Origin of the sequence: Noviherbaspirillum aridicola (genome assembly GCF_019656455.1) — a bacterium.
GTDB classification, from domain to species: domain Bacteria; phylum Pseudomonadota; class Gammaproteobacteria; order Burkholderiales; family Burkholderiaceae_D; genus Noviherbaspirillum; species Noviherbaspirillum aridicola.
This window is the reverse complement of record NZ_BPMK01000009.1, coordinates 1-56,813: the sequence shown is the minus strand read 5'-3', so window position 1 is coordinate 56,813 and position 56,813 is coordinate 1. Positions and strand designations below refer to the sequence as shown.

Below are 56,813 nucleotides of genomic sequence, written 5' to 3'. Positions count from 1 at the left end.
CTGATTCGCGAGAAAAGAGGTGCCATGCCCGGGGACAGTACAAATTTATTGCAGTCCTGCGCCCACAGCATATCCCAAAATCCTTCAGGCTGTCAGCGCATTTGGTTTTAGGGTGTTACAACGCGGCGCACCCTTCCGCCGGGGAGCATCTCGATCATTCCCTGCAATTCCAGTTCGAGCAATCGCGCCTGCAGCTCGCCGGCCGGCAGGCCGGCGCGCGCGGCAAGCTCGTCCGCGCAGATCGGATCGTGTCCGATCCGGCCCAGCAATCCATCGTCGGATGCCTCATCTTCAGCCGGCGCGGACGGCTCGCGCGCCGGCGCCCGCGGCCCGTAGTCCAGTTCTTCCAGGATGTCCCGCGCACCCTCGACCAGCTTGGCCCCCTGCTTGATGAGCAAATGGCAACCCTTGGACAGGGGCGAGTGAATGGAGCCCGGGATGGCGAACACGTCGCGCCCCTGGTCGGCAGCGGTGCGGGCGGTGATGAGCGAGCCCGACCGCTCGGCGGCCTCGATGACAAGCACGCCCCGGGCAAGGCCGGAGATGATGCGATTGCGACGCGGGAAGTTCGCGGCCAGCGCGGGCGTGCCGAGTGGATATTCGCTGATCACGCAGCCGTTTTGCGCCAGTTCGAGGGCCAGCGCACGGTTGCGCGCCGGGTAAATGATGTCCGGGCCGGTGCCGGTGACGGCGATGCTCGAGCCGCTGCCGCGCAGCCCGCCCCGGTGCGCGGCCGCATCGATGCCGAGCGCGAGCCCCGAGATGATGGCGAGACCCTGCACGCTCAAGGCTTCGCTGAATTGCTCGGCATTGATCATGCCCTGCGTCGTCGCGTTGCGGCTGCCCACCACGGCGATCGCCGGCCGTCCGAGCAGTTCGGACCTGCCCTTTGCATACAGGACCAGGGGTGGATCGGGGATTTCGAGCAGGCAGGGCGGGTACTCGGGGTCCGCCAGCGTGATGATCCGGTTGCCTTCCCTTGTCGCCCATTCGAGCGACGTCTCAATGCGTTTGCGCATTTCCCCGTCGGGCGGCGCGGCGAGCGCCACCGCCGTCTGTTCCGGAACGAGCGCGCGCAGGGAGGGAAGTTCGCGCTGGAATATCTGGCAGGGAGGCCCGAAGGCGGAGAGCAGGCGCCGGCCGGAGACAGGGCCGACGCCGGGCGTCAGCTGCAGCCTGATCCAGCCTGCGAGTTCATCATCCAAGCCGCGATCCGGCATCGCGGGCGCTTACTGCGGCGACTTGGCAATGTCGCCGATCTGCACGCTGTCGGTCACCTGCATCACCAGACCGTAGGAGATCTTGGCGAAGGCGCGGAAGATGAACAGCGATCCGTACTTCGAGTCCGGCAGCTTGACCATCTTCTTGCCCGAGAAGAAACCGGTCTTTTCCGTCGGATCGGCAACGGTCGCGCCGAAGCGATACAGGTCGAGCACGGTGCCGAGGTCGACGCCGTCGGCGGTGCCGCGATTGATGGTTACGATCTGATTCTGTCCCGCCTGCGAGACGCCGCCGTAGACCGAGGCGATACGGGCATCGACCTCGCGCTCCGGCGCATGGGGCACGTAGTTCAGGATCGGCGTGGGCGGCACCGGCAGCAGGCGGTCGCCGATGCCCATTTCCTGCTTGACGCTGACGACCCTGAAGACATGCGCTTCGTCGGGGGATGTCGCCGCGCGTTCGAGCTTGATGGTGCCGAGATAGGCGGCCTCGTGGCCGATGATGTCCTTGCCGCCCGGGTCGCGGATGGGCGTCGCGGGACGGAAAACCTGGAACGAGGTCCCGGACTGCAGGTCGCCGCGCACGAATGCCTTGTCGTTCTTGCCGAGTATGACGCGATTGTTTTCGGTCGCCATGATGCGCGGCGCGGTCTTCAGTTCATCCTCGGTCACGATCAGCGGCTGCGACAGGAAGGGCTCGATCGCGTTCGACGGGATGGAGGGAACGGCATCCTTCCCCAGGCCTTCGGTGCGTACCTGCGGGCTCAGGCGTACCACCTGGGCGGCCCCGCCGTTGCCGGCCGTCGGCGTGCCCAGCCGCAGCCGTCCGGCGGCACGGTCGAAATAGACGATCTGGCCGGGGTAGATCAGATGGGGATTGCGGATTTCCTCCCGGTTCAGGCCCCAGACCTGCGGCCAGCACCAGGCATGCTGGAGAAACTTGCCTGAAATATCCCACAGGGTGTCGCCGCGCACGACCTTGTGCTGATCGGGGGCGTTCGGCAGGAATGCACAGCGGTTGCTGGTGGCATCCGCGCTCGTCGCCTGCGCCGAAGCGGCGCCAGCGAGAACGAGAAGAAGGGCGGCTGTGCTAAACTTTTTCATAGATCTGTCCGGTGAATGCCGCCTGCTCCCCTGCGGCGCGAACAAGCGCTTGTTCGTACCACTGCATGTTGTATTCATGCAAACAGTTGCCCGGCAACACTTGTCAAAGTGAATCAAATTCTGCACATAAATCCTTGAACTAGCAATAGAAGCGACCCATCTGTCCGTCGTCCCTGTTGCGCAAAAGCCGTATGTCCCTACTGAATATTCTGCGTTACCCCGATCCGCGCCTGCACAAGGTCGCCAAGCCGGTCACCGTGTTCGACGACCGTTTGAAGAAGCTGGCCGCCGACATGGCCGAGACCATGTATGCGGCGCCGGGCGTCGGCCTGGCCGCGACCCAGGTCGACGTGCATGAACAGCTGATCGTGATCGATGTCTCGGACACGCACGACCAGCTGACGGTCTTCATCAATCCGGAAATCGTGTGGGCCAGCGATGAAAAGCAGGTCTATGAAGAAGGCTGCCTGTCGGTACCCGGCATCTATGACGGCGTCGAGCGGCCGAAGCAGGTGCGGGTGCGCGCGCTCGACGTGGAAGGGAAGCCCTTCGAGCTCGACTGCGACGGCCTGCTGGCGGTGTGCATCCAGCACGAGATGGACCACCTCCGGGGCAAGGTCTTCGTCGAGTACCTGTCGCCGCTCAAGCGCAACCGGATCAAGACCAAGCTGCTGAAAGAAGAGCGGGAAAACAGCCGCGACAAGAAGAAGGCGGCCGCGGTGCGCTAGGCGCATCAGCCGCTCCCTCATCCCTTATCCGGCGCACGCGCCGATCCCAGAACATGAAAGTGATCTTCGCCGGTACGCCGGAATTCGCCGCGGTGGCGCTGGCCGCCCTGCGTGACAGCGGATTCGACATCCCGCTGGTGCTGACCCAGCCCGATCGTCCGGCGGGACGCGGCATGCAGTTGCAGGCTTCGCCGGTCAAGCAGTATGCGCTCGCCCATGGCATACCCGTTGCCCAGCCGGTGTCGCTCAGACTCGACGGCAAGCATCCGCAGGTGGCGGAGGAAGCGCATGCGCTGCTGCGCGCCACGCCGCATGACGTGATGGTGGTGGCGGCCTACGGCCTGATCCTGCCGCGCAGCGTGCTCGGGATTCCGCCGCTCGGCTGCATCAACATCCATGCGTCGCTGCTGCCGCGCTGGCGCGGCGCGGCGCCGATCCACCGCGCGATCGAAGCCGGCGATGCCGAGACCGGCGTGACCATCATGCAGATGGAAGAGGGCCTGGACACGGGGCCGATGCTGCTGGCCGAGAGCCTGCCCATCCTGCCCGCCGATACCACGGCCAGCCTGCACGACCGGCTGGCGACGCTGGGCGGGCGGCTGATCGTGGAGGCGCTGCGCAAGCTGGAACAGGGCGGCCTGCGGGCCGAGCCCCAGCCCGAGGCCGGCGTGACCTATGCGGCCAAGATCGGCAAGGAAGAAGCCGCGCTCGATTTCAGCCTCGATGCCGCCACGCTGGGCCGCCGGATCCGCGCCTTCAATCCCTTCCCGGGCGCCTACGGGGTCTGCAACGGGACGCCGGTCAAGTTCTGGCGGGCCGACGTCGTGCCCGGCGATGGCGGCGAGCCAGGGCGCGTGGTCGCGGCCAACGGCCAGGACGGCGTGGTGGTCGCCACCGGTTCCGGCCTGCTGCACGTGCGCGAGCTGCAAAAGCCGGGCGGCAAGCGCTTGCCGGCGGCGGAATTCCTCAAGGGCTTCCGCCTGGAGGGCGAGCGTTTCGCGTGAGCCGCGCGGGCCATCCGCATGGCTTACCCAAGCCATTGATCTCACGTATAATTTTTCTGCGCCGATTTGATTGCCAAAGTCAAAACCAGCTTGCGGGCGCCAGGGTGAAGTCCCACTAACAAATGCAGCTAAAGCGGAGATCAAACCCGGTCCGCTTTGCTGGCCGGGTTTTTTGTTTGCGAGAGAAAAATGAAACGTGATGCCATTTCGTCCACCGAAGCGCTGCTGCGCGATCTGCTGTCCCAACGCATCCTGATTCTCGACGGTGCGATGGGCACCATGATCCAGCAGTACAAGCTGAGCGAGGAGGACTACCGCGGCGCGCGTTTCGCCGATTTCTCGGTTCCCGGCAAGGAGATATTCGTCAAGGGCAACAACGACCTGCTCGTGCTGACGCAGCCGCAGGTGATCCAGGAAATCCACGAGAAATACCTGGCCGCCGGCGCAGACATCATCGAGACCAATACCTTCGGCGCCACCAGCATCGCGCAGGAAGACTATCAGATGGGCCATCTCGCCTACGAGATGAACGTGCAGGCGGCGAAACTCGCCTGCGCCGCCCGCGATAAATATTCGACGCCCGACCGGCCCCGCTTCGTGGCCGGCGCGCTCGGCCCGACGCCGAAGACCGCATCTATCTCGCCCGACGTCAACGACCCGGGCGCGCGCAACGTCAGCTTCGATCAGCTCGTGGCGGCCTATCACGAGCAGGTACGCGGCCTGGCCGAAGGCGGCGTCGATCTGCTGCTGGTCGAGACCATCTTCGACACGCTCAACTGCAAGGCGGCGCTGTTTGCGATCGATACCTGGTTCGAAGAATCCGGCCGTCGCCTGCCGCTGATGATTTCGGGGACCGTGACCGACGCGTCCGGCCGCATTCTCTCGGGCCAGACCGTGCCCGCTTTCTGGCACTCGGTGCGGCATGCGCAGCCGCTGACCATCGGCCTCAACTGCGCGCTCGGCGCCGCCGTCATGCGTCCGTACGCGGAAGAGCTGTCCAGGATCGCCGATACCTTTGTCTGCATCTACCCCAACGCCGGCCTGCCCAATCCGATGGCCGATACCGGCTTCGACGAGACGCCGGACGTGACGTCGTCCCTGCTCAAGGATTTCGCCGAGAGCGGCTTCGTCAACATCGCCGGCGGCTGCTGCGGCACCACGCCCGACCACATCCGCGCCATTGCCGAGACATTGCGCGGCATCGCGCCGCGCGTGCCGCCGCAGGCGGACCACCGGATGAAGCTTGCCGGCCTCGAGCCCTTCATCGTCGACGACGAGTCGCTGTTCGTCAACGTCGGCGAGCGCACCAACGTCACCGGCTCCAAGGCCTTCGCGCGCCTGATCCTCAACGAACAGTATGACGAGGCATTGTCGGTCGCCCGCCAGCAGGTCGAGAACGGCGCGCAGGTCATCGACATCAACATGGACGAGGCGATGCTCGATTCGGTCGCCGCGATGACGCGCTTCCTCAACCTGATCGCGTCGGAGCCCGACATCGCCCGCGTGCCCATCATGATCGATTCCTCCAAGTGGACGGTGATCGAGGCGGGTCTCAAGTGCGTGCAGGGCAAGTCGGTCGTCAACTCGATTTCGCTGAAGGAGGGCGAGGAAGAGTTCCTGCGCCAGGCCGTGCTGTGCCGCCGCTACGGCGCCGCGGTCATCGTGATGGCCTTCGACGAGACCGGCCAGGCCGACACCTATGAACGCAAGATCGAGATCTGCGCCAGGGCCTACCGGCTGCTGGTGGACAAGGTCGGATTCCCGCCGGAAGACATCATCTTCGATCCCAACATCTTCGCCATCGCCACCGGCATCGAGGAGCACAACAACTACGCGGTCGACTTCATCAACGCCACGCGCTGGATCAAGGAAAACCTGCCGCACGCCAAGATCAGCGGCGGCGTCTCCAACGTCAGCTTCTCGTTCCGCGGCAACGACCCGGCGCGCGAAGCCATCCACACCGTCTTCCTGTATCACGCGATCAGGGCCGGCCTCACCATGGGCATCGTCAATGCCGGCATGGTCGGCGTCTACGACGAACTCGCGCCCGAGCTGCGCGAGCGCGTGGAAGACGTGGTGCTCAACCGCCGTCCCGACGCCACCGAACGGATGATCGAATTCGCCGCCACCCTCAAGGCCGGCGGCAAGAAGGAAGAACAGAATCTCGAATGGCGCGCCGAGCCGGTCGAAAAGCGCCTCGCGCACGCGCTGGTGCACGGCATCACGCAATGGATCGTCGAAGACACCGAAGAGATGCGGGTCAAGACGCTCAACGCAGGCGGCCGCCCGATCAACGTGATCGAAGGTCCGCTGATGGACGGCATGAACATCGTCGGCGACCTCTTCGGCCAGGGCAAGATGTTCCTGCCCCAGGTGGTCAAGTCGGCGCGCGTGATGAAGCAGGCAGTCGCCCACCTGATCCCCTTCATCGAGGAAGAGAAGCGCCTCGAGGAAGAGCGCACCGGCATCGCCGCCAAGGCCAAGGGCAAGATCGTCATCGCCACCGTCAAGGGCGACGTGCACGACATCGGCAAGAACATCGTGTCCGTGGTCCTGCAGTGCAATAACTTCGAAGTCGTGAACATGGGGGTGATGGTGCCGTGCTCCGAGATCCTGGCCAAGGCCAAGGCGGAGAACGCCGACATCATCGGACTGTCCGGCCTGATCACGCCCTCGCTGGAAGAGATGGCCCATGTGGCGAAGGAAATGCAGCGCGACCCGCATTTCCGCATGCTCAAGATTCCGCTGCTGATCGGCGGCGCCACCACCAGCCGCGCCCACACCGCGGTCAAGATCGCGCCCAACTATGAAGGGCCGGTGGTCTATGTGCCCGACGCCTCGCGGTCGGTGTCGGTGGCGCAGGCGCTGCTGACGCCGGAACAGCGTGAGCAGTACATCGCCGACATCGGCAACGATTACGAGCGCATCCGGGACCAGCATGCGAACAAGAAGACGACGCCGCTGGTGACCCTCGCCGAGGCGCGCGCCAACAAGACGCGGCTGGATTTTGCGCCGGTGAGGCCGAAGTTCATCGGCCGCCGCGTGTTCCGCAACTACGATCTCGCGGCGCTGGCCGAATATGTCGACTGGGGCCCGTTCTTCCAGACCTGGGACCTCGCCGGCCCCTTCCCGGCCATCCTCGACGATGAAGTCGTCGGCGAGCAGGCGCGCAAGGTCTACGAAGAAGGCCGCGCGATGCTCAAGAAGCTGGTCGAGGGGCGCTGGCTGACCGCCAACGGCGCGGTCGCGCTGCTGCCGGCCAATTCCGTCAACGACGACGATATCGAGATCTATACCGACGAGACGCGCAGCGAAGTGGCCTTCACCTGGTACGGCCTGCGCCAGCAGACGGCCAAGCCCGTGATCGACGGCGTCGCACGCCCCAATCAGTGCCTCGCCGACTTCATCGCGCCCAAGTCCTCGGGCATTGCCGATTACATCGGCGTGTTCGCGGTCACCGCCGGCATCGGCATCGAAAAGCATGAAAAGCGTTTCGAGGACGCGCACGACGACTACAGCAGCATCATGCTCAAATCGCTCGCCGACCGTCTCGCCGAGGCTTTCGCCGAGCATCTGCACGAGCGGGTGCGCAAGGATTTGTGGGGCTATGCGGCGAACGAGCAGTTGAGCAACGACGAACTGATCCGCGAAGCCTACAGCGGCATCCGGCCGGCGCCCGGCTATCCGGCCTGCCCGGAGCACACCGTCAAGGCGGAGATGTTCCGCGCGCTGCAATGCGAAGAGATCGGCATGCAGGTCACCGAATCGTTTGCGATGTTCCCCGGTGCCTCGGTATCCGGCTTCTACCTCGCCCATCCGGACGCGAAGTATTTCGTGGTCGGCAAGATCGGCGAAGACCAGGTCGCGGACATGGCCGCGCGGCGCGGTGTCGACAGGGAACAGCTGGAGCGCTGGCTCGCGCCCAATCTCTAGCCGGAAAAGCGCGGCGCGCTCACGCGTGCCGCGTCACCAGTTCGCTCCATTCGAACGCGCACAGCTGCAGCTCGTTCAGATCGTCGCCCGACAGGCGGAAGCGGACGATCATCTCGTCCAGCGCATCGCCCGCTTCCTCGACCCGCTCCAGCCCTTCCACCAGCTTGAGCATTTCGCCGAAACGGCCGCGGCGGTGCAGCAGTGCGTCGCTGACCGCGTCCACCACGCACACCTGCTCGAGCAGCTCCGGCATCGGCATGCCGAACAGCGTATCCATCAGCGACATGATGCCGACGGTGAAGGCGATGTCGGCGCTGCCGCGGTCCGCTTCCTTGGCCGCGATCAGCTCCAGCAGCTTGCCGCGCGTCGCCGCCAGCGCGAGAAGGGGCGTCATGCCGTGGCCCTGCTTGCACGGTTCGGCGTACAGCATGATCTGCAGCCAGCGCTGCAGCTGGCTGCGCCCGAGCATGAGCAGGGCCTGCGCGATCGATTCGATGCGGCGCCGCGCGCCCACGGCGGGCGTGTTCACCAGGCGCAGCAGGTTGAAGCAGAGCGCGACATCGTTCTTGATGGCGGCCTCCACCTCGCCGTTGTCGGCGTCCCGGCCGATCAGCGACATGAGATTCATGATCGCCAGCTGCGACGGCGACAGCTTCTTGCCGCTCAGGATGACCGGCCGCGCGAAATAGTAGCCCTGGAAGAAATCGAAGCCGAGCCCGAGGCAGAGTTCGTACTGTTCGCGCGTCTCGACCTTCTCCGCCAGGAGCTTCTTGCCGGCCTGCCTGAACTGCGCGCTCAGGCCGGGCAGCGCGGGCGGGGGCAGGTCGCGCAGGTCGAGCTTGACGATGTCCACGTGGGGAAGAAACAGCCGGACGTCTTCCGAATCCGAGATCACGTCATCGAGGGCGAAGCGGAAGCCTTCCTGCCGCAAGCCCCTGATGCGATCGAGGATTTCCGGCGTGGCCCGGGTGGATTCGACGATCTCGAGCACCATTTTTTCCCGCGGCAGGAACTGGAAGATGTCGCTCATCAGCACATCGGCGTCGGCGTTCAGGTAGCCGATCGCCTGGCCGACGACTTTCTCGAGTCCGAGCTGGGAGGCATGCGCGATGACCGCGGCGGTCGCGCACAGGTCGCTGGCGAAGCTTGCCGGTCCCGCGGGCGCATTCCTGAACAGCAGCTCATACGCGACGAGTGTCTGCGAGCGATCGAGAATAGGCTGGCGCGCGAGAAAGAATTCCCGCACGCGCAAGGGTATTCCCGAAGCGGTTCCGCCAGCTGTATGAGCAGTCATCGAATCCTCTGGGCATGGACGAAAGGCCGCCCGATGCCATGTCTCTCCCGATAACACTCTAGCGCAAAAATTGCCCCGTGGTAAATTTTTCCTGCGGCGGTGCGGCGGGCGCCCTCAGGCGGGCAGCGGCGCGCCGTCCACGAAAACCTGCAATTCCCCCTGCGCGAAGGGTGTCCAGTGTTCGTTGCAGGTGAGCGGTGCGGTGACGATCACGGCCACCCGGTCCTTCGGCGTCGTCACCTCCGAGAAATCGACGCTCAGGTCTTCGTCGGCAAGTTTGGCGGTCGCGAACGGATGCTGCCGCACGATGTAGTACAGGCTGGTGGAGCAATGCACGAACAAGGCGGACCCGTCCGACAGCATCATGTTGAAGGTGCCGAAGCCCGCAATGTGATTCGAAAGCTCGCGCAGTGCGTCGCGCAGCGCGGGCAGTCCCGGCTGGGTGGAGCCGAAGCGCCGCCCCAGTTCCTGCAGCAGGTAGCAGAAAGCGCGTTCGCTGTCCGTGCTGCCTACGGGACGGAACGGTCCCTCCAGCTGCGGGAAGAAGTCCTTCAGGTCGCCATTGTGGGCAAAGACCCAGTAGCGGCCCCACAGCTCCCGCACGAAGGGATGGCAGTTTTCGAGGGCGACCCGGCCCTGGGTCGCCTTGCGAATGTGGGCGATCACGTTCTTCGACTTGATCGGCCAGCGCTTGATCAGATCCGCGACCGGCGACGAGACGGCGGCTTCGTGATCGACGAAGTGACGCACACCCGCCCCCTCGAAGAAGGCGATCCCCCAGCCGTCATGATGGGTATCGGTCTGTCCGCCCCGGGTCGAGAAGCCTGTAAAGCTGAAGACGATGTCCGTGGGGACGTTGCAGTTCATACCGAGGAGCTGGCACATACCGGAAGCGAAAAGGATGATGGAGCGATATCAGAACATACCACGGGCAACGCCGGAGGTTCCCCGGCTTACGACGCCAGCCAGGGATCGATTTCCGGCCGGGGAAACTGCGCGGTGATGAAGTCGACGAAGCTGCGGACCTTGGCCGACAGCAGTCGCCTGCTCGGATAGACCATCACCACGCTCACCTGGCCGAGGTTCTGGCCGGGCAGCAGCCGCACCAGGCGGCCCGCCGCCAGGTCTTCCTCGGCGGTGAAAGACGGCCGGATCACGATGCCCATGCCGGCGATCGCACAATGCCGCAGCAGGTCGCCGTTGTTGGAAATGAGCTTGCTGTGGATGGGCACGTTGACCACGGTGCCATCGCTGTCCCGCACCGGCCAGGTGTGCCGGAGTTGCTCATAGGAGAAATTGAGACAGGCATGGCGCGAAATGTCCTCCAGCGTCTCGGGCGCGCCCTTGCGGCGCACGTAGTCGGGCGAGGCGCACAGCAGTAACTGGGATACGCCGAGCTGCCGCGCGATCATGCTGGCGTCGAACTTCTGGATGTCGATGAAGATGCCGATGTCGATCCTGTCTTCCACCAGGTCCACCGTGCGGTCGGACACCGTGACGTCGAGGGTGACGTCGGGATGGCGCTCCGCATAGGCGGGCAACAGCCGCGGCAGCTGTTGCAGACCGAAGCCGTGATGCGAATAGATGCGCAGCAATCCCGACGGCCTGGTCGACTGGGCCGAGGCAATTGCCTCGGCATCGTCGATTTCCTGAAGGATCTGCACGACGCGCTCGAGATAGGCATGGCCGGATTCCGTCAGCGACAGTCGCCGCGTGGTGCGGTTGAGCAAGCGGGTGCCGAGGTGCTCCTCGAGATCCGCCACCAGCCGTGTCACGACGGCGTTCGACATTTCCAGCGCTTTGGCCGCGCCGGCAAAGCTGCCTTGCTCGACCACCTTGGCAAACGTCCGCATTGATTGAAGCCTGTCCATGCCTGACCCTGTTATTTCTATTGGCGGAATATTCTACGGGTTTGTTCGGCATGCATTGCGTATGCAGCAGCGTTGCCGAATGATCCTGCCGCTCCCGATCGTCGATTTACACCGGCGGACGAGCCCTTCCGGCGCGCCGGATAGCGCCGGGCACCATAGTTTTCAACGCTTCCTTTGCCCGGCCCTGCGCTTAGGGAGCCCTCCTGCCGATATGAGCGGATGGCGCGCGATACACATCCGGACAATTGACATGGCTTAAGAACCCAGATGCGGAGCGCGCTCGGCGCAAAGTGAGCGCCAACGCGGAGTGGCATACGCCTTGCTAAAGAGAATTCGTCGAGGTCGTATGGAGTTCCGTCTTCTTCTGAAGAATGACCTCTACACTCTCCGGTTCCCGCCATTGTCTGCGTCAGCAGGCGTGGCGGGTTTTTTTATGGGCCGGCTTTTTTGTGCTCGCGGAAGTATTTCCTGGTCCGTCCTCGTTTGTAAATCATCCGCGCGGAAGCTTGACCGTGATCCTTTCGAACTCCGGAAACCGGCGGTGCCGACCACGAGGACCTTGGCCGCAGGCATCAACCTGGCGCGGGAGGCCGCCGGGCGCGGTGAAAGCTGTTACATCTTTCGACAGCTTTTTCGCGTTTTCCCAGGAATTGTCCGCAGAATCAGTCGCTTAGGTCTTGGGCTTGGGACTTGCTTAGGCGTGCCCCGCCAAACCCGCGCTGCATTTTGCATGGCGGCACCGACAGGTCGCCGGGCGGCCGGGAAGGAGCAACGTGGATCAACTTCTGAGGAAACCATGAAGCAACCGGGAAAACAGCTAATCGACAAGTCACGATTCGACGCAGTGCGCGCCACATACCGCTCGCGCCCCTACGATATCCACAACATGTATGTCAGCCTGAAGCAGTGGCGCATCTTCCACGCCGTGATCGACTGCGGCGGCTTCGCCGAGGCCGCCAAGTGCCTGCACCTGAGCCAGTCGACCATCAGCTATACCGTAGCCAAGCTTCAGGACCAGTTGGGCACGCCGCTGTTGCGGATCGAAGGCCGCAAGGCGGTGTTGACGCCCGAAGGGCGCGCGCTGCTCGACCGGTCCCGCCACGTGCTCAAGGAAGCGATAGAACTGGAGACCTTTGCCAAGAACCTGGGGCAGGGATGGGGCGGTGAAGTCCGGCTGATCGTCGATCACAACTTCCCGCCGCAACTGCTGGTGCAGGCGCTCAGCCGTTTTTCTCGTCTCGGCCGGGGAGCGACCCATGTACGCCTGAGCGAGGTGGCCACACTGCATACCGAAGACGTGCTGCGCGACCTGACGGTCGATCTCGCCATCAGCGAGCGCGTTCCCCTCGGATTCCTGGGTGAGCCGCTGGTGGAGATCGAGTACATACCGGTCGTCCACCCCTCGCATCCGCTGATGCAGCTCGGCCGCGACGTCACCGCGGCCGACCTTGCCGAACACGTGCAGATCGGCATCGGCCAGAGCGGCGACCGCGAGCGTTCGGTCAGCGGCAGCCCGAAGCAGTTGCGGCGCTGGATGATGAGCAGCGTGGATACGGTGGTCGAGGCAGTGACCGAGGGTCTCGGCTACGCCTGGCTTCCCGAGCACAGGGCGCGCCGGTGGCTCGACAAGGGATTGCTGGTGCGCCTGCCGCTCGGCGACACGCGTCCGCACAAGGGCAATCTCTATCTCGTTCACGGGCGGCCCTGGGCGGCCACGCCCGCTGCGTGCAAACTGGCCGAAGTACTGCGCAGCCTCTCGCCCCATGCCGAGGCGCGGGAAGCCCCTGCACTCGTCAGGGCGCCTGGGTGACATGGACAGGAACAACCGGGTCGCATGCGCGACCCGGAGCAGAAGTCGGGGGAGTTACTTGTGTACTTCCAGATCGTGCGGGGCGGTGGTGTTGGCGAAGGGCGGGCGGCCAGCCGCCATCATGTCCGGGCGGATGTTGTACTTTTCTATCAGGCGGTAGAGCGTGACGCGCGACACGCCAAGCAGCGATGCGGCGCGCGAGATCTGGTTGCGCGACTGGGACAGGGCCCGCCGGATCATGGTCCGCTCGGCCGCCGCACGGGCATCCTCGAGCGACATCAGCTGGGAATGATCGGCATTGCGGTCGAGGCCGAGATCCTCGGGCTGGATGAATCGCCCTTCGGCCATCACGGTCGCGCGCTGCACCCGATTGACGAGTTCGCGCACGTTCCCCGGCCAGGGGTGGCTGAGCATCGCGTTCATTGCCGCCTTGGAGAAGCCGCGCAGGCTGCGGTTATGCGCGCTGGCGAATTTGCTGAAGTAATACTTGGCGATATCCTCGATGTCCTGCCCGCGGTCGGCAAGCGGCGGCATATTGATGCACACCACATTGATCCGGTAGTAGAGGTCCTCGCGGAAGCGGCCATGGCGCACGGCGTCGGCGAGGTCGATGTGAGTCGCCGCAATCACCCTGACGTCGATTTCTATGGTGTCCGTGCCGCCCACGCGCTCGATGGTCTTCTCCTGCAGGAAGCGGAGCAGGTTCACCTGCATGTCGAACGGCATGTCGCCGATCTCGTCGAGGAACAGGGTGCCACCCTGCGCGGCTTCGATGCGCCCGATCTTGCGTTGCACGGCACCGGTGAAGGCACCCTTCTCGTAGCCGAACAGTTCCGACTGAAACAGCTGGGGTGCGATGGCGCCGCAATTGACCGCGACGAAGGGCGCGTTGCGGCGCGCCGACTGCCGGTGGATCGACAGCGCGGCCAGTTCCTTGCCGGTACCCGACGGTCCCGTGATGAGCACCGAGGCGTCGGTGCGTGCCACCTTCGCAAGCTGGCCGAACAACTGCTGCATCTGCGGTGTCTTGCCGACCATGACGAAATCGGCGGCAGCCTCGGTCGAGGCAGGCTGCGACAGTTGCGGGTTCTGGCGCACATCGCGCATGAAGGACATGCCCCACGCATGACGCAGCGTCAGTACGATATGGTCGAGGTCGGCGGGGATGGTGATGAAGTTGAACAGATGCTCGCCGATGAATTCGCGCATGCGCGGCAAGGCGACCAGGTCCTGTGCGACCAGGCCGACCCAGGAGACGTGATTGTTGCTGACGAATTTCTCGCAATCGTCGAGGAAGGCGAGATCGGATTCCTGCGTGACGATCAGCAGGCCCACGCGACAGCCGCTGCGCGTAGCCTCCAGCGCGGCCTCCTCGGTAAAGCATTCGATCAGATTGAGACCATGTTCCTTCAGTGTCTCGACGTACTGGCATGGCTGCGAGCTTTGCGTGGCGCGGCGCAGAACCAGGACGGGTTGAGTGGTCGGTGCGGAATCGGAGACATACAGCATGGACATTACCTTATCGTGTCGACGCCGGCCGAACTCGCGGCAGCATGCAGATCGAAGATGCGGCAATGAAGGAAAACTGCCGCAACCATTCATGCGATCTGCGTGTGCCCCGTCGGGAATTGAGGTCTCGTCCTGTCCCGGCGCGCGGCGATCACGTGATCTGGCACCGGATGCGACGAAGACGCTAGACGGCTGTCGGTTGACTGCAGCGAGCCTGCTACAGGCCCGAACAAGAGCCGAGCTTACCGCCTTTTAATACCCTCAACAATGCCATAAATACGGGATGCCACACCTACCCCGCGCGCGTTTGTGCTCGGTCAAAAAGCGGTCGGAGGACGTAAAAAATCCGTCGCAGGCTTAGCCAAACTCGGTGGCGCAGCGCCAGAGTTCGTGACCCGAATCATGGTATTTGCGCTCGAAGGGTGTAAGCGGCGCGTCGGGATGGATGCGGTCGACGCGCACGCCGGCGACGCCAAGGCAGTGCAGCGCGAGCGCGCATTCCTCGATATAGATGCGCCAGTTGCTGCGGCATTCGAAGGCGCCGCCAAGCGCCGGCAGCACCGGGAAGACCGGGTGTCCGTGCCAGCGTCTCTGCAATTGGCCGACCTTCGGCCATGGGTTGGGATACAGCAGGAAGTGTTGTGCAAGGACGACGCGCTCGCGATGGAGCAGTCGCCAGAAGTCGGCAAGTTCGGCACGCACGCAGAGGTGATTGGGTGGCGGTTCTCCCTGCCATGCGGTATTGCGGGCGAGCCGGTGCGCGGACTGGTCCACGCCGATCACGAAATGGTCCGGGTAACGCGCGGCGAGGTTCATGGTCGACAGACCGACGCCGCAACCGGAATCGAGTATCAGCGGTGGCTGGCCGGCCTTGCGCCAGGCCTGCATTGCCTCCCCGAAGGCGAGTTCGTTGTAGGGCATGACCGGCTTGCGAAACGGCGTTCGCATGTGCTTGTCGACGAGCGCTTCGAGCTTGTCATGCGGCGCCGCCTGAGCGCTGTCGACGGTGCGCGAATTCGCGTACATCGTCAGCCCCGGCCGGCATACGGCAATCGGTACACGCCGCCGGCAAATCCGACAGCGACCGGCTTTCGTTGCGATGAGGCAGCATCGAAGCCGCCCAAGCACGGTAAGTGGTGAAAAAAATCCCGCCCGGCTTGCGCCCGAGTCATCCGAGTCTCCCTGATGTCTCCGCACGCGCAGGACGAACGCGACCGCCGGCGTATGTCGGTCGATGGTTGCCTGGTTGAGCGGAGAAGCCGATTCAAATGCCCGACATCATGCCATATGGCAGCGTCCGCGGGCATGCATCAACGGGACGCGTCTCGGTCGCATCCTGCGCCGAGGCGGGTTTGTAAAAAGTGCTAGTGCAGCGTGACGGGTTGACGCATCAGTGCGTCATATTTGCCGAGGAAGTCATCGATCTCTTCCACTGTCGGTTCCGTGGCGATGAGGTTTTCCACCTCTTCGCGGAAGGCCCGGGCCAGGGTGCCGCCGATGAAAATCTCGCGCTTGCCGGACTTGTCCATGATTTCATATCCGCCAAAGCGCAAAGCCTCGCGGCCATCGTCCGCCCCGAACTCGACTACGCTGTACTGTTCGCTGTTATAGATCAGGTTCATGTTGCGCTCCTTGTCCAACTTGAAAACCGGGTGTGACCCTGTTCACCATGATGCAAAAATAGGGCCACCCTTCCTTATTTCAAGGACACGACAATGAACGCGGAATGGATCAGGCCTGGAGGTCCGGGGTCAGTTCGAGCAGGGCACCGTAGGGCGCGGCGCTGAGGAAGCGGCGGATGGCGTCGAGATGATCGCTGGAGGCAAGACCGAGATACAGGCGCGCCGGCTTGCGGCGCAACACGCGGTCCAGGGTCACGCGAAAGGTCAGATTGCCGGTGCAGCACATGCAGGCCGGCGCGATGCGGTGAAGCTGCAGCTGGGGCAGGTCGAGTGCCGCGGCGCTCTTGCCGGAGGGAAGGCCTTCAAGAATGACGGCGGTGTCGGCGGGCGTGCGTATATCGGCGGCGATCGCTGCTTCCCGACGCGCGGCGTCGGCGCCGGTTACCAGCGTTGCCAGCGTCATCGGCATCAGCCCTTGCGCGCGACCTTCGCGGGCTCCACCCCAAGCTGCTTGAGCTTGCGGTAGAGGTGCGTGCGCTCCAGGCCGGTCCGCTCGGCGACCCGGGTCATGCTGCCGCCTTCGCGCACGAGATGGTGTTCGAAGTAGGCGCGCTCGAAGGCATCGCGCGCTTCGCGCAGCGGCATGTCGAATGAGAGGCCGAAGACTTGGAGGTCGGTAACGGGAGGCGTCGGCTGCGCCGGCTGCGCAACCGCGCCGATGCCGGCGGTGAAGGCGGCCGCGACCGGAGCGGGCGGCGCCTCGGGGGCGGCCGCGGGACGCACCGGAACGGCCCCGTACACCGGCTGCGGACGCAGCGATTCGACGGTGCGGCTGAGTCCCTGTTGCACGGCCTTGAGTAGTTTTTGCAGGGCGATCGGCTTCTCCAGGAAGTTGAGCGCGCCGATGCGGGTCGCTTCCACCGCGGTATCGATGGTCGCATGGCCGGACATCATGATCACCGGCATGGAGAGCAGGCCGTCGCGCTGCCACTCCTTGAGCAGGGTGACGCCGTCGGTGTCCGGCATCCAGATGTCGAGCAACACCAGGTCCGGCGTTTCGCGCGCGCGCACTTCCCTTGCCTGCTGGGCGTTCTCCGCCGTGGTGACGGCATGGCCTTCGTCACCCAGAATCTCCGAGAGCAGCTCCCGGATGCCCATCTCATCGTCAACTACCAGAATATTCGCCATATGCTTGCCTTGTCTGCTTCATTGTCTTTGAGCCATCGTCGCCGGCAGGAAATTCCTGTCTTGCTAAGACCGGCAATTGGAGAAACCGCTCATGCCGCGTGCCTCTCCTTCGAATTGCATCAATTTCAATCCGGCGCTAACTTTAACAGCAAAATTGCTACTTTTGCACCATTTCCGTCCGTCCGGTTCTTGATGTCGACCCGGCCACCGTGCTCTTCCACAATCTTTTTCACCACTGCAAGGCCGAGGCCGGTGCCGCGGGCCTTGGAGGTCACGTAGGGCTCGAAGGCGCGGGCGATGATCTTGGGAGAAAAACCTGGTCCGTTGTCGCAGATGGTCAGGCGCACCGCCTTTTTGTGGGCGCCGTCGGAGTCCTGATAGCGTATTGCTTCCGTGGCGACATCGATGCGCGGCGGTTCCGACATCTGCGAGCGGTCGGAAACCGCATCCTGGGCGTTCTGCAGCAGGTTGTGAATGACCTGGCGCAGCCGGGTTTCATCGCCCATCACGCGCGGCAGGTTCTGGCCGAGGGCGGCATGGATGATGTCGCGCTCGTCGCCGTGCACATAAAGATGCAGGATTTCCTCGACCAGCGCATTGAGGTTCAGGGGCGAGAGCACCACCGGCGGCGTCTTCGCATAGTCGCGGAAATCATCCACCATCCGCTTCATCGCGGCGACCTGGTTGACGATGGTGCCGGTGCTCTTGGCCAGCACCGCAGCGTCGGGCTCCGCCAGCTTGCCTTCGAGTTTCATCTGCAGCCGCTCGGCCGACAGCTGAATCGGCGTCAGCGGGTTCTTGATTTCGTGCGCGAGGCGTCGGGCGACTTCGCCCCAGGCGATCGAGCGCTGCGCCGAGATCAGGCTGGAGATGTCGTCGAAGACGACCACATAGCCGTTGCCGCCGGCGACCGGCAGATACGATCCGCGCGCGAGCAGCGTGATTTCGCCGTCCTTGTCGGCCGCCGAGCCGCGGCGCGGCACTTCGATCTGCTTTTGCCAGTGCAGGTCGCCGGTGCTGTCGCCTTCGGCGCCGGCGCTCTGCTCGGAGAACGCCATCGTGATCGCATCCGCGAAGGCCTCGAGACCTTCGATGGTCGACAGGGGCTTGCCGATGTGCGCATCGAAGTCGTGACGCAGGATGCGCTCCACCGACTCGTTGCAGGTCACCAGCCGGAACTGGGCATCGAACACCATCACGCCGGCCGACATGTTGGCCAGCACCGATTCCAGGTAGGCCTTGGCGTTTTCGAGCGCGGCGCGGTTGCGTTCGACCGAAGCGCGCGCCTCCGACAGCTGGCGCGTCATGGTGTTGAAGGATTGCGTCAGCGTGCCGAGCTCATCCTTGGTGGCGACGATGGGGCGCGGCGACAGATTGCCCTCGGCCACCGCCTTGGTGCCCTCGGCGAGCACGAGCAGCGGCTGCGCCAGGTCGCCGGCGATCAGGAACGAAGCGGCGACCGCGCCGAAGATTGCGAGCAGCAGGGTGAGTGTCAGAGTCACGATATAGATCTTGCGCAGGCCCGTTCTTGCCAGCGATCGTTCCTGGTATTCGCTGTAGGCTGCGCGCAGCGCCTCGGCATTGGTGGCGAGGTGAGCGGGTACGGGCTGCAGCAGTTGCAGGTAGCGCGATTCGCTTTGCAGCGACAATCCGCGCTCGGACGTGGGTATCGCCACCACGACGCGCAGCCGCATCTCCGGAGGCGCCACGCTGCCGGCCTCGCTTCGCACTTCCTGGCCCGCGGCCGAGGCTTGCGCCTCCCTGGCGCCATGGTCCTGGAAGTCGACGCCGCCCTCGATGGCGGCGTAGCCGCGCGTCAGGCGCGCCGAGCGCAGCATGGCCGCGGTCGGCAGGTCGGGTACGAGCGCGCCCAAGCTGCCGCCGGACGTCGCGACGATTTGACCGTTGGAGGTGACGATAGTTGCCTCGAGCCCTTGACCCTGATCGCGCAGCCGGGTGAGTTGCATGACCTGCCCGGATTCCGGCATCTCCGACATTTCCAGGGCAAGCGTGCGCGCGCGTGCGCCGAGGTCGGCGAGCGAGCCGTCGAGCGCGGTGCGCCCCAGCGTCAGTCCCGCTTCGAGCGCCGACTCCACCCGCACGTCGAACCAGGATTCGATCGAGCGCGATACGAACTGGACGGAGACCACGTAGATCACGGTGCCGGGCAGGATGCCTATCAGCGCGAACAGCACCACCAGCCGCGCCATCAGCCGGGAGCCGAACTCGCGCCGCTTGTAGCCCTTGTAGAGGCGCGTGAGCAGCAGCACCACCAGCCCCAGCAGGGCGGCGGCGATCACGGCATTGAGGACGAGCAGTTCCGGATAGTGCTGGTCGAAGAAGGCCGAGTTTTCGGATGCGGACGCGAGGAGGAACAGCAGGATGCTGACGACGGCCCCGCCGACGATGAGGAAATAACGCAGGAAACGCTGCACGGCTATTCGGCCCGAAGAGTGAATTGTTTCCAGTCCGAGGAGAAGCGCCAGTCGGAGCTGTTGAGCGCGTGCACCTGGAATGGCTTGGGGAGGCGGGCGGTATCGAGTCCCATGCGCACCATCACCTCGTACACCTCGCCGGGCTTGAGCACGCCCTTGTCCGCGATCAGCAGACGCTGGCGCCGCACCAGCGCCAGCGCGTCCTCGAGCGAATTGAAATTCTGCTGCAAGCCGCCGCCGCTGAGCGATACGCGGTACTGCTGGGTCAGGACATTGTAGGTCACGCGCGTGGTCTGCGAGACCGAGGAGGTCTTTTCATCGAACCAGTACCAGCGCGGCCGGCTGATCTGCACCTCGGTCGTGAAGTACAGCGGAACGCCGCGCCTGAGCGCGTCTTCCAGCGCGCGGGTGAGCTCGAAGGAGAAGGACAGCGAAAGCAGATAGCCCTCGTCGCTGTTCTCGACCGAGGGGTTGCGTATCTCCACGGCCTCCGCCCGGGCCTGCGGCAGCGCCAGCACGAGGGCGAGCATCATCGCCAGCAGGGCAATCAGTTGCCTGCCGCGGCGGAGCGGATCAAGAATTGCAGCTATCACTGTGTCCGGAATGGATGATGGCCGGTCAGGTCGACGCGGGGGCGGTGGGCAGGGGCGGGCGGATGCGCTTTCCACGGCGCGTGCGGACAGCGGTGAGAATGTCGCAAGTATTTGTATTCATGCACATTTCTGGCTGATAAGGGGTTTCTGCCGAAGATACTATCAGACCGTCGTCTTTTGGAATAGCGCATAGAACAAGCCATCGTGGTCTTCGTCCGCCCGTGCCGCCGGCAGCAACTGGCCGGGGGCCGGCAGGCGCAGCGCCTGGTGGCGGACGGCGAAGGCGGCCGCCTGCTGTTCCGATTCCTGGGGCCAGATGGAGCAGGTGACAAACAGCAGCTTGCCCCCGGGCGCCAGCATCGGCCAGAGGTTGTCGAGGATGCGGCCGCCGAGCGCGGCGAGCTGGCGGACGTCGTCCTTGCGGCGCAGCCAGCGGATGTCGGGGTGGCGCCGCACGATGCCGGAGGCGGTGCACGGGACGTCGGCGAGGATGCGGTCGAACGGGCGGCCGTCCCACCAGTCGCGCGCGCCGGCGTCGCCGTGCCGCAGTTCGGCCTGCAGCTGGAGCCGGCGCAGGTTTTCGTCGATGCGCGCCAGCCGCTGCGGATCGCTGTCCAGCGCCAGCATCTGCACGCGGGCGGTCTCCAGCATGTGTCCGGTCTTGCCGCCCGGCGCGGCGCATGCGTCGAGCACCCGCATGCCGTCCCGCAGATCGAGCAGCGGCGCGGCGAGCTGGGCGGCGGCATCCTGCACCGACACCAGCCCCTCCGCAAAGCCGGGGATCTGCGCCACCGGCAGCGCACGCAGCAGCTTGAGCGCCTGCGGGCCGACCCGCACGGCCTCGATGCCGGCGGCGGCGAAGGCGGCCAGGCAGTCGTCGACGCCGGTTTTGGCGAGGTTGACGCGCAGCGTCAGTGGCGGCGGCTGGTTGCCGGCTGTAAGGATGTCGCGCCATTGCTGCGGCCAGGCCGCGCGCATCGCATCGATCCACCACGCGGGATAGTTCCATTCGGCCAGCGGCTGGCGGCGCGCCTGCGCCAGAAGAGGCTGGCGCTCGCGCAGGAAGCGGCGCAGCACGGCGTTGACCATGCCCTTGGCCGGCGCCAGCGTGCGCTGGGAGGCGGCGCAGTCGACCGCCTGGTCGACCACCGTGAACGGGTCATACGGCGCCTGCTCCGCCTCGGGCACCAGCAATGCCAGTGCCGCGCACAGCAGGGCGTGCAGTTCCGGTGCGGAGGGCTTGCGCGAGGCGAGCTGGCCGAGCAGGACCTGCGCCAGGCCGTATTCCCGCATCGTCCGGTAGGCGATGTCCTGGATGGCGCCGCGGGCCTGCGGCGTCGGCTCCATGCGGGCGAAGACCGCGGCCAGCGCCTGCGGCAGGGCGGTGCCGCCGGCGACGCGGGTCACGGCCTGGGCCGCGCCCCACAGGCTGAAGGCGAGCGAGGCGGGCGGCAGGGAGGCTTTGTTCATCGATCAGTTCCGGGACAGGGCGAGTCGGGCGCCGAGCGCGATGAAGGCGGCGCCGACGAAGCGCTCCAGCCACAGCCTGAGGCGGGGACGGCGGCCGGCGCCGCGCGCCAGCGTGCCGGCCAGGAAGGCGGTGCCGCTGTTCCAGCCAAGGCTGATCAGCGAAAACGCCAGTCCCAGCAGCAGGAAGCCGGCGGTCCTCCCGGGCGCGTCGGTGCGCACGAACTGCGGAATGAAGGCGAGGAAGAACAGGATGACCTTGGGATTGAGCACATTGGTCATCGTCGCCTGCCAGAAGATGGTTTTCAGGGAGCGTGCCGGCGCGGCGGCCGGCGCGCCGGCGGGCTCCGGCCTGGCGAGCAGCATGCGGATGCCGAGATAGATCAGATAGGCGCCGCCGGCGAGCTTGATGATCGTGAAGGCGGTGGCGGAGGCGGCGAGGATGGCCGACAGCCCGAGCGCCGAGGCCAGCGCATGCACCACGCAGCCGGCGGAAATGCCGAGCGCCGAGACCAGTCCGGCGGCGCGGCCCTGGGCCAGGCTGCGGCCGACGATGTAGGCGGTATCCGGGCCGGGGGTGGCATTGAGCAGAAGCACGGCGGCGACGAAGAGACCGAAATCGGAAATGCCGAACATGAGATGACCTGAGGCGAGAAAGTCCGTGATTGTAGCGGTGATGAGGTCCTGCCCGCTCAAAAACCCCTGTCGTCCATCCAGGCGGCGAGGTCGCCGAATGCGCGCCGCGCATCCTTTTCGTTGAAGACCTCGTGATAGAACGCGGGATAGCGGTGCAGCGTGCCTGTGCCCGGCGGCAGCCGCGCAAAGAAAGCTTCGCTGCCGCGCGCATCGACCATGCGGTCGTCGCCGGCCACCAGCATCAGCACCGGAATGGCGAGCGAGGGCGCGCGGTTGTGGGCGTCGTCGATGGTGCGCAACATGCAGCGCAGCAGGCGCGGCGTGATCTTCGGATGGACCAGCGGATCGTTTTCGTAGGCGCGCACCACCTCGGGATCGTGTGACAGGTAGCGTGTCTGCAGGCCGTTGGACACCTGCAGGCCAGGCGTTACCGCGCCGAGCGAGGCGAGCAGCATTTTCTGCGGCGCCGTCAGCGACAGGCCGAGCGCCGGCGAGGACAGGATGAGGCCGCGCAGGGGCGACAGCGCGGCGGCGGCGAAGGCCGCGGCAAACAGGCCGCCCATGCTGTGGCCGAACAGCAGCGGCGGCTCGCCGAGCCCGACGGCGAAATCGTCGAGCACGAGCTTCGCGTCGCGCAGCAGGGCCTGGTCGTCGGGGACGTCGCCGCGAGGGCCGTCGGACCGGCCGTGGCCGCGGTGGTCGTACAGGCGGGCCGACCAGCCCCGCTCATTGAAGAAGCGCGCCAGGTGCGCATAGCGGCCGCAGTGCTCGCCAAGTCCATGCATCAGCACCACGCCGCCGCGCCGGCGGGCGGCGGGCACGGGCAGGTCGCGCACGAACAGGCGGGTGCCGCCGGCGGCGGCGAGGGACTTCTCCGCCGGCCCGTCCACTACACGCCCCAGACCACGTCGCGTCCTTCCTGCTGGGCCGCGCGCAGCATGGCCAGCAGCGGATAGGCGCGGGTGGCGAAGCTGACGTACTCCGGCGGTTCATGCTCGTTGTCGTCGCCCTGTTCGTTGTGATGCGCCCGCACGTCGCGTTCCACCTCCTCCGAGGCCGGATGCAGGCGGCTTTCGGCGATCTCCGCTTCCAGCCGCCTGATCGCGCCCGGCGTCTCGGCGGCGGTAATGATCCCGCGCTTCACATCCTTGTCCAGCAGATCGAGGATGCGCCGAGCATGTTCCTCGTACATCAGCACTTCGGCAGCGGCCTTTGACTTGAATGTGACCAACATGGAACCTCCGTCAAATATGTCTGTGGACTACTAAAACATAGCATGAGTTGCGGCCCCCGCCATGCGATGCGATCAGGCGTTGCCCGGTTCCGCCTTCTGCAGCATGAAGGCCAGCCAGCTCGCCGCCTGGCAGGCCAGGCACACGCCGAAGCCCGCCCGCATCGCGGCGACGGGATCCAGGCCTTGGCCGCGGGCAATGTCGATCAGCAGGCCGATGCCCCACTGCGCGAGAAAGGCGCCGATGAAGATCAGGAAGTTGTAGGCGGTATTGGCGCGTCCCGCCGATGCGGCGGGGAAAGACAGGCTGACGCTGGTCTGCACCAGCGTGCCGACCGGGATGAACAGCACCAGCAGCAGCCACAGCAGCCAGGACGACGGCCCGGAGGAAAACAGGATCACCGTCTGGATCGCCACCGCGGCGGCGATGAACACAGCGATCACCCGCGTCACCGGCATGCCGCGCGAGCCGCCCTGCGCGACATAGCGCGGCGCCATCCAGGACATCAGCAGGTAGCCGCCGAGCAGGCAGAGATTGATCGCAAAGAGCACGCTCGCCGTCTGCTGCTTGTCCATGCCGAGCACCGTCATCATCCAGGGGCCGGCCCACAGCGTCTGTATCGCGGTGAAGCTGCCCTGGTTGACCATGCCGAGGATCGCCATGCGGCGAAACACCGGCGACGAAAAAATCTGCCGGTAGCCGATGGCCTGCGCCCCGGCCGGACGGGTCGCGCCGCGCAAGGGGCCGTGCCGCGCCTCCGCCCGGCCGAGCACGACAAGGATCGCCATGGCCGAGGCGAGAATCAGGCCGCTCATGATCCAGAACACACCGCGCCAGCCGATGAGCGGCAGCGCCGCGCTGACCGGCACCGTCGACGCCAGCGCGCCAAGCGTGCCGGACACCAGCATCCAGCTCGCCAGCTGGCTCTGACGCTCGGGCGGGAACCACCGGCGGTAGGCGGTATAGGGCGCCATCAGGCAGGCCGACACGCCGATGCCGATCAGCGCGCGGCCGATCCACAGGCCGGAGAGCGAACTGCTGCTGGCGAAGACGGCCGCGCCGGCGGCGGCGAACATCAGCAGCGTGATCTCCACCCGGCGCGGCCCGAAGCGGTCGAGCCAGATGCCGAGCGGCAGCTGCATCGCCGCGAAGCTGAGAAAGTAGGCGGATGACAGCAGGCCGAGATCGGCGTTGGACAGGCCCGCGTCGTCCACGAGGGATGGCGCGATCACCGCGTTGACCGAGCGGAAGGCATAGGACAGCAGATAGCCGGAGGCGAAGCTGAGGAACACGCCCGCCGCTTCGGCTCCCCTGAGTCGGGTCGGGTCGGACATCAGGCCGGCCTGAAGGAGGAAAGGAAAGTGTCGACCGCTTCCTGCGGCACGCCGTTCTCGCGGCCCAGCACGACCATCTGGAACACCTGGTTGTCGCGCATGAAGAAGCGCGCGACCATCAGGCGCGGCCGGCCGGAGGCGTCGGCGCCGCCGGTCGCGGTCAGCTCGCTCGCGTTCGAGGCGCCGTTCACTTCCACCGGCTTGTCCTGTTTCACGCTGCCGCCGACGTTGCGCAGCATCGCCTGCTTCATCGCCTGCAGCGCCTGCTGCGCCTGCGCCGCATCGGCGAGCTGCGCGGTGGCGACGGTGAAGCTCACGCCGTCGGTCTCGGCGCCGGTCATCGTCATCTGCACCTGGGTGCCGTTCAGGTTCACCGCACGGGTATGGGAAGCAGGCTTGGCCGGCAGCATGACCCTGTAGCCGGCGCCTTCGCCGCGGATTTCGCGCCAGTCGTAGGTGGGACTGCAGGCGATCAGCAGCAGGCCGGCGGCCGCGGCGGCCAGCATCGAAGAAAATTTTGTCATGTCCGCGATGGTAGCAGCTGACCCGGCCGGCCGCACCGCGCGGCCGGCTTCATTCGCCGGCGAGTGCCGCCCGCGACCTCGCCTGCGCCCGCTGGAAGGCCTGCATGCCCAGCAACACGCCGACGCACAGCAGCACGATGCCCGCGAGCACCTGGGGGGCAGGCATTTCGCCGCGGCGCAGGAAGGCATACAGCAGCGCCGACAGGGTTTCGAACACGATCAGCTGGCCGACCAGGGAGGTCGGCAGATGCTGGCTGGCCTTGTTCCACAGCAGGGTGCCGAGCCAGGATGCGCACAGTCCGAGCGTCAGCATGAGCCCGATGAAGGGCAGCGGACGCGGGCCGAGCGGATAGTCGTAGCCGCTGCCGCTCGCCGCCGTCCAGACGCCGTAGCCGATGAAGCCGGCAAGCGCCAGCGGCAGCGTCGCCAGGCCCTGCGCCGTGGCCCAGGTCGACGAGCGGATGTGCGGATGCTGCTTGAGGTGGCGCGCGTTCATGATCGGATACCAGGTCCAGGCCGCCAGCGCGCCGAGCGTGATGAAGCAGCCGAGCGCATAGTCGGAGATGGTGCGCGCATTGCCCGGCCGGCCGAGCTGATCGAGCTCGCTCGCGTTCACCAGCATCAGGCCGGCGAAAATGATCAGCAGCGAGGGCGCGAGCCGGCGCCACGCGATTGCCTCGGAAGGATGGCCGGGCGCCCAGTTGGAACAGATGGAAATCACCAGCGGCAGGGTGCCGATCATCATGGTCGGCAGCGGCGCGTCCGCGAGCTGGATGCCGGTGGCGAGCGCGGCGTAGTACAGGATGTTCCCGACCAGCGACAGCCTGAGCGCGGCCATCCAGTCGGCACGGGTGAGAGCGGCGATATGGCGCCGGTCGAACCAGGCAGGCAGCAGCGCGATCAGGCCGAAGCCGATATAGCGGCCGAAGGAAAGCACCAGGCCGGGATAGTCGGCCAGCATCAGGGGAGCGACGAACACCAGGCCCCACATCAGGCCGGCGCCGAGCGCACAAAGAAATCCGATCAACATGACAACAGGAATGAACTGCGCCCGCGAGGGCGGATGGAGAGAATGCGCGGATTATGCGCGGCGGGCGGCGAGCGGTCTTGTACCGATTTGCTGTTGATACTGCGCCGGCGTGACGCCGTAGGCGCGCTTGAACCAGCGGTTCAGATGGCTCTGGTCGGTCAGTCCCGCGGCGGCGGCGGCTTCCGACGGCGACATGCGCCGCGCCAGCAGCGACTTCGCCCGAGCCGCGCGCCGCGCCTGCAGGTACTGGTGCGGCGTCACGTGGAAGGTGGCGGAGAAGCTGCGCACGAAGTGGAACAGCGACATGCCCGCCTCCGCCGCCAGCGTCTCGATGCCGAGGTTCTGGTCGAGATTGGCCTCGATGCAGTCCAGCACCCGCCGCATGGATGCCAGCCGGCGCTGGCGCCGCGGATCGGCCATCTGCAGCTCGCGCGCGTTCCGGCCGTAGCGCGCGACGATCGCGTCGACCAGCTGCGTGAAGACCGAGACGAAGGCGATATCGTCCGGCGCCTGCCATAGCCGCGCAAAGCCCGCGCGAAACGCATCGGCCAGTGCCGGATCATGAATGGCCGCGTCCGGAAACCAGGCTTCGCCGCCGGTCATGCGCCTGAGCGTTTCCGGTTCGATGTACAGCATCTGGTAGGTCCAGCCGGCCTCGACCTCGGCTTCGCCGGTATGCATCTCGTCCGGATTGAGCAGCACCAGCGTGCCGGCCGGCGCCAGGTGTTCGCTGCCGCGATAGCGGAAGCGTTCGACGCCCGCCTCGATCGCGCCGAGCGAATAGCCGTCGTGCACGTGCGGCGCGAACGCATGATCGACCAGGCGCGCCGAATACAGCTCGACACCGGGCAGGTGCGGGCTGGCCTTGAAGGTCACGAATTCGGCGGGATGGTTGAACATGGGACGCAATGCCTGTGCAGCGGTCCCACATCATAATCCGAATCACGCGGCCTGGCCCGCCGTCCGGCGTTTTCCGCCGAGCAGGCGGCGCGCCGCCCCGGCCAGTGCCGACGCAGCCAGCCGCAGCGCGCCGGGCGGCGGCGCAATCAGAATGAGTTCGGCCGGTTCGCGCGCTTCGATGCGCAGCCAGCCGCTGCCATCGATGCGCAGCTCGTCGCCCTCGCCAAGTTCCAGCCGTGGCGCGAGCAGGTGTTCCGCCACCCACTGCGGCGACGGGCGGACGTGGGCCCGTCCGCCCAGGCAGACGAGGCGCGCCCCGGCGGCGGCATGTATCTGAAACGCCTGGCCGCCGGGCAGCGAGACAGCTTGGATAGGATGGGGCATGGTCTTCCTTTCGGGCGCTGACGATGACTCCATGCTAAGCGCCGGGGAAGGAGCGCAACAGGCACAGCACCGGCGGTAATGCACCGCTACAGCCGGGCCGGTCGGCCATCTGTTATCGTTCAGTTTTCCCGGATCTATATCTGTACCGGTCCCCCGCAACGGGCGATGATGCGACATGGACGCACAACCTCTCTACCGTCAGCTGGCCACCCACTACCTCGATGCGATCCGCGCGGGCGCGCTCAGGCATGGCGAGCGCATGCCCTCCGTGCGCGAACTGATGCGGCTGCACGATGTGAGCCTGTCGACCGCGGTGCAGACCTGTCGCGAGCTCGAGCGCGCCGGCTGGATCGAGGCCCGCCCCCGCTCCGGCTATTTCGTCCGGCCGCCGCGCCGCAACAGCATCCCGCAGCCCGAGGAACCCGACCTGGCGCAGCCGCCCGACCCCGCGCAATACGTCGGCATCCATGCGCGGGTTTCGCACTTCATCGAGCAGGGACGGCGGCACAGGATCACGCTCGGCCTGTCCGGCGCGCGCGCCGCGCCCGAACTCTACCCCTCGGAAAAACTGAAGAATGCCGCCCTGCGCGCGCTGCGCCGTCATCCCGACATCCTGGTGAGCGCCACGCCGCCGGCCGGGGACCCGCGGTTCCGCGAGATGCTGGCAAGACGCGCGGTCGCCAGCGGCCAGGTGCTGGCGCCGGAAGACATTCTCGTGACCCACGGCTGCATCGAAGCGCTCAACCTCGCCCTGCGCGCGGTGGCCGGCCCGGGCGACACCATCGCGGTCGAATCCCCGACCTTCTACGGCCTGCTGCAGATACTGGAAAGCCTCGGCCTGCGCGCGCTCGAAATTCCGACCAGCGTGAGCACCGGCCTGTCGGTCGACGCGCTCGAACTCGCGCTCTCCACCCATCCCGGCATCAAGGCGGTGGTCGTGGTCCCGCACCTGCAGAACCCGCTCGGCAGCATCATGCCCGACAGCGAAAAGCGCCGCCTGGTGCAATTGTGCGAGCGCGCCGGCGTGGCGCTGATCGAAGACGATACCTACAGCGACCTCGTCGACGCCGACAAGCCGCCGACCGCGCTCAAGGCCTGGGACCGCGGCGGCAACGTCATCCACTGCGCATCGCTGCACAAGACGCTCGCGCCCGGCATGCGTCTGGGCTGGATGAGCGCCGGCCGCTGGCAGGCGCGCGTGGCCATGCTCAAGTATGCGCAGACCCGCGACAACGAAGTCTGGTCGCAGCTGGCGGCAGCGGAGTACATGGCCTCCGGCGACTTCGACCGCCACCTGCGGCGGCTGCGCGGCGCCCTGCGGGAGCAGCGCGGCAGAATGGCCGACGCCATCGCCGCCCACTTCCCGCACGGCACCCGCATGACCCTGCCCGACGGCGGCATCACCATCTGGGTCGAACTGCCCGAGCGACTGCCTTCCAGGGCCGTATTCGACGCCGCGATACGCGAGGGCATACTGATCGCGCCGGGAGCGATGTTTTCGAACTCGGGCAAGTTCGATCACTTCATCCGGCTCAATTGCGGGCTGCGGTACAGCGACGAAGTGGATGAGGGGATGCGGGCGCTGGGGCGGATGGTCGCGGCACTTGCCCGGAAAACGACGAAGACAAGACTCCAGGTCTGCCGAGCCTGAGCATGGATACCGGTTTAGGCTGGATAAAGCTGCTTCTTCATCGGATCAGCCTCAACTGATGCCGACATAGAAGGAGGATTAAGGCTTGTAATCCGATATCTTTGATTGGTAAACCGCAGTTCGTTTACCTGCAACGTCCTGACTCGGGCGAGTGGGTGACCGTCGGCCGTGTGTCTTGAAAACTCCTTGAGCTGGGGTTTCAGTTTGGTCGCGAGTTGCTACAGCGTTTCGAGCGTGGCGGACGCGTTCCTGCGACAGGCCAATCTTCTTGCCCAACGCGTCCTTCGAGAATAATTATTCTCGATCCAGAATGTCGCCATCTGATTCCTGATCGGGAACACGCTTCAATGCTCCCGCAACCCCCGCCGATACTGCACCGCCTCCGCCACATGCTGCGGCCCGATGCCGTCCGCCTCCGCCAGGTCGGCGATCGTGCGCGCCAGCTTGAGCACCCGGTGAAACGCGCGCGCCGACCACTGCAGCCGGGTCATCGCCGCGCGCAGCAGTTCTTCCGCCTTGGCATCGGCCCGGCAATGCTCATCGATCTCGGCTGCGCTCAGCGCGTGGTTGCCCTTGCCCTGGCGCCGCAGCTGCCGTTCCCAGGCGCGGGCGATGCGCTCGGCCACCACGGCTGACGATTCGCCCTCCGCCTGCCGCATCAGTTCGTCCTGCGCCAGCGCGGCGACCTGTACCTGCATGTCGATGCGGTCGAGCAGCGGGCCGGAGATCTTGCCCTGGTAGCGCGCGACCTGATCGGGCGTGCAGTGGCAGCGGCCGGATGGATGGCCGGCGTAGCCGCAGGGGCAGGGGTTCATCGCGGCGATGAGCTGGAAGCGGGCGGGGAAGTCGGCCTGGCGGCCGGCACGGGAGATGGTGATGTGGCCGGATTCGAGCGGCTCGCGCAGGACCTCCAGCACCTTGCGGTCGAATTCGGGCAGCTCGTCGAGGAAGAGCACGCCGCGATGCGCGAGCGAGATTTCGCCGGGGCGCGGGTTGCCGCCGCCGCCGACCAGCGCGACGCCGGAGGCGGTGTGGTGCGGGGCGCGGTAGGGACGGACCTTCCAGTCGGCGATGGAAAAGGCGCCGGCGAGCGAGCGCACGGCGGCCGATTCGAGCGCCTCGTCCTCGCTCATCGGCGGCAGGATGCCGGGGATGCGGGCGGCGAGCATGGACTTGCCGGTGCCGGGCGGGCCGACCATCAGCATGCTGTGGCCGCCGGCGGCCGCAACTTCGAGCGCGCGCCTGGCCTGGGCCTGGCCCTTCACTTCGGACAGGTCGGGATAGGTTCGCGCGCCGCCATCGACTTCGCCGCGGTAGCGGGACAGCCGGCCGTCGCCGTTGCGGCCCGCGAAGTGGGCACAGACCTGCAGCAGCGAGGTAGCCGGATGGACGGCGGCGTCCTGTACCAGCGCAGCCTCCGCGGCATTGGCCTCGGGCAGGATGATGGCGCGCGGACGGCCGCGGGTGGCGGCGCGGTGCATCGCGTAGCTCATGGCGAGCGCGCCGCGGATCGGGCGCAGCTCGCCCGAGAGCGACAGTTCGCCGGCGAATTCATAGGCGTCGAGTTCATCGCCCGGCATCTGGCCGGACGCGGCGAGGATGCCGAGCGCGATCGCGAGGTCGAAGCGGCCGGATTCCTTGGGCAGGTCGGCCGGCGCCAGGTTGACGGTGATGCGGCGGGCGGGGAATTCGAAGCGGGCGTTCTGCAGCGCGGCGCGCACCCGGTCCTTGGCTTCCTTGACCTCGGTTTCGGGCAGTCCGACGATGGTGAAGGCGGGCAGGCCGTTGGCCAGATGGACCTCGACCGTCACTTCCGGCGCCTGCATCCCTGATAACGCGCGGCTTCTCAGGACCGCGAGACTCATCAGGGTTTCTTGAGCTGGGCTTCCAGTTCGGCGACGCGCTGCTCCAGCGCTTCCAGCTTGGCGCGGGTGCGGGCCAGCACCTGGGACTGGATGTCGAATTCCTCGCGGGTCACCAGGTCGAGCCTGGAAAAGCCCTGGGTCAGCATCGCCTTCATGTTGCGCTCCAGGTCGCGCGCCGGCGAGTTCTCGATCACCTTGTTGAGCTTCTGCTGGATGTCTTCAAAGAAATTTGCCTTGTTCATGCTCGATCCTTGTTCATTCATGCGCACCACGGCAGTGCGATGCTCTTGGGCATGCGCCAGCCCGGTGCGGGGGTGTTGATGGGTGGGTACAAAACGACCAAAAGCGGCGCACAAGTATGACTTAAGCAGTGGCGAAATGAAAAAAAAGTTATCCCCGTGTGTGGCATACGGCATGGCATGAGTCCTGCTAACAGTTGGGAAAAAGCAATAACAGACCTTATCGCTGTCTCGTCTCAACACCACAAACAAAAGGGAAACGCCATGAAAAAAATGATACTTGCTGCCGCTGTGCTCTCCGCTTTCGCTGCGTCCGCATCGGCCCAGCAAGCCGCCGCTTCCGATCATGCCTTCACGGGCAATGTCGCGGTGGTTACCGACTATCGTTTCCGCGGCATCTCGCAGACGTTCAAGCGTCCCGCAATCCAGGGCGGCTTCGATTACGCCCACAGCAGCGGCTTCTACGTCGGCAACTGGAACTCGAGCATCAGCGGCAACCAGTACCCGGACGGCGCGGGCGTTGAGATGGACCTCTATGGCGGCTACAAGTTTGAAGTGATGCCGGAGGTGGGCATCGACGTCGGCCTGCTGAAGTACTACTACCCGGGCGTGCGCATCGCCGGCGAGAAGGCCGACGCGCTCGAACTGTATGTCGGCGCCTCCTGGAAGTGGCTGTCCGCCAAGTACAGCCGCTCGATCGACGACGAGTACTTCGGCTTCACCGATGCCAAGGGCTCCGACTACATCGAGCTCAACGCGAACTTCGAGATCATGGACAAGACCGTTCTCGGCCTGCACGTCGGCCATCAGAAGTTCAAGAACAGCGGCGACTTCAACTACACCGATTACAAGGTGGGCGTGACGCGCGATTTCGGTTTCGCCACCCTCGGCCTGGCCTACGTGACCACCAATGCCGACTCCGACTTCTACAGCCCGAGCAACAGCAGCGGCACCAAGACCAAGGACGTCAGCAACGGGACCGTGGTGCTGTCGCTGTCGAAGACCTTCTAATTCTCCACGGGGGATCATCATGAAACTGATCACTGCAATCATCAAACCCTTCAAGCTCGACGAAGTGCGCGAGGCGCTGTCGACGATCGGCGTGCAGGGCATCACCGTCACCGAGGTCAAGGGTTTCGGCCGGCAGAAGGGACACACCGAGCTGTACCGCGGCGCCGAGTATGTGGTCGACTTCCTGCCCAAGACCAAGATCGAGGCGGCGGTCGACGACGGCATCGTCGACCAGGCGATCGAGGCGATCGAGCGCTCGGCCCGGACCGGCAAGATCGGCGACGGCAAGATTTTCGTATACGACCTGCAGCAGGTCGTCCGTATCCGTACCGGCGAGACCGGCAAAGAAGCACTCTAAAGGAGGGGTGAGATGAAGAAGCTACTTGCAAGCGTGCTGGCATCCGGCGCGCTGCTTTTCTCGGTCGGCTTTGCGCCGGCCATGGCCGCGGACGAAGCGCCCAAGGCGGAAGCCGTCGTCGTTGCCCAGGCCGCCGCTCCCGCCGCCGAAGCTGCCGCCGCGCCGGCGGCACCTGCTGCCGCAGCAGCCGCGCCTGCCGCCGAGGCTGCCGCACCGGCCGCGCCGGCGCCCAACAAGGGCGACATTTCCTTCCTGCTGATCTGCACCGTGCTCGTGATCATGATGAGCATCCCCGGCCTGGCGCTGTTCTACGGCGGCCTGGTCCGCAGCAAGAACATGCTGTCGATCCTGATGCAGGTGTTCATGGTGTTCTCGCTGGTGGTGGTCCTGTGGTGCATCTACGGCTACTCGCTGGCGTTCACCACGGGCGGCAGCTTCATCGGCTCGTTCGACCGCCTGTTCCTGAAGGGCATCACGCCGGAGACGATGGCGGGGACCTTCAGCAAGGGCGTGGTGATTCCGGAGTTCGTGTTCGTCGCCTTCCAGGCTTCGTTCGCGGCCATCACCTGCGGCCTGATCGTCGGCGCCTTCGCCGAGCGCATCAAGTTCTCGGCCGTGCTGCTGTTCATCGTGCTGTGGTTCACCTTCTCCTACCTGCCGGTCGCGCACATGGTCTGGTTCTGGGCGGGCCCGGATGCCTACACCGACGCCGCCGCGGCTGAAGCGGCCGGTGCGACTGCGGGCTGGCTGTTCCAGAAGGGCGCGCTCGACTTCGCGGGCGGCACCGTGGTGCACATCAACGCGGCGATCGCCGGCCTGGTCGGCGCCTATGTGGTCGGCAAGCGCATCGGCTACGGCCGCGAAGCGATGGCGCCGCACTCCCTGACCCTGACCATGGTCGGCGCCTCGCTGCTGTGGGTGGGCTGGTTCGGCTTCAACGCCGGCTCCGCGCTCGAGGCAGGCGGCACCGCTTCCCTGGCCTTCGTCAACACCCTGCTGGCCACCGCCGCCGCGACCCTGTCCTGGACCTTCGGCGAATGGATGAGCAAGGGCAAGCCCTCGATGCTGGGCGCCGCTTCCGGTGCCGTCGCCGGCCTGGTGGCGATCACCCCGGCGGCCGGCTTCGTCGGCGTGATGGGCGGCCTCGTGATCGGCCTGCTGGCAGGCGTCATCTGCCTGTGGGGCGTCAACGGCCTCAAGCGCATGCTCGGCGCGGACGACTCGCTCGACGTGTTCGGCGTGCACGGCGTGGGCGGCATCCTCGGCGCGCTGCTGACCGGCGTGTTCGCGGCACCGTCGCTCGGCGGCACCGGCATCTACGACTACGTGGCCAATGCCGTCGCCCCGGACTATTCGATCGCCGGTCAGGTCTGGATCCAGTTCCAGGGCGTGCTGACCACGGTCATCTGGTCCAGCGTGGTCGCCTTCATCGCCTTCAAGCTGGTGGATCTGATCGTCGGCCTGCGCGTCACCGAAGAGGAAGAGCGCGAAGGCCTGGACATCTCCAGCCACGGCGAATCGGCCTACCACTCGTAATCGCACCGGTCCGGCCCCGCCGCCGGAACCGCCGGGCGCCCCGCAAGGGGCGCCTTTTTGTTTTCGGGGTTTGAAAATTTCGCAATTGCCCCCAGATCGGCTTTCCCTCGCCGCCGCCGCGCCGCCTGCTTGTCAGGAATGAAAGAAAAGCGGCACGGCCGGCCCGCTTTCATTCACGCGACATCCGGCGCAGTCGGGGGATTACCGTTAGAATCAGCATCACCCCCGATTGCAAGTTTGCTTATAACCCGAAGGTTCCTATGGTCCCGCACCTCGTCACGGCCCTGAACGGCCCCCTGCTAGACCTCGAAAAGAAAATCCTGGCGGCCACCCCGGCGATCGAACGCTGGTTCCGCCTCGAGTGGCAGGAACACACGCCGCCGTTCTATTGTTCGGTCGACCTGCGCAACGCCGGCTTCAAGCTGGCCCCGGTCGACACCAACCTGTTCCCCGGCGGCTTCAACAACCTGTCGCCCGAGATGCTGCCGCTGGCGGTCCAGGCCGCGATGGCGGCCATCGAGAAATACTGCCCGGACGCCAAGAACCTGCTGCTGATCCCCGAGCGCCATACGCGCAACGTGTTCTACCTGCAGAACGTCGCGCGGCTGATCCAGATCTTCCGCCAGACCGGCCTCAACGTGCGGCTCGGCTCGCTGTCCGAGGACGTCAAGGAGCCGACCAACATCGACCTGCCCGACGGCAGCACGCTGACGCTGGAGCCGCTCGAGCGCTCCGCCAACGGCCGCCGGCTCGGCCTGAAGAACTTCGACCCCTGCACCATCCTGCTCAACAACGACCTGTCGTCGGGCATCCCCAAGGTGCTCGAGGGCCTGCACGAACAGAACCTGCTGCCGCCGCTGCACGCCGGCTGGGCGGTGCGCCGCAAGACCAACCACTTCGCCGCCTACGACGAGGTGGTGAAGAAATTCGCCAAGATGATCGACATCGACGGCTGGATGCTCAATCCGTATTTCGCCCGCTGCGGCGAAATCAATTTCCACGAGCGCACCGGCGAGGATTGCCTGGCCTCGAATGTCGACACGCTGCTCACCAAGATCCGCAAGAAGTACAAGGAATACGGCATCAAGGAGACTCCGTTCGTGATCGTCAAGGCCGATGCCGGCACCTATGGCATGGGCATCATGACGGTCAGGGATGCGAGCGAAGTGCGCGACCTCAACCGCAAGCAGCGCAACAAGATGGCGGTGGTGAAGGAAGGCCTGGAAGTCTCCGACGTCATCATCCAGGAAGGCGTGCACACCTTCGAGCGCATCAATGACGCCGTCGCCGAGCCGGTGGTGTACATGATCGACCGCTACGTGGTCGGCGGCTTCTACCGCGTACACGCCGAGCGCGGCGTGGACGAGAACCTCAATTCGCCCGGCGCGCACTTCGTGCCGCTGGCCTTCGCGCAGCAGCATGCGCTGCCCGACCTGCAGGCCAAGCCGGGCACCGCCGCCCCCAACCGCTTCTACATGTACGGCGTGGTGGCGCGCATGGCGCTGCTGGCCGCTTCTCTCGAGCTGGAAAAGACCGACCCCAATCCGGAAATCTACTGATGAGAATCGCCTTCCTCGCCGACCCGCTCGAACAGTTCAAGACCTACAAGGACACCACCTACGCGATGATGGCCGAGGCGGCCTCGCGCGGACACGAGGTGCACGCCTTCGAGCAGCGGCACATGGCGCTGGAGGCAGGGCGGGTGACGGCGCAGGCGGCGCGCATCCATCTCACCGGAGATGCGAAGGACTGGTTCCGCGCCGACGCCCGCGTCGTCTCCGGGCTCGACGGGTTCGACGCGGTGCTGGTGCGCAAGGACCCGCCTTTCGACATGGAGTACGTGTACCTGACCTATCTGCTGGAAGTGGCGGAGCAGCAGGGCGCGCGCGTCTTCAACCGCCCGGAAGCGATCCGCAACCACAATGAAAAGCTGGCGATCGCGCGCTTCGCGCAGTTCACCGCGCCCACCCTGGTCACCAGCGATGCGGCCAGGCTGCGCGCCTTCCATGCCGAGCACCGCGACGTCATCTTCAAGCCGCTCGACGGCATGGGCGGCGCCGGCATCTTCCGCGTGCGCGAGGACGGGCTCAACCTCGGCTCCATCATCGAGACCCTGGGCGGCAACGGCGCGCGCACGATCATGGCGCAGCGCTTCATTCCCGACATCGTCAAGGGCGACAAGCGCATCCTGCTGATCGGCGGCCAGGTCGTGCCCTACAGCCTGGCGCGCATTCCCCAGGGCGGCGAAGTGCGGGGCAATCTCGCCGCCGGCGGGCTCGGCGTGGCGCAGCCGCTGTCGGCGCGCGACCGCGAAATCGGCGAAGCGCTTGCCCCGGTGCTTTGGAGCCGCGGCCTGTTGCTGGTAGGATTGGACGCCATTGGGGATTACCTGACCGAAATCAACGTCACCAGCCCGACCTGCTTCCAGGAGATCGCGCAACAGACCGGCTTCAACGTGGCCGGCATGTTCATCGATGCGCTGGAGCGGCAGTGCGGCTGATGGCCCTGCGCCGGCCGCGCCCCGCAACCGAATCCGCCTTGACGGGTTGAACCCTCATGATAGGAATACTGCTTCTGACGCATGCGCCGCTGGGCGGCGCCTTCATCGACGCGGCCACGCACGTGTTCCGTGCGCGGCCCGAGCGGATGGAAGCGATCGACGTGCGCGCCGACCAGGACACCAATGAAGTCAACCGGCTGGCGCGCGAGGCGATCGGCCGCCTCGACGACGGCACCGGCGTGCTGGTGATCACCGACGTGATGGGCGGCACGCCCTCCAACTGCACGCTGAAACTGTGCGACCCCGGCCATATCGAAGTCATCGCCGGCATCAGCCTGCCGATGCTGCTGCGCGCGCTCACCTACCGCAACGACACCATCGACGTGGTGGTGGAAATGGCGCTTGCCGGCGGACAGGGCGGCGCGGTGCGGGTCGACAACCGGGTCCGGCTATCTCCCACTTAAAAAACAAAAATGATTCAACAGGAAATCGAGATCATCAACAAGCTGGGCCTGCATGCGCGCGCGTCGGCGAAGCTGACCCAGCTGGCGGCCCGCTACAAGAGCGAGGTCTGGCTGACCCGTAATGCCCGCCGCGTCAATGCGAAGTCCATCATGGGCGTGATGATGCTGGCCGCCGGCAAGGGCGCCAAAGTCACGCTGGAGGCGGAAGGCGTCGACGAAAAGGAATGTTTCGACGCCATCGTGGATCTCATCCAGAACAAGTTCGGCGAAGGCGAGTAGGTCGTCGATGGCTTCCTTCACGCTCCACGGGATTCCGGTATCGCGCGGCATCGCGATCGGGCGCGCGCACCTGGTCGCGCCGGCGGCGCTCGACGTCAAGCACTATCTGGTGTCGGAAGAACAGGTCGAGGCCGAGGTGCAGCGCCTGCAGAAGGCCATCGAGACCGTGCACCAGGAACTGCAGACCATGTGGAACGAGCTGCCGAAGGAAGCCCCGGCCGAGCTCGGCGCCTTCATCGATGTGCATGCGCTGATCCTGTCGGACCCGATGATCGCCGAGGTCCCGCTCGACATCATCCGCAGCCGCCACTACAACGCGGAATGGGCGCTGGTGACGCAGATCGAGGAGCTGTCGGCGCAGTTCGACGAGATCGAGGATGCCTACCTGCGCGAGCGCAAGAGCGACATCCAGCAGGTCGGCGAGCGGGTGCTCAAGGTGCTGACCGGCAGCGCCATCACCCTGCCGGCGCAGGACGGCGAGGAGGGCGCGGGGCGCCTGATCGTGATCGCGCACGATATCTCTCCCGCCGACATGCTGCAGTTCAAGGACAGGGCATTCGGCGGCTTCGTCACCGATCTCGGCGGCCAGAACTCGCATACCGCGATCGTCGCGCGCAGCCTCGACATCCCCGCCGCCGTCGGCATGTACAACGCCTCGGCCCTGATCCGGCAGGACGACTGGGTCATCATCGACGGCGACCACGGGGTGGTGATCGTCGATCCCACGCCGGGTGTGCTGGACCAGTATCGCGAGCGCCAGCAGCGGCTGGCGCGCGAGCGCAAGAAGCTGTCCAAGCTGCGCAAGACGCCTGCCGTCACCCGGGACGGCACCGAGATCACGCTGCTGGCCAACATCGAGCTGCCCGACGATTGTCCGGCGGCGCTCGATGCCGGCGCCACCGGCGTCGGCCTGTTCCGCTCGGAGTTCCTGTTCATGGGCCGGGTCGGCCATGCCAAGCATCTGCCGACCGAGGATGAGCAGTTCGAGTCCTACCGGCAGGCGGTGACGGCGATGAAGGGGCGGCCGGTGACGATCCGCACGCTCGACATCGGCGCCGACAAGCCGCTCGACGCGATCGAGCACACCTCGCTCAATCCCGCGCTGGGGCTGCGCGCGATACGCTTTTGCCTGGCCGAGCCGCAGATGTTCCTGGCGCAGCTGCGCGCCATCCTCCGGGCCTCCGCCCACGGTCCGGTGAAGCTGCTGATCCCGATGCTCGCGCATGCCTTCGAGATCGACCAGGCGCTGTCGCTGCTCGAGCAGGCCAAGGCGCAGCTGCGCGAGGCCGGCAAGAAGTTCGACCCCCTGATGCCGGTCGGCGCGATGATCGAAATCCCCGCCGCCGCGCTGGCGCTGCCGATGTTCGTCAAGCGGCTGGATTTCCTCTCGGTCGGCACCAATGACCTGATCCAGTACACGCTGGCCATCGACCGTGCCGACCATGAAGTCGCGCACCTGTACAACCCGCTGCATCCGGCGGTGCTGTACCTGCTGTCGACCACCATCGCCACCGGCGCCAAGGCCGGCATTCCGGTATCCGTCTGCGGGGAGATGGCGGGGGACCCCAAGCTCACCCGGCTGCTGCTCGGCATGGGCCTGCGCGAGTTCTCAATGCACCCGTCGCAGCTGCTGATGGTCAAGCAGGAGATTCTCAACAGCGACCTGTCCGACATCGGCCCGCGCACCCGCCGGATACTGAAGATGTCGGAGCCGGCGGCGATCGCCGAGGCGGTGGAGGAGCTGCGGGCGGCCTGACAGCGCGCCGTGCCCGAAGACAAGAAAGGCCCGCGGACCGAAGTCTCGCGGGCCTTGTCGCTTCCGGGGCGCGTGCTACTGCGGAATCCTGACCGTGCCGTGGATGGTGATGCCGGGCTCCACCACGACGGGCGCGGGCGCCGGCACATGGACGGGCGCCGCTTCGTAGTAGCCGTGGCGGACCGGCTTGCACTTGCGTTCTTCCTTGTACTCGCCGTTCTTCTCGAACTTGCGCTCGACCTTGCAGTTGCCGTCCCAGTACTCTTCCTTGTACTCGCGACGGTCATGTTTTCTGCCCTTGCCGTGGCCGCTTTCGTCTTTCCAGGGATCGGCCTGGACGGCGGCGGGCAGGGCGAGCAGCAGTACGGGAAGCAGCAGGGTCATGCGGAACGGTTTCATCATGTCGATCGATAGGGGAATGCGAATGGCGCCAGTGTAGCGGCGGCGCCGCGAGCGTGCGGTACGCCTGCGCCCATCAATGTAAGCAGTTATTACAAGCGATGGCATCGCTAGCGCGGGGCGGACGGCGCGTCTTTCCGCCGCGCCCGCCGCTTCAGCAGCAGCGGCCCGACCACCGCCGCCACCGTCAGCGCGAGCAGCGCCGCCGAAATCGGCCGCGTGACAAACACCGAGGGATCGCCCTGGCTGATCGACAGTGCGCGGCGCAGCTGCTGTTCCGCCATCGGGCCGAGGATCATGCCGACGATGGTGGGCGCGACCGGGATGTCATAGCGCCGCATCAGAAAGCCGATCAGGCCGATGATGTACAGCAGCAGCAGGTCGAACCAGGAATTGCGGATGCCGTAGGCGCCGAGCGTGGCGAAGATCAGGATGCCGCCGTACAGCAGCGGACGCGGTATCGACAGCAGCCGTATCCACAGTCCCACCAGCGGCAGGTTGAGCACCAGCAGCAGCACGTTGCCGATGTACATGCTGGCGATCAGCCCCCACACCAGTTGCGGCTGTGAGGCGAACAGCAGCGGACCGGGCTGCAGGCCGTATTGCTGGAATGCGGCCAGCACGATGGCCGCGGTGGCGGACGTCGGCAGGCCGATGGTGAGCAGCATCGCCAGCGTGCCGGTGCTGGCCGCGTTGTTCGCCGCCTCCGGCCCCGCCACGCCCTCGATCGCGCCCTTGCCGAATTCCTCGGGATGGCGGCTGAGCCGCTTTTCGAGCGCATAGGACATGAAGGTGGGTATCTCCGAGCCGCCGGCCGGCATCGCGCCGATCGGAAAGCCGAGCACCGTGCCGCGCAGCCACGGCTTCCAGGAGCGCGCCCAGTCGGCGGCCGACATCCAGATCGAACCCTTGAGCTGCTCCAGCCTGTCCTCGGACTTGTTCAGGTAGGTGGCGAGATACAGCGTCTCGCCGACCGCGAACAGGCCGACCGCGGCGACCACGACGTCGATACCGTCGAGCAGTTCAGGAATGCCCATGGTGTACCGCGACTGCCCGGTCTGGCCGTCGATGCCGATCAGGCCGATGAACAGTCCGAAGAACAGGCTCGCCAGTCCGCGCGCGATGGAGGCGCCGAGCAGCGTGGAGACGGTGGCGAAGGCGAGCACCATCACCGCGAAATACTCCGCCGGCCCGAACTTGAGCGCGAGGTCCACCACCAGCGGCGCCACCAGCGTCAGCATCAGCACCGACAGCGTGCCGGCGACGAAGGAGCCGATCGCCGCGGTGGACAGCGCCGGGCCGCCGCGCCCGGCCTTGGCCATGATGTTGCCTTCCAGCGCGGTGACGATGGTGGCCGACTCGCCGGGCGTGTTGAGCAGGATGGAGGTGGTCGAGCCGCCGTACATCGCGCCGTAGTAAATGCCGGCGAACATGATCAGCGCCCCGGTCGGATCGAAGCCGGAGGTGGCCGGCAGCAGCAGCGCCACGGTGAGCGCCGGACCCACGCCCGGCAGCACGCCGACCAGGGTGCCGAGGGTGACGCCGATCAGGCCGAGCAAGAGGTTCTGCAGCGTGAGCGCGACCTCGAAGCCGGACAGCAGGGAATTGAAGGCTTCCATCTCAGAATCCTCCGAGCAGGCCGGCAGGCAGGTTCAGTCCGAGTCCGCGGGTAAACAGCAGATAGGCCAGCAGCGACAGCACCTGGCCGCACAGGATGTCGCGCAGCACGCGCCGGCTGCCGAAGGCGCGGGCGATCAGCGCAAACAGGAAGGTCGATGCGAGCACGAAGCCAGCCCAGGCGATCGCCGCCATGTGCAGCAGGATGGCGGCGCCGAGGATGAGAAAGGCGAGCCAGTCGGGCGCCTCGTGCGCTTCGTCCAGCGGCACGCTGCGCCAGCCGCCCGCCACCGCCTGCCACGCGAGTACGGCGCCGATGATCAGCAGGCCGGTGCCGACCAGGTAGGGGAAGGCGCGCGGGCCGAGCTGCTCATAGCCGCCGGTGCCGCCAATCTCGCCGGCGCCGGCGACGATGAAGATGCCGAGCGCGGCCAGACCGAGCGACACCAGCAGTTCACCGATGTGGAGGCGGCGGTGCGCGGCCATCGCTTACTTCTTGGCCAGGCCGAGGGTGCCGACGATTTTCTCGGTGCTCGCGACTTCGCTTTCGACGTAGTTCCTGAAGGCGTCGCCGGCGAGATAGACGTCGCTCCAGCCGTTCTTCTTCAGCAGGTCTTGCCAGGCCTGGCTCTTGACCGCCTTCTCGACCGCCGCCGTCAGCTCCTTCTTCTGCGCGTCGCTGATGCCGGGGCCGCCGAAGACGCCGCGCCAGTTGGCCAGTTCGACATCGACGCCCTGTTCCCTGAGCGTGGGGATGTCGAGGCCGGGCAGGCGCTGCGGCGAGGTCACCGCCAGCGGCCGCAGTTTCTTGGTCGCGATCTGGCCGGCGAATTCGTTGTAGCCGGACAGGCCGACGGTGACATGCCCGCCCATGATGGCCGCCGCCGCCTCGCCGCCGCCGGAGTGGGCGATGTAGTTGATCTTGCCGACGTCGACGCCCTGGTTCTGCGCGATCATCGCCACGATGATGTGGTCGGTGCCGCCGGCCGAACCGCCGCCCCAGGACACGCTGCCGGGATTGGCCTTGAAACGCTCCATCAGGTCCTTGACCGACTTGATCGGCGAATCGGCGGGCACCACCAGCACGTCGTATTCGCCGGTCAGGCGCGCGATCGGCGTCACCTGAGACAGCTTGACCGGCGACTTGTTGAGCGCGATGCCGCCGACCATCACGCTGCCGCCGACCAGCAGCGCGCCGCCGTCGCCCTTGGCCGAGTTGACGAACTGCGCCAGCCCGATGGTGCCGGCCGCGCCGCCCTTGTTGTCGACCTGGACCTTCTTCACGCCCGACTGCTGCAGCGCCTGCTGCAGGCCGCGGCCGGTCTGGTCCCAGCCGCCGCCGGGATTGGCCGGCACCAGGATCTTTACGGTGTCGAGCGCCTGGGCGGGCGCGGCGGCGAGCAGGCCGAGGGCGGTGACGGAGGCGGCGAGCAGCCGGGAAAGGGAAAGGCGGGTGGGGGATGGCATGGCGGTCTCCTCTGTTTGATTGTTGGGGTCGGGCCTTCGTACGCATCGTGCGCGGGCCGCGAAATGCGCGAATCCGCATACGTTAGCGCGCTGCTCAATAAACGGGCGAGAGACTTCATGCCGGTTTGTTCTGGCGCAACCGCGGGTACTGCGGGCGACGGCCGGCACGATGCCCGGTCGCGTTCACGAGCCGCCGGCCTTCCTGCGCAGCAGGACCAGGCCCGCGCCTATCGTCGCCACGGTCGCGCCATTGCCCAGTCCCCGCAGCAGACGCTGCGAAGGCGTGAAATGCAGCGCGCCGAACCAGTAGAGCAGCATGAACAGGCCGACCGCCAGCAGCCAGACCGGCAGCAGATGGAAGCGGCGCGCGAGGCGGGGGATGAGGTTCATGGGCACATAAAGACACATGAAGCCGAGCACGCCGATGAAGAGGGTCCTGGTCATGCCCGAAATCGTAGTGCGTCGCGCGGCATTGCGATATATGCAATTTCTCATGGTCGGCGCACCGGCGACGGCCCCCGCCTGGAAAAACGGGCAACCGCGGTTTGACGCCGCAAACCGACTTCGTTATTCTTACGCAACGCGCCGATTTGAGTATCAGCTTGCGGGCGCGAAATAAATACGGCTAAAGCGTGCTTGAACCAAGCCACGAGAGCCCGACGAGCTGCCCGCCTTCGGGCTTTTTTGTTTGCGGGGCCGGAACATCGGCCCCATCCCTGGACCCCTATGTCATCCGTCGGAATCGTCACCCCGAAAACCATGCACTTCGCCGAGCCGCTGACCCTGCGCAGCGGCGCTTCCATCGGCGGCTACAACCTCGTTTATGAAACCTATGGCACGCTCAACGCCGACCGCTCCAACGCGGTGCTGATCTGCCATGCGCTCAATGCCTCCCACCATGTGGCGGGCATGTACGAGGGCGCCGACGGCAGCAAGAACGTCGGCTGGTGGGACAACATGGTGGGCCCGGGCAAGCCGGTGGACACCGACCGCTTCTTCGTCATCGGCGTCAACAACCTCGGCTCCTGCTTCGGCTCGACCGGGCCGATGCATGTCAATCCGGCCACCGGCAAGCCCTACGGCGCCGACTTCCCGGTGGTGACGGTGGAAGACTGGGTGGCGGCGCAGGCCCGTCTCGCGGACGAACTCGGGATCGAACAGTTCGCGGCGGTGATGGGCGGCTCGCTCGGCGGCATGCAGGCGCTGTCCTGGAGCATGCTGTATCCGAAGCGGCTGCGGCACTGCGTGGTGATCGCGTCCACGCCCAAGCTGTCGGCGCAGAACATCGCATTCAACGACGTCGCGCGGCAGGCCATCCTGACCGATCCGGATTTCCACGGCGGCCATTTCTATGAACACGGCGTGGTGCCGAAGCGCGGCCTGCGGGTGGCGCGCATGGTCGGCCACATCACCTACCTGTCCGATGACAGCATGGCCGAGAAATTCGGCCGCGACCTGCGCAACGGCGACTACCAGTTCGGCTACGGCATCGATTTCGAGATCGAGTCTTACCTGCGCTATCAGGGCGACAAGTTTTCCGAGTATTTCGACGCCAACACCTATCTGCTGATCACCAAGGCGCTCGATTACTTCGACCCGGCGCGGGAATGCGGCGACGACCTGGCGAAGGCGCTGGCGCCGACGCAGGCGCAATTCCTGCTGGTGTCGTTCACCACCGACTGGCGCTTCTCGCCCGAGCGCAGCCGCGAGATCGTGCAGGCGCTGGTGCGCAACAAGCGCCGCGTCTCCTATGCCGAGATCGATGCGCCGCACGGCCACGACGCCTTCCTGCTGGAAGACCCCCGCTACATGCATACCGTGAAAGCCTACTTTGACCGCATCTGGAACGAGGGAGGCCGGCCATGAATTTCCGCGACCTCTCCGTGCTGCGCGCCGACCTCGCCTTCATCGCCCACTGGGTGCGGCCCGCCTCGCACGTGCTCGACCTCGGCTGCGGCGACGGCGTGATGCTGGACTACCTGCAGAGCGACAAGCACTGCATCGGCTACGGCGTCGAAATCGATGACAACAAGATACCGGCCTGCGTGGGGCGCGGCGTGTCCGTGATCCAGCAGGATCTGGAAGCGGGGCTGGCGATGTTCGCCGACGATGCGTTCGACACCGTGCTCTGCCTGTCCGCGCTGCAGATGATGAAGAACGTGGAAGACGTGCTCGCCGAGATCGCGCGCGTCGGCCGCGAGGCGATTGTCTCTTTCCCAAACTTCGCCTACTGGCCGCACCGTTTCGCGCTGCTGCGCGGGCGCATGCCGGTGTCGAAGTCGCTGCCATATGAGTGGTATGACACGCCCAACGTGCGTTGCGCGACTATTTTTGACTTTCAGGAACTCGCCAACAAAGTGGGGCTCGAAGTGCTCGAGTGCATTGCATTGCACGAGGGAAACCCCGTGAAATTCATGCCTAACTGGCGCGGCAGCCTCGCCGTGTTCCGCCTACGCAAAAAGACAAGTGCATGAGCCTTTCAGCAAGCCAGACCGCCGCGCAGCCCAAAATCCTCAAGTCCAAGCTGTTCTGGATCAGCTTGCTGTATTTCTCCGAAGGCTTCCCGCTCGGGTTGTTCTTCGATCTCTTTCCGGTGTATTTCCGCCAGCAGGGCGTGGAGCTGTCGAAGATCGGCCTGCTCAGCCTGCTCGGCCTGTCGTGGACGCTGAAATTCCTGTGGGCGCCGCTGATCGACTTCACCCGCCGCCACCGCTACTGGATGGCGGCGGCCGACGTCGGCATGGGCCTGGTGATGATCATCTGCGCGCGCGAAGCCGGCTTCGGTCCCTGGGTCTGGTTCGCGATCGGCGCCTTCACCGCGCTGTCGGCGACCAATGACATCGCCATCGACGGGTATACGATCGAGCAGCTCAACAAGCAGGAACTGGGTCTGGCCAACGGTTTCCGCATCGGCTTCTACCGCGTCGGCATGCTGGCCGCCGGCATCCTGCTCTGGTTTTCCGACGTCGCCGGCTGGACCGCGACCTATGGTCTGGCCTCGGTACTGTTCTTCCTGATCGCCGCCACCAGCCTGTTCGCGCCCAAGGAACCGCCGCGTCCCGCCGCCGAGGCGCCATCCAGCCTGCGTGGCGAAATGGCGGCACTGGCGCAGCAGCCGGTGCTGATCGTGGCCATCCTGCTGTTCATCGCCGGCCTGCTGTGGCCGGTGCTCGGCGCGGTCGACATCGCCGCGCTCAAGCCCTACAAGTCGGCCTGGTGGTTCAAAGGCGGGGCGCCGGTCGGCCTGATCCTGCTCGCCGCCTTCCTGTTCACCCGCGCCATCCGCGGCCAGTCGGCGCAGCAGTCGGCGGCCTCCGCCTCCGGCCCGATGTTCGGCGCCATCGTGTCGCTGCTCAACAAGCAGAACGCGCTGCTGCTGATCGGCTTCATCCTGATCTTCAAGCTGGCGGATTCCTCGATCGGCTTCATGATCAAGCCGTTCTGGGTCGACAGCGGCTTCACCAATACGCAGATCGGGCTGGTCTCGGTCAACCTCGGGCTCGGACTGTCGATCGCCGGCGGCATCATCGGCGGCTGGTACACCGACAAGGTGGGCATCTTCAGGGGATTGTGGGTGCTCGGCCTGTGGCAGGCGCTGTCCAACATCGGCTACGTGATCGCCGCCGCCATCGTGCCACGCGCCGCGCAGGGCGCCGACATCGCGCTCGCGCACCAGGCCATCATGTACGGCGCCAGCGCCATCGAATCCTTTACCGGCGGACTCGGCACCGCCGCCTTCCTCGCCTTCCTGATGGCCATCGTCGACAAATCGCGCGCCACGACGGAATATGCGATCCTGTCGTCGATCTTCGCCTTCTCGCGTTCGATCGCCGGCTGGGCGGGCGGCATCGGCGCGCAGGAGATGGGTTATGCGGCGTATTTCCTGCTGACCTTCGTGCTGGCCTTCCCGGCCTATGCGCTGCTGCCCTGGATCAAGACGCTGCTCGCCGCCTCGGAGGAACAAAAGACATGATGCCGCTGATTCCGCTGACCGTGACGCTGGTGGCGCTCGGCACCGCGGCGCCGTGGGCACTGGCGAAGGATGAAGTCAGCAGCGACGGCGTCAAGGTCGAGGAAATGTCGGCGCTGCGCAAGCTGGTGCCGGAGGAAGAGCTGGAAGCCGCCGCGGCGCAGCAATATCTGGAAATGAAAAACCAGGCCGCGCAGCACCGCGCGCTGGCGCCGGCCGACAATCCGCAGCTGCAGCGGCTCAACGCGATCGCGAAGAAACTGATTCCGCATGCCGAGCGCTGGAATCCGCGCGCCCGGCAGTGGAAATGGGAAGTCAGCCTGATCGGCTCGAAGGAAATCAACGCCTTCTGCATGCCGGGCGGGAAGATCGCGTTTTTCTCCGGCATCCTCAACCAGCTCAAGCTGACCGATGACGAGGTCGCCATCGTGATGGGCCATGAGATCGCCCACGCCCTGCGGGAGCACGGCCGCGAGCGGGTCGCCAAATCGGGCCTTGCCAGCGCGGGCGCCAAGATCGCCGGCATCGGCCTGTCGGCGCTGCTGGGAATCGACCCCAATCTCGCCGGTGCTGCGACCGGCGGCGTCGCCAATCTCACCATGCTCAAGTTTTCCCGCGACGACGAGACCGAGGCCGACCTCGTCGGCCTGGATATCGTCGCGCGCGCCGGCTACGACCCGCGCGCCGGCATCGCGCTGTGGCGCAAGATGGCCATGGTGCAGAAGAACGAGAGCCTGCAGTGGCTGTCCACCCACCCGGCCGGCAAGGCGCGCATCGCGGAAATCCAGAGGCACCTGCCGACGGTGATGCCGCTGTATGCCAAGGCCAAGGGCGTGCCGCAGTCTTCGCTGCCGCCCTACAAGAGCAACGTCGAGGGCATTACGCCGATCCATCGCTGAAGGCGTCGGCCCCTCACCACCTGGAGCGTTTTCATGCAGCGCTGGCAGTTCTGGATAGACAGGGGCGGCACCTTCACCGACATCGTGGGCCGCCGTCCCGACGGCGGCCTCGTTACCCACAAGCTGCTTTCCGAAAACCCCGGGCAATACCGCGACGCCGCGGTGGCCGGCATCCGCCATCTGCTGGGGCTGCGCGCGGACGAACCGGTTACCTCCGACAGGGTGGAAGTCGTGAAGATGGGCACGACCGTCGCCACCAATGCGCTGCTCGAACGCAAGGGCGAACCCACGGTCCTCGCCATCACCCGGGGCTTCCGCGATGCGCTACGGATTGCGTACCAGAACCGGCCGCGCCTGTTCGACCGGCATATCGTGCTGCCCGGGCTGCTCTACAGCCGCGTGATCGAGATCGACGAGCGCGTCGGCGCGCACGGCGAGATCGTCGCGCCGCTCGATGAAGTCGCCGCCCGGCTGGCACTGGAGGACGCCTTCCGCGCCGGTTATCGCGCCATCGCCATCGTCTTCATGCATGGTTACCGGCATACCCGTCATGAAGCCACGGCGGCGCGTATCGCACGCGAGACCGGTTTCACCCAGGTCAGCGTCTCGCACGAGACGAGTCCCTTGATGAAGCTCGTCGCGCGCGGCGACACCACCGTCGCCGACGCCTACCTGTCGCCCATACTGAGGCGCTACGTCGATCGCCTGTCGCGGGAAATGCCGGGCGTGAAGATCGAGTTCATGCAATCCAGCGGCGGCCTGACCGATGCCGGCGCCTTCCACGGCAAGGACTCGGTGCTGTCGGGACCGGCCGGCGGCATCGTCGGCATGGCGCGCACCAGCGAGGCGGCCGGCTTTCGCAAGCTCATCGGCTTCGACATGGGCGGCACCTCGACCGACGTCTCGCATTACGCCGGCGAGTTCGAGCGCGCATTCGATACGCAGATCGCGGGCGTGCGCATGCGTGCGCCGATGATGAGCATCCACACGGTGGCCGCCGGCGGCGGATCGATCCTGCATTTCGACGGCGCCCGCTACCGGGTCGGCCCCGACAGCGCGGGCGCCGATCCCGGTCCCGCCTGCTACCGGCGCGGCGGGCCGCTGACCGTGACCGACGCCAATCTCGTGCTCGGCAAGATACAGCCGGCGCATTTTCCGGCAGTGTTCGGTCCGGCCGCCGATCAGCCATTGGACCTGGACGCTGCACGTGAAGGTTTCGCGCGGCTCGCGCAGGAGATCGGGCAGGCGACCGGCACGCCGCAGACGCCGGAACAGGTGGCCGAGGGCTTCATCCGCATCGCCGTCGGCAACATGGCCAATGCGATCAAGCAGATCTCGGTGCAGCGCGGCCACGACCTGCGCGACTACGTGCTGACCACCTTCGGCGGCGCCGGCGGCCAGCATGCCTGCCTCGTGGCCGATGCGCTCGGCATGAACACCGTCTTCGCCCATCCGCTCGGCGGCGTGCTGTCCGCCTATGGCATGGGACTGGCCGACCGCACCGCGATGCGCGAGGCGACGCTGGAGCTGTCGTTCGACGAGAGCGCGTCGGGCGCCATCGAGCAAACCCTCGGTGAGCTGGAGCGCGCGGCGTGCGGCGAACTGGCGGCGCAGGGCGAGCCGGCGCAGAACCTGCGCATAGCCCGCCGCGTGCATCTGCGTTACCAGGGAACGGATACCGCGCTCCAGGTGGACTTCGGCGCGCGGGATGCCATGCGCGCGCAATTCGACGAGCAGTACCGCAGGCGCTATGCCTTCCTGATGCCGGACCGCGCGCTGGTCGTGGAAGCGGTATCGGTTGAAGTGATAGCGCCGTCCGGGACGGCGGCGGTCCCGACGGCGCCGCGACCGCCGCGCGCGACGAAACTCGAGGCTGCACAGATCGTGCGCCTCTTCACCGGCGGCGAATGGCGCGATGCCTCGCTCTACCGGCGCGACGACCTGCGCCCGGGCGACCTGCTCGACGGCCCGGCCGTCATCGCCGAAGCCAACGCCACGCTGGTGGTCGAGCCCGGCTGGCAGGCGCGCGTGACAGCGCGCGACGACCTGGTCCTGAGCCGCGTCCTGCCGCGCGCGGATGAAACCGCGACCGGCACCCGCGTCGATCCGGTGATGCTGGAGACCTTCAACAGCCTCTTCATGTCGATCGCCGAGCAGATGGGTCTGCGGCTGCAGAACACCGCCAGCTCGGTCAACATCAAGGAACGCCTCGACTTCAGCTGCGCGATCTTCGACGGCGACGGCAGCCTGATCGCCAACGCGCCGCACATGCCGGTGCATCTCGGCTCGATGGGAGAAAGCATCCGCAGCGTGATCGACGCCAACCGCGGCACCATGAAGCCCGGCGACGTCTTCATGCTCAACGATCCCTATCACGGCGGCACCCATCTGCCCGACATCACCGTCATCACCCCGGTGTTCGACGAGGCGGGCGAGCGCCTGCTGTTCTATGTCGGCTCGCGCGGTCACCACGCCGACATCGGCGGCACCAGCCCCGGTTCGATGCCGCCCGACTCCACCACGGTGGAGGAAGAGGGCGTGCTGATCACCAACTTCAGACTCGTCGAAGGCGGCCGCCTGCGCGAGCCGGAAACCCGCGCGCTGCTCGCCGGCGCCCGCTACCCCGCGCGCAACCCCGACCAGAACCTCGCCGACCTGCGCGCCCAGGTCGCCGCCAACCAGACCGGCGTCGAAGAGTTGCGCAAAATGGTCGCGCATTTCGGCCTCGAGGTGGTGCAGGCCTATATGTGCCATGTGCAGGACAATGCCGAAGAGTCGGTGCGCCGGGTGATCGGCCGTCTGCGCGACGGAGCATACGAATACCGGCTCGACAACGGCGCCGCGATACGCGTGGCGGTGCGCGTCGATCATGCCCGACGCAGCGCGGAGATCGATTTCACCGGCACCTCGCCGCAGCTGCCGAACAACTTCAACGCGCCCTCCGCCGTCTGCATGGCGGCCGTGCTCTACGTCTTCCGGACCCTGGTCGACGACGACATCCCGCTCAACGCCGGCTGCCTCAAGCCCTTGAAGGTCATCATCCCCGAAGGCTCGATGCTCAATCCCCGCTATCCCGCCTCGGTGGTGTCGGGCAATGTCGAGACCTCGAGCTGCATCACCAACGCGCTCTATGGCGCGCTGGGCGTGATGGCGGCGTCGCCGGGGACGATGAACAACTTCACCTTCGGCAACGCGCACCACCAGTACTACGAAACCATCTCCGGCGGCAGCGGCGCCGGGCCGGGTTTCGACGGCACCGACGTCGTGCAGACGCACATGACCAACTCACGGCTGACCGATCCGGAAGTGCTGGAATTCCGTTATCCGGTGCGGCTGGAATGCTACGAAATCCGTAACGGATCGGGCGGGGCGGGGCGCTGGCGGGGCGGGAATGGCGGGGTGCGGAAGGTTCGCTTCCTCGAACCGATGACGGCGGCCATTCTGTCCAATAACCGGGTGTATCCGCCGTTCGGGATGGCCGGCGGCTCTGCCGGGGCCGTCGGGCGGAATTATGTCGTCAGGGCGGATGGGCGGGTGGAGGAGCTGGGGTTCGTGGGGCGGACGGAGGTGGGGGAGGGGGATTTGTTTGTGGTGGAGACGCCGGGTGGGGGAGGGTATGGGGAGGTGTAGTGTGGCGTTGACGGGCAGCACGAGGTACTGCCTTTCGCTTGCTCTCGTTCCGCTCTTCTCTTCGGTGCTTCAAAGCGGTAGACACTCCGTGGATGCTTGCCGGGACTGGCCCCGGCGGGCCACCTACTTTTTTGCTTCGCCAAAAAAGTAGGCAAGAAAGGGGGGCGCCGAGCCCGACCCTAATGCTTGCCCCCTTCGGGGGTGCCCCAAAAATCGACGGGCCTCGCGGGAAGCGGGGCAAACTCGCCTTCGGCTCAGACAAGCCCCGCTTCTTTATCCGCGAGACCTGCCGATTTTTCGGCTGCGCATAAGGGGCGGCAACCCCTGCACGCCATCCCCACCCTGCCCCTCCACCTCGCCGGCCGCCCTTGAAGGGGAGGGAACTGTCAGTGGCTTGACACACGGAGTCGGTGCTGCGCAGATCTGGAGTGGTAGATGGCGGACGTACGCTAGTCTTCGTGCCCGTGGACGTGCTTGTTATGTGTGCAAAAGCGATGAAGCTTTTTACGCCAATAACGAACGATGCGGTAATGGAAAGGATCTCTTGGGGTAGCAAGGGAAAGAACAATTCCCTTCCCTTCAAGGGAAGGGCTAGGGATGGGATGGTTTGCGGTTTTGCCGTCCCCGTTGCGCGCCGCCGTCGAAGCGGAGTACTCCGCGGGAAAAGAAGCGGGCTTGTCTGAGCCGAAGGCGAGTTTGCCCGCTTCCCGCGGAGTGCTTCGTTTCGACGGGAACCCCCGAAGGGGGCAAGCGCTTCGGGTCGCCTTTCTTGCCTACTTCTTTGGCGAGACAAAGAAGTAGGCGGCCTGCCGGGGCCGGTCCCGGCTAGTGTCCACGGTAGTGACTACCGCTTTGAAGCAGCGAAGAAAAACAGGAAAACGAGAGAGCGTGTATCCACGAAGCCGCTACCGCTTTGAAGCACCGGAGAGAAACAGGAAAACGAGAGCAAGTGACCGTCCGCGCCCCGGCCCGCAAGCACCACCCCTACGGCACAAACTCATACTCCACCGACAACGGCGCATGATCCGAAAACCTCTCCTGCTTATAAATCGCAGCCCGCCTCGCCCGCGCCGCCATCCCCGGCGTCGACACCTGGTAATCGATCCGCCACCCCACGTTATTGGCCCAGGCCTGCCCCCGGTTGCTCCACCAGGTATAGGCCTCGCCCGTGGTCTCCGGATGCAGCGTCCGGTACACATCGACCCAGCCCGTGTCGCCGAACACCTTGCTCATCCATTCCCGCTCTTCCGGCAGGAAGCCGCTGTTCTTCTGGTTGCTCTTCCAGTTCTTCAGGTCGATTTCCTTGTGCGCGATGTTCCAGTCGCCGCAGATCACGACTTCCTGGCCGCAGTTGCGCAGCTTCTGCAGGTGCGGCAGGAAGACGTCCATGAAGCGGAACTTGGCCTGCTGCCGTTCTTCGCCCGACGAACCCGACGGGCAGTAGAGCGAGATCACCGACAGCTTGCCGAAGTCGCACTGCACATAGCGGCCTTCGGCGTCGAACTCGTCGCAGCCGAAGCCGACCTGCACCGCGTCCGGTTCGGCCTTCGAATAGATGCCCACGCCGGAATAGCCCTTCTTCTCGGCGTAGTGGAAATGGCCGTGGTAGCCGTGCGGGTTGAGGAAGTCGGGCGTCATGTCCGGTGCCTGGGCCTTGAGTTCCTGCACGCAGACGAAGTGCGGGGCTTCCTTGCCCATCCAGTCGAAAAAGCCCTTCTTGGCGGCCGAGCGGACGCCGTTGAGGTTGGCGGAAACAATCTTGAGCATGGGTCTTGCCTGAAAAAAACGAGCGCACAGCATACCCGATCCCCCGCCGAATTTGTGCCGGGCGGGGCGGCGGGAGCTTACAATCGCGGGTTGTTCCGGCCGGGCCGGAATACTTGTCCTTCTTCTATCTTTCGAGGCTATCTTGAGCAAGCTCCGTCAGGAATTCATCGCATTCTCCGTCAACACCGGCGTGCTGCGCTTCGGCGACTTCGTCACCAAGGCCGGCCGCAATTCGCCGTATTTCTTCAACGCCGGCCTGTTCAACGAGGGCGCGACGCTCGGCAAGCTGGCCGATTTCTATGCGCAGACGCTGCTCGATTCCGGCGTCGAGTTCGACATGCTGTTCGGCCCGGCCTACAAGGGCATCACGCTGGCGGCCGCCACCGCGGTGGCGCTGGCCAACAAGGGCCGCAACGTGCCCTTCGCCTACAACCGCAAGGAAGCCAAGGATCATGGCGAGGGCGGCACCATCGTCGGCGCGAAGCTGCAGGGCAGGGTGGTGATCATCGATGACGTGATCTCGGCCGGTACCTCGGTGCGGGAGTCGGTGGACATGATCCGGGCGGCCGGCGCCACGCCGTGCGCGGTGCTGATCGCGCTCGACCGCATGGAGCGCTCCGGCAAGGACGGCGCGCTGTCCGAACATTCGGCGGTGCAGGAAGTGACGAAGGCCTACAGCATGCCGGTGGTCTCGATCGGTAACCTCGACGACCTGCTGGAATACCTGTCGCAGGCGGGCGCCGGCGGCGACCTGGCGAAGTACAAGGACGCGGTCGCGGCCTATCGCGGCAAATACGGCGTCGCCTGATCCCTGCACGACGCGCCGAACCAAAAAACGCGCGAGCGTCACTCAACTGTAAAACCGGCGCCCATCCGGCGCCGCCACACACAGGATGAGTGAATGAAGAGCTTTTCGGCGATGCGCGGCAAGGTCGCGCTGATTACCGGGGCCGGCAGCGAGAACGGCATCGGTTTTGCGATCGCATGCGCGCTGGCGGACTGCGGCGTGCGGATCGCGGTTCACGACATTGACGGCCGCGCCCGTGCACGCGCGGCATCCCTCGCCGCCGAGGGACTGGATGCGCGGGCCTATGAATGCGACCTGACGCGGCGCGGCGGCGTGGAGGCCATGGTCGGCGCCGTGCGAAGGGACTTCGGGCGCATCGACATCCTCGTCAATAATGCGGGCATGAGCCTGCCCGGTCAGCCGGAGGTGTATGAAGCCTTCGCTTCCAGCAGCTACGAGCACTGGGACACCACCATCGCCCGCAACCTCACCACCTGCGCCAATGTCACGCGCGCCGTGCTGCCGGCCATGATCGCCGGCCGCTATGGCCGCATCGTCAACATCTCTTCCGTCACCGGCCCGCTGGTCAGCGTTCCCGGCGAAGCGGCCTACGGCGCGGCCAAGGCGGCGATGATAGGCATGAGCCGGGCGATCGCGCTGGAGGTCGCCTGCCACGGCATCGTCATCAACAACGTGCTGCCGGGCTGGATCGCGTCGGCGGCGCAGACCGCCGACGAGCGCGAGGCCGCCCGGCATACGCCGCTGCGGCGCGCCGGCAACCCGGCCGAGGTGGCGGCGATGGCCACCTTCCTCGCCAGCCCCGGCGCCAGCTACATCACCGGGCAGTCATTCGTGGTCGACGGCGGCAACTGCCTCCAGGAGCGCAAGGTCGCGCTGCCGGGCGAGAGCGGCCTGCGGCGCGCCGCCTGAGCCGGGGGCGCCATGTTCGACGACGCGCAGTTCAGGGACAAGACCATCCTCATCACCGGCGCCACCGGCGGCGTCGGGGCCGCGACCGCCCGCCTGCTGCGGCGCGCGGGGGCGCAGGTGTGCCTGGTGGCCCGGCGTGCGGAGCCGCTGCACGCGCTGGCGCAGGAACTCGGTGCGCATGCGATCGCCGCCGACCTGTCGCGCGCGCCGGAATGCGAGCGGGCCGTGGCCGAAACCCTCGACTGCCACGGCCGCCTGGACGGCCTGGTGAATGCGGCGGGCATCTGGGTCGAGGGCGACAGCGAGCATGCGACGGAAGAGGACTGGGACCGCTGCGTCGATCTCAATCTCAAGGGGCTTTTCTTCATGTGCGCCCGCGCCATCCCCGCGCTCCGGGCGAGTCGCGGCGCCATCGTCAACATCGGCTCTGATGCGGGCCTCCAAGGCAATGCCGGCGCCGCCATCTATTGCGCGAGCAAGGGCGGCGTAACCCTGCTGACCAAGGCGCTGGCGCGCGAACTCGCACCGTCCGGCGTGCGCGTGAACGTGCTGTGCCCGGCCGACATCATGACGCCGATGCTGACCGGGCAGGCGCGCGAGTACGGCGGCGATGACCCGATCGGCTATCTGCGCCGGCTCCTGGCGCGCTATCCACAGGCCGAGCACGCGCGATTTGTCCGGCCCGAGGAGGTCGCCTGCATGACGGCGTTTTTGCTGTCGGCGGAGGCGGCACCGATCACCGGCGCCGCGCTGCCGATGGATTTCGGACTCGGCGCGGGGTACTGATGCGTTGCGTCGGCCTGACAGGCGTGCGCGGCGCGCCGCCCCTCGATCGCCCCGGCTCCCGCACGCAGCGACGGCGGGCAATGCGGGGTATGCCAATGCAACAAGAAGGAGTGTGAAATGGATCTGAGCATACGGCAAACGCCACCGCCTCCGTCGCTTCCGTCGCCGGCCGGCGACGCAGCCCATGCCGGGGCCGCCGCATCCGGGCCGCCTCCCGAACCCGCCGGGCGGGCTGCGAACGAAGCCCCGCTCGCGCATGCGCCGTCGGCGCGCGACTACAGTTATCGGCGTCGTCTGCTGACCCAGCTCGCCGGCACGCTTGTCGGTTCCGTGCCGATGGCCGCCGGCAACGTGCTCGCCGGCGCCGCCCTGGCAAGGGCCCAGCACACGCCCGTGCAACATGCCCTGAGGGATGCGGGCATTGCAACCGGCTACACCGTCGCGACGCTTGCCGCCGCGTCGGTCCTCATGTCGGCCGTGGCGCACCGCGTCGAACGGGCCTGCGGCGACAACCGGATGGACCTGCCGGACCGGCAGCTGAAGACCGGCCTCGCTTCGGCGTTTGTCGCTTCCACCGGAGGTGTGGCGATCAACCTGGCCGCCGGCGTCGCCGCGCAGCGCACCGGCGGAGATGGCCGGATCAATATGGGACACGCGGCCGTGGAAGCTGTTGTGTCGGGCGCCGTGGCCGACGTGCTGGCGGCGGCCGGCATGGCGGTCGCCTACATGTCGAGCGACAGGGTCGCGCGCGTGAGCAGCGGCATGGCCGCGCGTGGCGTACGGACGGTGCTCGACGCCTGGCGGCGCGGTCGGGGCGGGCAGGCCGCGTCGGGCAGCGGCTCCCCGCAGGCGATTGAGCTTGAGCCACCGGGTCCCGGGGACCTCGAGGCGGGGCACGGTGGCTCGCCCGCCTCTCGTGCCGAATCCCCTGAAGATGCCGCGAACGGCGGCCGCAGCCCTAGCTGTGATGTTTCAATAGGTTGTTCTGGTTCATTCGGATTGGATTTGAGAAACTGGAAATCGCCAAACCCCCAGTTCTCAAAGAAGCCAACCGAATGAACATCCATAAGAATGCCCGATTGAC

At 66.1% G+C, this 56,813-nt stretch carries 51 protein-coding genes; 22 read left to right on the top strand and 29 right to left on the bottom strand.

Translation table 11 applies throughout. The features are described 5' to 3' along the window. Positions 1-107 precede the first annotated feature (107 nt). Both dprA and NCCP691_RS11265 read right to left on the bottom strand, forming a co-directional pair. On the bottom strand, positions 108-1,205 hold the full coding sequence (gene dprA / locus NCCP691_RS11270; RefSeq protein WP_309295119.1) for a DNA-processing protein DprA: 1,098 nt from the start codon (positions 1,203-1,205) through the stop codon (positions 108-110). Positions 1,206-1,229: 24 nt separating this feature from the next. Beyond that, positions 1,230-2,324 (bottom strand): LysM peptidoglycan-binding domain-containing protein, encoded by a 1,095-nt coding sequence (locus NCCP691_RS11265; protein ID WP_220808373.1) that lies wholly within the window; start codon positions 2,322-2,324, stop codon positions 1,230-1,232. Between the two features lie 191 nt (positions 2,325-2,515). Between NCCP691_RS11265 and def the strand changes: the two genes are divergently transcribed. The 3 genes from def (at position 2,516) to metH (ending at position 7,989) form a co-directional block, all read left to right on the top strand. Then, on the top strand, positions 2,516-3,052 hold the full coding sequence (gene def / locus NCCP691_RS11260) for a peptide deformylase (RefSeq protein ID WP_220808372.1): 537 nt from the start codon (positions 2,516-2,518) through the stop codon (positions 3,050-3,052). Between the two features lie 53 nt (positions 3,053-3,105). Then, on the top strand, positions 3,106-4,056 hold the full coding sequence (gene fmt, locus NCCP691_RS11255) for a methionyl-tRNA formyltransferase (protein ID WP_220808371.1): 951 nt from the start codon (positions 3,106-3,108) through the stop codon (positions 4,054-4,056). Between the two features lie 189 nt (positions 4,057-4,245). After that, positions 4,246-7,989: a methionine synthase gene (metH, locus tag NCCP691_RS11250; RefSeq protein WP_220808370.1), complete on the top strand. Its 3,744-nt coding sequence runs from the start codon at positions 4,246-4,248 to the stop codon at positions 7,987-7,989. 19 nt (positions 7,990-8,008) lie between these two features. Here metH and NCCP691_RS11245 read toward each other — a convergent pair whose 3' ends face one another. From NCCP691_RS11245 to NCCP691_RS11235, 3 genes are all read right to left on the bottom strand, one after another. Continuing rightward, complete coding sequence (locus tag NCCP691_RS11245) at positions 8,009-9,283, bottom strand: EAL and HDOD domain-containing protein (RefSeq protein WP_220808369.1); 1,275 nt, start codon at positions 9,281-9,283, stop codon at positions 8,009-8,011. A 114-nt stretch (positions 9,284-9,397) separates the two neighbouring features. Continuing rightward, entirely contained in the window at positions 9,398-10,168 is a 771-nt protein-coding gene (locus NCCP691_RS11240; RefSeq protein WP_220808368.1) for a class II glutamine amidotransferase, read from the bottom strand. A 68-nt stretch (positions 10,169-10,236) separates the two neighbouring features. Next, entirely contained in the window at positions 10,237-11,154 is a 918-nt protein-coding gene (locus NCCP691_RS11235; RefSeq protein WP_220808367.1) for a LysR family transcriptional regulator, read from the bottom strand. 796 nt (positions 11,155-11,950) lie between these two features. On the opposite strand from NCCP691_RS11235, the gene NCCP691_RS11230 reads away from it, so the two are divergent. Further along, positions 11,951-12,964, top strand: a complete 1,014-nt coding sequence (locus NCCP691_RS11230) for a LysR family transcriptional regulator (protein WP_220808366.1) — start codon at positions 11,951-11,953, stop codon at positions 12,962-12,964. A gap of 54 nt (positions 12,965-13,018) precedes the next feature. On the opposite strand, the gene NCCP691_RS11225 is transcribed toward NCCP691_RS11230, so the two are convergent. The 16 genes from NCCP691_RS11225 to NCCP691_RS11150 all read right to left on the bottom strand — a co-directional run bounded on the left by NCCP691_RS11225 (position 13,019) and on the right by NCCP691_RS11150 (position 27,818). Further along, positions 13,019-14,479, bottom strand: coding sequence for a sigma-54 interaction domain-containing protein (locus NCCP691_RS11225; protein ID WP_220808365.1), 1,461 nt, complete (start codon positions 14,477-14,479; stop codon positions 13,019-13,021). A gap of 351 nt (positions 14,480-14,830) precedes the next feature. Continuing rightward, positions 14,831-15,499 (bottom strand): tRNA (guanine(46)-N(7))-methyltransferase TrmB, encoded by a 669-nt coding sequence (gene trmB / locus NCCP691_RS11220; protein WP_220808364.1) that lies wholly within the window; start codon positions 15,497-15,499, stop codon positions 14,831-14,833. 338 nt (positions 15,500-15,837) lie between these two features. Beyond that, positions 15,838-16,095: a BTH_I0359 family protein gene (locus NCCP691_RS11215; RefSeq protein ID WP_220808363.1), complete on the bottom strand. Its 258-nt coding sequence runs from the start codon at positions 16,093-16,095 to the stop codon at positions 15,838-15,840. 109 nt (positions 16,096-16,204) lie between these two features. Then, on the bottom strand, positions 16,205-16,564 hold the full coding sequence (locus NCCP691_RS11210; protein WP_309295118.1) for a GTPase: 360 nt from the start codon (positions 16,562-16,564) through the stop codon (positions 16,205-16,207). Further along, complete coding sequence (locus NCCP691_RS11205) at positions 16,564-17,283, bottom strand: response regulator (protein ID WP_220808362.1); 720 nt, start codon at positions 17,281-17,283, stop codon at positions 16,564-16,566. The genes NCCP691_RS11210 and NCCP691_RS11205 overlap by 1 nt, the downstream gene beginning before the upstream one ends. 125 nt (positions 17,284-17,408) lie before the next feature. Further along, on the bottom strand, positions 17,409-19,718 hold the full coding sequence (locus NCCP691_RS11200) for a sensor histidine kinase (RefSeq protein ID WP_220808361.1): 2,310 nt from the start codon (positions 19,716-19,718) through the stop codon (positions 17,409-17,411). 2 nt (positions 19,719-19,720) lie between these two features. Further along, positions 19,721-20,311, bottom strand: a complete 591-nt coding sequence (locus NCCP691_RS11195; protein ID WP_238482401.1) for a DUF4390 domain-containing protein — start codon at positions 20,309-20,311, stop codon at positions 19,721-19,723. A gap of 162 nt (positions 20,312-20,473) precedes the next feature. Next, a complete protein-coding gene (rsmB, locus tag NCCP691_RS11190; RefSeq protein ID WP_220808360.1) occupies positions 20,474-21,781 on the bottom strand; it encodes a 16S rRNA (cytosine(967)-C(5))-methyltransferase RsmB in 1,308 nt (435 codons plus the stop codon). A gap of 3 nt (positions 21,782-21,784) precedes the next feature. Further along, on the bottom strand, positions 21,785-22,414 hold the full coding sequence (locus NCCP691_RS11185; RefSeq protein WP_220808359.1) for a LysE family translocator: 630 nt from the start codon (positions 22,412-22,414) through the stop codon (positions 21,785-21,787). Positions 22,415-22,470: 56 nt separating this feature from the next. Continuing rightward, positions 22,471-23,304: an alpha/beta hydrolase gene (locus NCCP691_RS11180; RefSeq protein ID WP_220808358.1), complete on the bottom strand. Its 834-nt coding sequence runs from the start codon at positions 23,302-23,304 to the stop codon at positions 22,471-22,473. Beyond that, the gene (locus NCCP691_RS11175) at positions 23,304-23,648 is read right to left on the bottom strand and encodes a DUF1840 domain-containing protein (protein ID WP_220808357.1); all 345 of its coding nucleotides are present in this window, start codon (positions 23,646-23,648) and stop codon (positions 23,304-23,306) included. Before NCCP691_RS11175 ends, NCCP691_RS11180 begins: the two co-directional genes overlap by 1 nt. Before the next feature lie 72 nt (positions 23,649-23,720). Beyond that, positions 23,721-24,980 (bottom strand): MFS transporter, encoded by a 1,260-nt coding sequence (locus NCCP691_RS11170; RefSeq protein WP_220808356.1) that lies wholly within the window; start codon positions 24,978-24,980, stop codon positions 23,721-23,723. Further along, entirely contained in the window at positions 24,980-25,504 is a 525-nt protein-coding gene (locus tag NCCP691_RS11165) for a hypothetical protein (protein ID WP_220808355.1), read from the bottom strand. The genes NCCP691_RS11170 and NCCP691_RS11165 overlap by 1 nt, the downstream gene beginning before the upstream one ends. 49 nt (positions 25,505-25,553) lie before the next feature. Beyond that, on the bottom strand, positions 25,554-26,534 hold the full coding sequence (locus NCCP691_RS11160; protein ID WP_220808354.1) for a DMT family transporter: 981 nt from the start codon (positions 26,532-26,534) through the stop codon (positions 25,554-25,556). 51 nt (positions 26,535-26,585) lie between these two features. After that, a complete protein-coding gene (locus NCCP691_RS11155; protein WP_220808353.1) occupies positions 26,586-27,434 on the bottom strand; it encodes an AraC family transcriptional regulator in 849 nt (282 codons plus the stop codon). 42 nt (positions 27,435-27,476) lie between these two features. Beyond that, positions 27,477-27,818 (bottom strand): hypothetical protein, encoded by a 342-nt coding sequence (locus NCCP691_RS11150; RefSeq protein WP_220808352.1) that lies wholly within the window; start codon positions 27,816-27,818, stop codon positions 27,477-27,479. 175 nt (positions 27,819-27,993) lie between these two features. On the opposite strand from NCCP691_RS11150, the gene NCCP691_RS11145 reads away from it, so the two are divergent. After that, positions 27,994-29,469 (top strand): aminotransferase-like domain-containing protein, encoded by a 1,476-nt coding sequence (locus NCCP691_RS11145; protein ID WP_220808351.1) that lies wholly within the window; start codon positions 27,994-27,996, stop codon positions 29,467-29,469. 344 nt (positions 29,470-29,813) lie between these two features. Here NCCP691_RS11145 and NCCP691_RS11140 read toward each other — a convergent pair whose 3' ends face one another. Further along, complete coding sequence (locus NCCP691_RS11140; RefSeq protein ID WP_220808350.1) at positions 29,814-31,334, bottom strand: YifB family Mg chelatase-like AAA ATPase; 1,521 nt, start codon at positions 31,332-31,334, stop codon at positions 29,814-29,816. Next, the gene (locus tag NCCP691_RS11135) at positions 31,334-31,576 is read right to left on the bottom strand and encodes an accessory factor UbiK family protein (protein WP_220808349.1); all 243 of its coding nucleotides are present in this window, start codon (positions 31,574-31,576) and stop codon (positions 31,334-31,336) included. Before NCCP691_RS11135 ends, NCCP691_RS11140 begins: the two co-directional genes overlap by 1 nt. Positions 31,577-31,837: 261 nt before the next feature. Here NCCP691_RS11135 and NCCP691_RS11130 point away from each other — a divergent pair, with 261 nt between their 5' ends. From NCCP691_RS11130 to ptsP, 8 genes are all read left to right on the top strand, one after another. Beyond that, positions 31,838-32,584, top strand: a complete 747-nt coding sequence (locus NCCP691_RS11130) for a TorF family putative porin (RefSeq protein WP_220808348.1) — start codon at positions 31,838-31,840, stop codon at positions 32,582-32,584. 19 nt (positions 32,585-32,603) lie between these two features. After that, positions 32,604-32,942: a P-II family nitrogen regulator gene (gene glnK / locus NCCP691_RS11125; protein ID WP_220808347.1), complete on the top strand. Its 339-nt coding sequence runs from the start codon at positions 32,604-32,606 to the stop codon at positions 32,940-32,942. Positions 32,943-32,954: 12 nt separating this feature from the next. Continuing rightward, positions 32,955-34,478 carry an ammonium transporter gene (gene amt, locus NCCP691_RS11120; RefSeq protein WP_238482400.1) on the top strand — a complete coding sequence of 508 codons (1,524 nt, stop codon included), beginning with the start codon at positions 32,955-32,957 and terminating at the stop codon, positions 34,476-34,478. A 260-nt stretch (positions 34,479-34,738) separates the two neighbouring features. Further along, positions 34,739-36,037 (top strand): glutamate--cysteine ligase, encoded by a 1,299-nt coding sequence (gene gshA / locus NCCP691_RS11115; RefSeq protein WP_220808346.1) that lies wholly within the window; start codon positions 34,739-34,741, stop codon positions 36,035-36,037. After that, positions 36,037-36,978, top strand: coding sequence for a glutathione synthase (gene gshB, locus NCCP691_RS11110; RefSeq protein ID WP_220808345.1), 942 nt, complete (start codon positions 36,037-36,039; stop codon positions 36,976-36,978). The genes gshA and gshB overlap by 1 nt, the downstream gene beginning before the upstream one ends. Before the next feature lie 56 nt (positions 36,979-37,034). Then, positions 37,035-37,442 carry a PTS sugar transporter subunit IIA gene (locus NCCP691_RS11105; protein ID WP_220808344.1) on the top strand — a complete coding sequence of 136 codons (408 nt, stop codon included), beginning with the start codon at positions 37,035-37,037 and terminating at the stop codon, positions 37,440-37,442. Between the two features lie 9 nt (positions 37,443-37,451). Further along, positions 37,452-37,721, top strand: coding sequence for an HPr family phosphocarrier protein (locus tag NCCP691_RS11100; protein WP_220808343.1), 270 nt, complete (start codon positions 37,452-37,454; stop codon positions 37,719-37,721). 7 nt (positions 37,722-37,728) lie between these two features. Next, positions 37,729-39,477, top strand: coding sequence for a phosphoenolpyruvate--protein phosphotransferase (gene ptsP / locus NCCP691_RS11095; protein WP_220808342.1), 1,749 nt, complete (start codon positions 37,729-37,731; stop codon positions 39,475-39,477). A gap of 75 nt (positions 39,478-39,552) precedes the next feature. On the opposite strand, the gene NCCP691_RS11090 is transcribed toward ptsP, so the two are convergent. The 5 genes from NCCP691_RS11090 to NCCP691_RS11070 form a co-directional block, all read right to left on the bottom strand. Further along, on the bottom strand, positions 39,553-39,879 hold the full coding sequence (locus NCCP691_RS11090; protein WP_373870353.1) for a hypothetical protein: 327 nt from the start codon (positions 39,877-39,879) through the stop codon (positions 39,553-39,555). A 107-nt stretch (positions 39,880-39,986) separates the two neighbouring features. Further along, entirely contained in the window at positions 39,987-41,495 is a 1,509-nt protein-coding gene (locus tag NCCP691_RS11085; RefSeq protein ID WP_220808341.1) for a tripartite tricarboxylate transporter permease, read from the bottom strand. Between the two features lies 1 nt (position 41,496). Further along, the gene (locus NCCP691_RS11080; RefSeq protein ID WP_220808340.1) at positions 41,497-41,979 is read right to left on the bottom strand and encodes a tripartite tricarboxylate transporter TctB family protein; all 483 of its coding nucleotides are present in this window, start codon (positions 41,977-41,979) and stop codon (positions 41,497-41,499) included. Positions 41,980-41,982: 3 nt separating this feature from the next. Continuing rightward, positions 41,983-42,960, bottom strand: a complete 978-nt coding sequence (locus tag NCCP691_RS11075) for a Bug family tripartite tricarboxylate transporter substrate binding protein (protein ID WP_220808339.1) — start codon at positions 42,958-42,960, stop codon at positions 41,983-41,985. A gap of 183 nt (positions 42,961-43,143) precedes the next feature. Beyond that, positions 43,144-43,404: a hypothetical protein gene (locus tag NCCP691_RS11070; protein WP_220808338.1), complete on the bottom strand. Its 261-nt coding sequence runs from the start codon at positions 43,402-43,404 to the stop codon at positions 43,144-43,146. A gap of 282 nt (positions 43,405-43,686) precedes the next feature. On the opposite strand from NCCP691_RS11070, the gene metX reads away from it, so the two are divergent. Genes metX through NCCP691_RS11045 form a run of 5 tightly spaced genes read left to right on the top strand, consistent with a single transcriptional unit; the run spans position 43,687 to position 51,459 of the window. Then, positions 43,687-44,826, top strand: coding sequence for a homoserine O-succinyltransferase MetX (gene metX / locus NCCP691_RS11065; RefSeq protein WP_220808337.1), 1,140 nt, complete (start codon positions 43,687-43,689; stop codon positions 44,824-44,826). Then, complete coding sequence (metW, locus tag NCCP691_RS11060; protein WP_220808336.1) at positions 44,823-45,434, top strand: methionine biosynthesis protein MetW; 612 nt, start codon at positions 44,823-44,825, stop codon at positions 45,432-45,434. Before metX ends, metW begins: the two co-directional genes overlap by 4 nt. Then, positions 45,431-46,933 (top strand): MFS transporter, encoded by a 1,503-nt coding sequence (locus NCCP691_RS11055; RefSeq protein WP_220808335.1) that lies wholly within the window; start codon positions 45,431-45,433, stop codon positions 46,931-46,933. Before metW ends, NCCP691_RS11055 begins: the two co-directional genes overlap by 4 nt. Then, a complete protein-coding gene (locus NCCP691_RS11050; RefSeq protein ID WP_220808334.1) occupies positions 46,930-47,829 on the top strand; it encodes a M48 family metallopeptidase in 900 nt (299 codons plus the stop codon). The genes NCCP691_RS11055 and NCCP691_RS11050 overlap by 4 nt, the downstream gene beginning before the upstream one ends. A gap of 33 nt (positions 47,830-47,862) precedes the next feature. Next, entirely contained in the window at positions 47,863-51,459 is a 3,597-nt protein-coding gene (locus NCCP691_RS11045) for a hydantoinase B/oxoprolinase family protein (RefSeq protein WP_220808333.1), read from the top strand. Positions 51,460-52,443: 984 nt separating this feature from the next. On the opposite strand, the gene NCCP691_RS11040 is transcribed toward NCCP691_RS11045, so the two are convergent. Next, on the bottom strand, positions 52,444-53,226 hold the full coding sequence (locus NCCP691_RS11040; protein WP_220808332.1) for an exodeoxyribonuclease III: 783 nt from the start codon (positions 53,224-53,226) through the stop codon (positions 52,444-52,446). A 142-nt stretch (positions 53,227-53,368) separates the two neighbouring features. Between NCCP691_RS11040 and pyrE the strand changes: the two genes are divergently transcribed. From pyrE to NCCP691_RS11020, 4 genes are all read left to right on the top strand, one after another. Further along, positions 53,369-54,034 (top strand): orotate phosphoribosyltransferase, encoded by a 666-nt coding sequence (pyrE, locus tag NCCP691_RS11035; protein WP_220808331.1) that lies wholly within the window; start codon positions 53,369-53,371, stop codon positions 54,032-54,034. A gap of 93 nt (positions 54,035-54,127) precedes the next feature. Further along, complete coding sequence (locus NCCP691_RS11030; RefSeq protein ID WP_220808330.1) at positions 54,128-54,943, top strand: SDR family NAD(P)-dependent oxidoreductase; 816 nt, start codon at positions 54,128-54,130, stop codon at positions 54,941-54,943. Between the two features lie 12 nt (positions 54,944-54,955). Next, positions 54,956-55,729, top strand: a complete 774-nt coding sequence (locus NCCP691_RS11025) for an SDR family NAD(P)-dependent oxidoreductase (protein WP_220808329.1) — start codon at positions 54,956-54,958, stop codon at positions 55,727-55,729. A 117-nt stretch (positions 55,730-55,846) separates the two neighbouring features. Continuing rightward, positions 55,847-56,788 carry a hypothetical protein gene (locus NCCP691_RS11020; protein WP_220808328.1) on the top strand — a complete coding sequence of 314 codons (942 nt, stop codon included), beginning with the start codon at positions 55,847-55,849 and terminating at the stop codon, positions 56,786-56,788. Positions 56,789-56,813: the final 25 nt, after the last annotated feature.

Bases quoted from the DNA above. Each gene is read 5' to 3' on its own strand.
- NCCP691_RS11105 (WP_220808344.1), top strand. From the start codon at position 37,035: ATGATAGGAATACTGCTTCTGACGCATGCGCCGCTGGGCGGCGCCTTC.
- glnK (WP_220808347.1), top strand. From the start codon at position 32,604: ATGAAACTGATCACTGCAATCATCAAACCCTTCAAGCTCGACGAAGTG.
- NCCP691_RS11155 (WP_220808353.1), bottom strand. From the start codon at position 27,434: ATGTTCAACCATCCCGCCGAATTCGTGACCTTCAAGGCCAGCCCGCAC.
- NCCP691_RS11265 (WP_220808373.1), bottom strand. From the start codon at position 2,324: ATGAAAAAGTTTAGCACAGCCGCCCTTCTTCTCGTTCTCGCTGGCGCC.
- NCCP691_RS11145 (WP_220808351.1), top strand. From the start codon at position 27,994: ATGGACGCACAACCTCTCTACCGTCAGCTGGCCACCCACTACCTCGAT.
- def (WP_220808372.1), top strand. From the start codon at position 2,516: ATGTCCCTACTGAATATTCTGCGTTACCCCGATCCGCGCCTGCACAAG.
- NCCP691_RS11090 (WP_373870353.1), bottom strand. From the start codon at position 39,879: ATGATGAAACCGTTCCGCATGACCCTGCTGCTTCCCGTACTGCTGCTC.
- NCCP691_RS11215 (WP_220808363.1), bottom strand. From the start codon at position 16,095: ATGAACCTGATCTATAACAGCGAACAGTACAGCGTAGTCGAGTTCGGG.
- NCCP691_RS11160 (WP_220808354.1), bottom strand. From the start codon at position 26,534: ATGTTGATCGGATTTCTTTGTGCGCTCGGCGCCGGCCTGATGTGGGGC.
- NCCP691_RS11140 (WP_220808350.1), bottom strand. From the start codon at position 31,334: ATGAGTCTCGCGGTCCTGAGAAGCCGCGCGTTATCAGGGATGCAGGCG.
- NCCP691_RS11020 (WP_220808328.1), top strand. From the start codon at position 55,847: ATGGATCTGAGCATACGGCAAACGCCACCGCCTCCGTCGCTTCCGTCG.
- NCCP691_RS11170 (WP_220808356.1), bottom strand. From the start codon at position 24,980: ATGTCCGACCCGACCCGACTCAGGGGAGCCGAAGCGGCGGGCGTGTTC.
- trmB (WP_220808364.1), bottom strand. From the start codon at position 15,499: ATGTACGCGAATTCGCGCACCGTCGACAGCGCTCAGGCGGCGCCGCAT.
- NCCP691_RS11135 (WP_220808349.1), bottom strand. From the start codon at position 31,576: ATGAACAAGGCAAATTTCTTTGAAGACATCCAGCAGAAGCTCAACAAG.
- NCCP691_RS11100 (WP_220808343.1), top strand. From the start codon at position 37,452: ATGATTCAACAGGAAATCGAGATCATCAACAAGCTGGGCCTGCATGCG.
- NCCP691_RS11165 (WP_220808355.1), bottom strand. From the start codon at position 25,504: ATGACAAAATTTTCTTCGATGCTGGCCGCCGCGGCCGCCGGCCTGCTG.
- NCCP691_RS11205 (WP_220808362.1), bottom strand. From the start codon at position 17,283: ATGGCGAATATTCTGGTAGTTGACGATGAGATGGGCATCCGGGAGCTG.
- amt (WP_238482400.1), top strand. From the start codon at position 32,955: ATGAAGAAGCTACTTGCAAGCGTGCTGGCATCCGGCGCGCTGCTTTTC.
- metX (WP_220808337.1), top strand. From the start codon at position 43,687: ATGTCATCCGTCGGAATCGTCACCCCGAAAACCATGCACTTCGCCGAG.
- NCCP691_RS11040 (WP_220808332.1), bottom strand. From the start codon at position 53,226: ATGCTCAAGATTGTTTCCGCCAACCTCAACGGCGTCCGCTCGGCCGCC.
- NCCP691_RS11210 (WP_309295118.1), bottom strand. From the start codon at position 16,564: ATGCCGATGACGCTGGCAACGCTGGTAACCGGCGCCGACGCCGCGCGT.
- NCCP691_RS11045 (WP_220808333.1), top strand. From the start codon at position 47,863: ATGCAGCGCTGGCAGTTCTGGATAGACAGGGGCGGCACCTTCACCGAC.
- NCCP691_RS11050 (WP_220808334.1), top strand. From the start codon at position 46,930: ATGATGCCGCTGATTCCGCTGACCGTGACGCTGGTGGCGCTCGGCACC.
- metH (WP_220808370.1), top strand. From the start codon at position 4,246: ATGAAACGTGATGCCATTTCGTCCACCGAAGCGCTGCTGCGCGATCTG.
- NCCP691_RS11235 (WP_220808367.1), bottom strand. From the start codon at position 11,154: ATGGACAGGCTTCAATCAATGCGGACGTTTGCCAAGGTGGTCGAGCAA.
- NCCP691_RS11225 (WP_220808365.1), bottom strand. From the start codon at position 14,479: ATGTCCATGCTGTATGTCTCCGATTCCGCACCGACCACTCAACCCGTC.
- fmt (WP_220808371.1), top strand. From the start codon at position 3,106: ATGAAAGTGATCTTCGCCGGTACGCCGGAATTCGCCGCGGTGGCGCTG.
- NCCP691_RS11085 (WP_220808341.1), bottom strand. From the start codon at position 41,495: ATGGAAGCCTTCAATTCCCTGCTGTCCGGCTTCGAGGTCGCGCTCACG.
- NCCP691_RS11055 (WP_220808335.1), top strand. From the start codon at position 45,431: ATGAGCCTTTCAGCAAGCCAGACCGCCGCGCAGCCCAAAATCCTCAAG.
- rsmB (WP_220808360.1), bottom strand. From the start codon at position 21,781: ATGAACAAAGCCTCCCTGCCGCCCGCCTCGCTCGCCTTCAGCCTGTGG.
- NCCP691_RS11075 (WP_220808339.1), bottom strand. From the start codon at position 42,960: ATGCCATCCCCCACCCGCCTTTCCCTTTCCCGGCTGCTCGCCGCCTCC.
- NCCP691_RS11130 (WP_220808348.1), top strand. From the start codon at position 31,838: ATGAAAAAAATGATACTTGCTGCCGCTGTGCTCTCCGCTTTCGCTGCG.
- NCCP691_RS11070 (WP_220808338.1), bottom strand. From the start codon at position 43,404: ATGACCAGGACCCTCTTCATCGGCGTGCTCGGCTTCATGTGTCTTTAT.
- NCCP691_RS11175 (WP_220808357.1), bottom strand. From the start codon at position 23,648: ATGTTGGTCACATTCAAGTCAAAGGCCGCTGCCGAAGTGCTGATGTAC.
- NCCP691_RS11185 (WP_220808359.1), bottom strand. From the start codon at position 22,414: ATGTTCGGCATTTCCGATTTCGGTCTCTTCGTCGCCGCCGTGCTTCTG.
- gshB (WP_220808345.1), top strand. From the start codon at position 36,037: ATGAGAATCGCCTTCCTCGCCGACCCGCTCGAACAGTTCAAGACCTAC.
- NCCP691_RS11030 (WP_220808330.1), top strand. From the start codon at position 54,128: ATGAAGAGCTTTTCGGCGATGCGCGGCAAGGTCGCGCTGATTACCGGG.
- metW (WP_220808336.1), top strand. From the start codon at position 44,823: ATGAATTTCCGCGACCTCTCCGTGCTGCGCGCCGACCTCGCCTTCATC.
- NCCP691_RS11150 (WP_220808352.1), bottom strand. From the start codon at position 27,818: ATGCCCCATCCTATCCAAGCTGTCTCGCTGCCCGGCGGCCAGGCGTTT.
- NCCP691_RS11245 (WP_220808369.1), bottom strand. From the start codon at position 9,283: ATGACTGCTCATACAGCTGGCGGAACCGCTTCGGGAATACCCTTGCGC.
- NCCP691_RS11240 (WP_220808368.1), bottom strand. From the start codon at position 10,168: ATGTGCCAGCTCCTCGGTATGAACTGCAACGTCCCCACGGACATCGTC.
- NCCP691_RS11080 (WP_220808340.1), bottom strand. From the start codon at position 41,979: ATGGCCGCGCACCGCCGCCTCCACATCGGTGAACTGCTGGTGTCGCTC.
- ptsP (WP_220808342.1), top strand. From the start codon at position 37,729: ATGGCTTCCTTCACGCTCCACGGGATTCCGGTATCGCGCGGCATCGCG.
- NCCP691_RS11230 (WP_220808366.1), top strand. From the start codon at position 11,951: ATGAAGCAACCGGGAAAACAGCTAATCGACAAGTCACGATTCGACGCA.
- NCCP691_RS11025 (WP_220808329.1), top strand. From the start codon at position 54,956: ATGTTCGACGACGCGCAGTTCAGGGACAAGACCATCCTCATCACCGGC.
- gshA (WP_220808346.1), top strand. From the start codon at position 34,739: ATGGTCCCGCACCTCGTCACGGCCCTGAACGGCCCCCTGCTAGACCTC.